The organism is Citrobacter sp. Cpo100 (assembly GCF_030332595.1).
GTDB lineage: Bacteria > Pseudomonadota > Gammaproteobacteria > Enterobacterales > Enterobacteriaceae > Citrobacter > Citrobacter portucalensis.
The window spans coordinates 130,153-187,823 of the sequence record NZ_JAOWHM010000034.1 but is presented as its reverse complement, the minus strand read 5'-3'; the positions used below and the strand labels follow the sequence as shown (position 1 = coordinate 187,823).

Annotated in this window: 34 protein-coding genes, 1 other RNA gene and 1 pseudogene (1 of these 36 running past the window's edge); 16 read left to right on the top strand and 20 right to left on the bottom strand. The window is 51.5% G+C overall.

Annotation, left to right across the window (positions count from 1 at the left end):
- The 7 genes from OGX96_RS12375 to OGX96_RS12345 form a co-directional block, all read left to right on the top strand.
- On the top strand, window positions 1-3,211 hold the end of the coding sequence (locus tag OGX96_RS12375; RefSeq protein WP_286583183.1) for a BapA/Bap/LapF family large adhesin. 8,000 nt of this gene lie to the left of the window's left edge; the window shows 3,211 of its 11,211 coding nt (coding positions 8,001-11,211); its start codon lies off the left edge, out of view; it ends in the stop codon at window positions 3,209-3,211.
- 100 nt (window positions 3,212-3,311) lie between these two features.
- Window positions 3,312-4,721 carry a TolC family outer membrane protein gene (locus OGX96_RS12370; RefSeq protein WP_286583181.1) on the top strand — a complete coding sequence of 470 codons (1,410 nt, stop codon included), beginning with the start codon at window positions 3,312-3,314 and terminating at the stop codon, window positions 4,719-4,721.
- Window positions 4,718-6,904 carry a type I secretion system permease/ATPase gene (locus tag OGX96_RS12365; RefSeq protein WP_286583179.1) on the top strand — a complete coding sequence of 729 codons (2,187 nt, stop codon included), beginning with the start codon at window positions 4,718-4,720 and terminating at the stop codon, window positions 6,902-6,904. The genes OGX96_RS12370 and OGX96_RS12365 overlap by 4 nt, the downstream gene beginning before the upstream one ends.
- 7 nt (window positions 6,905-6,911) lie before the next feature.
- Window positions 6,912-8,075 carry a beta-barrel domain-containing protein gene (locus OGX96_RS12360; RefSeq protein ID WP_087050841.1) on the top strand — a complete coding sequence of 388 codons (1,164 nt, stop codon included), beginning with the start codon at window positions 6,912-6,914 and terminating at the stop codon, window positions 8,073-8,075.
- Between the two features lie 72 nt (window positions 8,076-8,147).
- Window positions 8,148-8,511: a transfer-messenger RNA gene (gene ssrA / locus OGX96_RS12355) on the top strand.
- A gap of 411 nt (window positions 8,512-8,922) precedes the next feature.
- On the top strand, window positions 8,923-12,465 hold the full coding sequence (locus tag OGX96_RS12350; RefSeq protein ID WP_286583176.1) for an inverse autotransporter beta domain-containing protein: 3,543 nt from the start codon (window positions 8,923-8,925) through the stop codon (window positions 12,463-12,465).
- 433 nt (window positions 12,466-12,898) lie between these two features.
- On the top strand, window positions 12,899-17,254 hold the full coding sequence (locus OGX96_RS12345; protein WP_286583175.1) for an autotransporter outer membrane beta-barrel domain-containing protein: 4,356 nt from the start codon (window positions 12,899-12,901) through the stop codon (window positions 17,252-17,254).
- A 216-nt stretch (window positions 17,255-17,470) separates the two neighbouring features.
- Here OGX96_RS12345 and iolB read toward each other — a convergent pair whose 3' ends face one another.
- The 10 genes from iolB to OGX96_RS12295 form a co-directional block, all read right to left on the bottom strand.
- A complete protein-coding gene (gene iolB, locus OGX96_RS12340; RefSeq protein WP_136392259.1) occupies window positions 17,471-18,289 on the bottom strand; it encodes a 5-deoxy-glucuronate isomerase in 819 nt (272 codons plus the stop codon).
- Between the two features lie 9 nt (window positions 18,290-18,298).
- Entirely contained in the window at window positions 18,299-19,189 is an 891-nt protein-coding gene (gene iolE / locus OGX96_RS12335; protein ID WP_286583199.1) for a myo-inosose-2 dehydratase, read from the bottom strand.
- 14 nt (window positions 19,190-19,203) lie between these two features.
- Window positions 19,204-21,108, bottom strand: a complete 1,905-nt coding sequence (locus tag OGX96_RS12330) for a bifunctional 5-dehydro-2-deoxygluconokinase/5-dehydro-2-deoxyphosphogluconate aldolase (RefSeq protein WP_286583172.1) — start codon at window positions 21,106-21,108, stop codon at window positions 19,204-19,206.
- 12 nt (window positions 21,109-21,120) lie between these two features.
- Window positions 21,121-22,254, bottom strand: coding sequence for a Gfo/Idh/MocA family protein (locus tag OGX96_RS12325; RefSeq protein ID WP_032944642.1), 1,134 nt, complete (start codon window positions 22,252-22,254; stop codon window positions 21,121-21,123).
- 8 nt (window positions 22,255-22,262) lie between these two features.
- Window positions 22,263-23,291, bottom strand: coding sequence for an ABC transporter permease (locus OGX96_RS12320; RefSeq protein ID WP_003826102.1), 1,029 nt, complete (start codon window positions 23,289-23,291; stop codon window positions 22,263-22,265).
- A gap of 11 nt (window positions 23,292-23,302) precedes the next feature.
- Window positions 23,303-24,850, bottom strand: coding sequence for a sugar ABC transporter ATP-binding protein (locus OGX96_RS12315; protein WP_286583170.1), 1,548 nt, complete (start codon window positions 24,848-24,850; stop codon window positions 23,303-23,305).
- A 53-nt stretch (window positions 24,851-24,903) separates the two neighbouring features.
- Entirely contained in the window at window positions 24,904-25,833 is a 930-nt protein-coding gene (locus tag OGX96_RS12310; protein ID WP_286583168.1) for a sugar ABC transporter substrate-binding protein, read from the bottom strand.
- A 38-nt stretch (window positions 25,834-25,871) separates the two neighbouring features.
- Window positions 25,872-26,858: an inositol 2-dehydrogenase gene (gene iolG, locus OGX96_RS12305; RefSeq protein ID WP_003826096.1), complete on the bottom strand. Its 987-nt coding sequence runs from the start codon at window positions 26,856-26,858 to the stop codon at window positions 25,872-25,874.
- Window positions 26,859-27,200: 342 nt separating this feature from the next.
- Window positions 27,201-29,126 carry a 3D-(3,5/4)-trihydroxycyclohexane-1,2-dione acylhydrolase (decyclizing) gene (gene iolD / locus OGX96_RS12300; protein ID WP_286583166.1) on the bottom strand — a complete coding sequence of 642 codons (1,926 nt, stop codon included), beginning with the start codon at window positions 29,124-29,126 and terminating at the stop codon, window positions 27,201-27,203.
- Window positions 29,127-29,137: 11 nt separating this feature from the next.
- Window positions 29,138-30,643, bottom strand: coding sequence for a CoA-acylating methylmalonate-semialdehyde dehydrogenase (locus OGX96_RS12295; protein WP_286583164.1), 1,506 nt, complete (start codon window positions 30,641-30,643; stop codon window positions 29,138-29,140).
- Window positions 30,644-30,936: 293 nt separating this feature from the next.
- Here OGX96_RS12295 and OGX96_RS12290 point away from each other — a divergent pair, with 293 nt between their 5' ends.
- The 4 genes from OGX96_RS12290 (at window position 30,937) to OGX96_RS12275 (ending at window position 37,182) form a co-directional block, all read left to right on the top strand.
- Window positions 30,937-31,791 (top strand): MurR/RpiR family transcriptional regulator, encoded by an 855-nt coding sequence (locus OGX96_RS12290; RefSeq protein WP_032944650.1) that lies wholly within the window; start codon window positions 30,937-30,939, stop codon window positions 31,789-31,791.
- Window positions 31,792-32,035: 244 nt separating this feature from the next.
- Window positions 32,036-32,602 (top strand): Slp family lipoprotein, encoded by a 567-nt coding sequence (locus tag OGX96_RS12285; RefSeq protein WP_003826090.1) that lies wholly within the window; start codon window positions 32,036-32,038, stop codon window positions 32,600-32,602.
- Between the two features lie 280 nt (window positions 32,603-32,882).
- The gene (locus OGX96_RS12280) at window positions 32,883-34,037 is read left to right on the top strand and encodes an efflux RND transporter periplasmic adaptor subunit (RefSeq protein WP_198801845.1); all 1,155 of its coding nucleotides are present in this window, start codon (window positions 32,883-32,885) and stop codon (window positions 34,035-34,037) included.
- A gap of 28 nt (window positions 34,038-34,065) precedes the next feature.
- Window positions 34,066-37,182, top strand: a complete 3,117-nt coding sequence (locus tag OGX96_RS12275) for an efflux RND transporter permease subunit (protein WP_286583159.1) — start codon at window positions 34,066-34,068, stop codon at window positions 37,180-37,182.
- A 208-nt stretch (window positions 37,183-37,390) separates the two neighbouring features.
- Here OGX96_RS12275 and OGX96_RS12270 read toward each other — a convergent pair whose 3' ends face one another.
- Both OGX96_RS12270 and OGX96_RS12265 read right to left on the bottom strand, forming a co-directional pair.
- Complete coding sequence (locus OGX96_RS12270) at window positions 37,391-37,738, bottom strand: HdeA/HdeB family chaperone (RefSeq protein WP_057068467.1); 348 nt, start codon at window positions 37,736-37,738, stop codon at window positions 37,391-37,393.
- On the bottom strand, window positions 37,738-38,334 hold the full coding sequence (locus OGX96_RS12265) for a DUF308 domain-containing protein (RefSeq protein WP_003826082.1): 597 nt from the start codon (window positions 38,332-38,334) through the stop codon (window positions 37,738-37,740). The genes OGX96_RS12270 and OGX96_RS12265 overlap by 1 nt, the downstream gene beginning before the upstream one ends.
- A 281-nt stretch (window positions 38,335-38,615) precedes the next feature.
- Here OGX96_RS12265 and OGX96_RS12260 point away from each other — a divergent pair, with 281 nt between their 5' ends.
- Complete coding sequence (locus OGX96_RS12260; protein WP_057068462.1) at window positions 38,616-39,248, top strand: YfdX family protein; 633 nt, start codon at window positions 38,616-38,618, stop codon at window positions 39,246-39,248.
- Between the two features lie 74 nt (window positions 39,249-39,322).
- Here OGX96_RS12260 and OGX96_RS12255 read toward each other — a convergent pair whose 3' ends face one another.
- Both OGX96_RS12255 and evgA read right to left on the bottom strand, forming a co-directional pair.
- Window positions 39,323-42,565, bottom strand: coding sequence for an ATP-binding protein (locus tag OGX96_RS12255; RefSeq protein WP_198801844.1), 3,243 nt, complete (start codon window positions 42,563-42,565; stop codon window positions 39,323-39,325).
- Window positions 42,566-42,569: 4 nt separating this feature from the next.
- Window positions 42,570-43,184, bottom strand: a complete 615-nt coding sequence (gene evgA / locus OGX96_RS12250) for an acid-sensing system DNA-binding response regulator EvgA (RefSeq protein ID WP_008785570.1) — start codon at window positions 43,182-43,184, stop codon at window positions 42,570-42,572.
- A gap of 1,019 nt (window positions 43,185-44,203) precedes the next feature.
- Between evgA and OGX96_RS22690 the strand changes: the two genes are divergently transcribed.
- Window positions 44,204-45,199, top strand: coding sequence for a phage exclusion protein Lit family protein (locus OGX96_RS22690; protein WP_502872639.1), 996 nt, complete (start codon window positions 44,204-44,206; stop codon window positions 45,197-45,199).
- Between the two features lie 86 nt (window positions 45,200-45,285).
- Here the strand turns inward: OGX96_RS22690 and OGX96_RS12245 are convergent, their stop codons facing one another.
- The 4 genes from OGX96_RS12245 to dpaL form a co-directional block, all read right to left on the bottom strand.
- Entirely contained in the window at window positions 45,286-46,572 is a 1,287-nt protein-coding gene (locus OGX96_RS12245; protein ID WP_003826074.1) for an MFS transporter, read from the bottom strand.
- 78 nt (window positions 46,573-46,650) lie between these two features.
- Entirely contained in the window at window positions 46,651-48,243 is a 1,593-nt protein-coding gene (locus OGX96_RS12240) for an N-acyl-D-amino-acid deacylase family protein (RefSeq protein ID WP_008785573.1), read from the bottom strand.
- Between the two features lie 67 nt (window positions 48,244-48,310).
- On the bottom strand, window positions 48,311-49,495 hold the full coding sequence (locus OGX96_RS12235; RefSeq protein WP_198801842.1) for a YgeY family selenium metabolism-linked hydrolase: 1,185 nt from the start codon (window positions 49,493-49,495) through the stop codon (window positions 48,311-48,313).
- Window positions 49,496-49,527: 32 nt separating this feature from the next.
- A complete protein-coding gene (dpaL, locus tag OGX96_RS12230) occupies window positions 49,528-50,742 on the bottom strand; it encodes a diaminopropionate ammonia-lyase (RefSeq protein ID WP_198801882.1) in 1,215 nt (404 codons plus the stop codon).
- Window positions 50,743-51,123: 381 nt separating this feature from the next.
- Between dpaL and OGX96_RS12225 the strand changes: the two genes are divergently transcribed.
- The gene (locus tag OGX96_RS12225; RefSeq protein ID WP_071445420.1) at window positions 51,124-52,872 is read left to right on the top strand and encodes a sigma-54 interaction domain-containing protein; all 1,749 of its coding nucleotides are present in this window, start codon (window positions 51,124-51,126) and stop codon (window positions 52,870-52,872) included.
- Window positions 52,873-52,928: 56 nt separating this feature from the next.
- On the opposite strand, the gene OGX96_RS12220 is transcribed toward OGX96_RS12225, so the two are convergent.
- Window positions 52,929-54,341 carry a tetratricopeptide repeat protein gene (locus OGX96_RS12220; RefSeq protein WP_198801841.1) on the bottom strand — a complete coding sequence of 471 codons (1,413 nt, stop codon included), beginning with the start codon at window positions 54,339-54,341 and terminating at the stop codon, window positions 52,929-52,931.
- A gap of 220 nt (window positions 54,342-54,561) precedes the next feature.
- A pseudogene (locus tag OGX96_RS12215) lies at window positions 54,562-54,810 on the bottom strand (anti-virulence regulator CigR family protein); the annotation flags it as partial.
- 223 nt (window positions 54,811-55,033) lie between these two features.
- On the opposite strand from OGX96_RS12215, the gene melR reads away from it, so the two are divergent.
- Together melR and nhaC are read left to right on the top strand one after the other, a co-directional pair.
- Complete coding sequence (gene melR, locus OGX96_RS12210; RefSeq protein ID WP_003826064.1) at window positions 55,034-55,972, top strand: transcriptional regulator MelR; 939 nt, start codon at window positions 55,034-55,036, stop codon at window positions 55,970-55,972.
- Between the two features lie 193 nt (window positions 55,973-56,165).
- On the top strand, window positions 56,166-57,626 hold the full coding sequence (gene nhaC / locus OGX96_RS12205) for a Na+/H+ antiporter NhaC (protein WP_103285663.1): 1,461 nt from the start codon (window positions 56,166-56,168) through the stop codon (window positions 57,624-57,626).
- Window positions 57,627-57,671: the final 45 nt, after the last annotated feature.

The following is a 57,671-nucleotide window of genomic DNA, read 5'->3' as shown; positions in this document are numbered from 1 at the left end:
GCCTGTTATTGCCAGCGTGCTCGATGACGTCGGCACTATCATGGGACCCGTCGCTCCCGGTAAAACCACCAATGACACCCTGCCAACGCTCAGCGGAACGGCGCAAGCTAACGCCGTCATCAATCTGTACAACAACGGCGTGCTAATGGGCTTCACGACCGCAGACGGTAACGGGATCTGGAGCTTTACCCCATCCGGTGCACTCAGCGAAGGTAACCATGCGTTTACCGCCACGGCAACCAACGCCAACGGCGCAAGTGGGTTGTCCGGTTCGTTCAGCGTGATCGTGGACACCACGCCACCGACCGCGCCAACGCTCCTGATCAGCGCCGATGGCGGTACCGTCAGCGGCGTCGCCGAAGCGGGAAGCACGGTCACCATTTCTCTGCCCGGCGGCACCAGCGTGACGGCAATCGCCAACAGCAGCGGTGTCTACAGCGTCAACCTGCCGGTTCGCCAGATTGAAGGGCAGTCGCTGTCCGCCACGGCGACCGATGCGGCGGGAAATACCTCATCGCCGACTAACGCTCTCGCACCAGTATTGCCGCTGCTGGCTGAAGACAATGTCACCAGCCTGCCGCTACAAACCGATGTCACCGTCAGCACCGAGCATCAAAGCGATTATGGTTTCCTGTTGGTCAATGCGCTGGGAAATGTCGCCAACGTGCTGGGGAACGATACGGCAAGCGTGAATTTCAGCATCGCTTCTGGTGGCAGCGGATCCATTACAATCAATGCCGCAGCGACCGGCGTAGTGCTGTCGCTGTTAAACACACTTGAAGTCGTCATCCAGCGCTTTGACACCGCGCTGAATGCCTGGGTGACGGTGGTGGATACCGGAAAACCAGACTTTGCCAGCCTCCTCACTCTGGGCGCCTCAGGCGTAACGCTCAATTACAGCGGACTGACTGGCGGTGATTACCGCGTGGTCAGCTACAACACCAACCTGCTGGCGACCGGGGCATACACCAGCCTTGATGTCTCAGTGGTAAAAGCCAGCGCAGGAACCATCACCGGCGGTACTACCGAGTCTGGCAATATCATCACCGATACCGATCCCGCCAACGGGCAGGATAATGCCCCTTCCGGCACGCTGGTCACCGCCATCACCGACGGTAACGGCAACGTCGTGAACATCCCGGTGGGTGGCATTGATGTGCAGGGGAAATACGGCATCCTGCATATCAATCAGAACGGTAGTTACACCTATACCCTGACCAATACGTCAATCTCGGTGTATGGCCGTTCCGAAAGTTTCACCTACACGCTGACGCATGGCAGCGATCACTCCTCGGCAAAACTGGTGGTAACGCTCGGTCAGGCGCCCACCACCAGTACGGTAACCGCGGCAGACGATGTGGCTGCGCTGACTTACGGGACGCAGGTCATCGCGGTTGATCATGGCACATCACAGCAAACCGGCTTCACCCTCGCCAACGTCGGACTGGGTAATGTGCTGGATGTCAGTCTGGTTAACGGTTTAACCAATCCGATCAAATTTAATGTGGATGATGGCGCAACCCGCACGCTGACCGTCAAGGCCAACGTTCTCGGCGTCACGGTTGGCGGTTTTGATCTCTATGTTTATCGCTTCAACGAGTCCATTCAGCAGTATGAGCAGTTCCGCGTGAAGCCCAACTGGGTCACAGCGCTGCTAGGAGGTAGCTCAACGGATTACACCATCACCCTGCCTGGCGGTGACTATCTGTTCCTGCTTAACGCCTCCGGCGGTCTGACGCTGCTGACCAGCTATACCCTGAATATCCAGGCCGATCATACCTACGCCGTCGACAGCCTGAGTGCGACAACCAATGGAAACCTGCTGGTCAACGACTCGGCTCCGGCCAATACCGTTATCACCGAAGTTAACGGTGTCACCGTAAACGGAACGGGCACTACCACCATTAACGGGCAGTACGGCACGCTGACTATTGATGCGAAAGGGAACTATACCTACACGCTGAGAAGCGGACTGGGCGCAGACGGTATCAATACGCCGGACAGCTTCGTGTATAAGGTCAAAGCGCCAAACGGCGATACCGGCAGTGCATCGCTGAATATCAAACCAACCCCACAGGCGCTGGATGCAGTAAATGACGTCAGCAGCACGATGGCGGTTAGTACCCAGGCGGATACTTCCCGGTCGTTTACCGACGACAGCGTCGGGAACGCCAGCTGGAGTGCCCAACTCCTTTCACCCACCTCAAAAAGTGGTACTGGCGTCATTGAAATCGCTACGGGAACGGCGGTGCAAAACGCCATACTGCATTTTAACGTCGCGTCAGGTCTGACGCTGGGCGGGCTGACCGTCACCTGGGCGCTGTATGACAGCAACAACATCAAGATTGCCGGTAACTCTTTCAATGGCGGATTGCTGGTTGGTGGCAATATCGATATAGCCTTGAGCGGGATCGTACTGCACCCCGGCAACTATCGCCTCGACTATACCGGAAGCGTCGGGGGGCTGGGCCTGGGGAATATCACCATCACCCCCAGCGTGAAAGGTACGATAATCGACCTGCAAAACTTCGAGACTTCCACAGCGAACAGCGTCACCGGCAATATTTATGACGGAGACCATATTGCCAGCGTGCATACCTTGCTGACGGTGAACGGCACGGGCGGCAGTACCGTCACGCTTGATCCGCTGAGTAGCACGACCAGCGCCATCATTAACGGGTTGTACGGCAAACTGACCATTGGCATTGATGGTCATTACACCTATGCCCTCAACAGCGATGTCTCGCTCTCCACCATCGTCACCAAAGAGACATTTACCTACACCCTTAACGACCAGAATGGCCATACCGATACCGCTACGCTGACCATCAATATGAATCCGCAAGTGGTGAGTACCGTCGATGCCGATCGCCTGACTGGCAGCGCCTACGGCGATACGCTGATTTATCACCTGCTCAACGCCAACGACGCTACCGGCGGCAACATTAGCAATGGTGCTACCGACACCTGGACCAACTTCTCACTGGCCCAGGGTGACAAAATCGATATCGGCGACCTGCTGGTGGGCTGGAACGGGCAGAACGCTACGCTCGGCAACTACCTCACCGTAACCACCAGCGGTAACAACACGGTGATTGCCATCGACCGCGACGGTACGGGCAACACATATCACTCAACCAATCTCATAACGCTGGAGAACGTACACACCACGCTCGATGAGCTGGTGCAACAAAATCACATCGTGCCCTGACGTTAACGCAATGCGTTAAAGCGCCATAACTACAGCCCCGGATGCCATGACGTCCGGGGCAATAACAGTCGTCGCTGCCGTATTTTGTAAGGGATAAACTATGAGAAATGTCGCGCCTGTTGCATTACTTCTGGCATTAACGCTCTGTACCCTGCGGGTGAATGCCGAAGATGAACCGCAAATTATTACGCCGGAAGGACTGGCCACCAGCCAGATGCTTCCCTCGCTGGACGGCGCGGTTGCCGATCTGCCGCTGAGCGCTGCCGCCCCCGGCAACCTGATCCTCAACGACGCGGTAAGTCGTGCCGTGAGCTGGCATCCTTCTATTCGTGAATCGATCGGCAAACTGCTTTCGCAAAACGAACAGATCGACGTGGCGAAATCGAAATATTACCCGCAGGTTTCTGCCGGAATGAATAACGGTTACAGCAATACCTATACCGACCACGGCTTTAGCCCGGCGCTGGTTATTTCGGTGTCACAAATGCTGTACGACTTCGGCAAAGTGGCAAGCCAGGTCCGCGCCGAGACCGCCGGAGCCGCACAACAGCAGGCGAATGTGTTACTCAGTATTGATACCATCGCCCACGCAACCGCCAACGCGATAGTCCAGGTGCAGACGTGGCAGCAAATGGTGGATGCCGCCGAAGAACAGCTCACCGCCTTAAACGACATTGGTCGACTGACCCGACAACGCAATGATGAAGGGGCAACCTCGCTGTCCGACGTGGTGCAAACCGATGCGCGTATCGAGTCTGCGCGTTCTCAGCTGGCGCAGTATCAGGCCAATCTCGACAGCAGTAAGGCCACATTGATGAGTTACCTCGGCTGGAACTCACTTAACGGCATCAGCAACGAATTCCCGGCCAAACTGGACAGCAGCTGCGATGTGGTCAAACCGGAAGATAAACTGGTTCCCGCGGTTCTGGCGGCCTGGGCGCAAGCGAATGTGGCACAGGCAAATCTCGATTACGCCAACGCGCAGATGACGCCCACCATCTCTTTGGAACCGTCGGTTCAGCATTATCTCAACGACAAATACCCCAGCCATGAGGTGCTCGACAAAACCCAGTACTCCACGTGGGTAAAAGTTGAGATGCCGCTGTATCAGGGGGGCGGACTCACCGCCAGGCGCAACGCCGCCAGCCATGCGGTAGAGTCTGCACAATACTCCATCCAGCGCACCCGACTCGAAGTACGACAAAAATTACTGGAGTCCCGCAGCCAGGCAATGAGCCTCGCCACCGCCCTGCAGATTCTGCGCCGCCAGCAGCGACTGAGTGAACAAACGCGCGAGCTTTATCAACAGCAGTATCTGGACCTCGGTTCGCGCCCGCTGCTCGACGTGCTTAACGCCGAGCAAGAGGTGTATCAGGCCCGTTTTGCCGAACTCCAGACTCAAAACCAGTTGCGCCAGCTCCAGCTGAACTGCCTCTATAACACTGGCTCGCTTCGCCAGGCGTTCGCCTTAAATAATCGCAGCATTCAATCGGTGGAGATCAAGCTATGAGCGACCTCGATTCACATGCAGAAGATGCGATTAGTGAACACGATCTTAGCCAGTGGGCGCTGGCGATGACGCATATTGCCAATCACTATCGCGTGGCCTGTTCTCCCGGCGCAATCCAGGCCAACGCCCCGTGGTTTGCAGGAAAAAGCCGGGCAACGGCCCTGTCGCAACTGGCGCGTCAGGCGGGACTGTCATTTCATGCGCTGGATACCGCCACGCAGGCGTTCGGTCAGTGGCGTCTGCCGGTGGTGGCGGAACTGCGCGACGGCCAGCTAATGGTGATAGAACATTTCAACGGCGAAGATGCACTGGATGTGTTTATCATCGCCGAAGAGGGCCAGCGTAACCGGCTCACGGTCGCAGAGCTTCTGCCGGAGATCGTGAGTATTACCGCGATGCGCCCGCTGTCGGCGCTGAAGGACAGTCGGGTAGACCGCTATATTTCGCGCTTCAAGCCCGACTGGATGCGCGAACTGGTGTTAAAAGACATTAGTCCTTATCTGCCGGTCATGATTGCCGCCTTTCTGATTAACGTTCTGTCGCTCGCCGGGATTATCTTTTCCATGCAGGTTTATGACCGGGTGATCCCCGCCCAGTCTTATCCAACGCTGTATGTTCTCTCCACTGGCGTTCTGGTGGCGGTGCTGTTTGGCTTTTTGCTGCGCGAAGCGCGTACCCACATAATGGACCTGCTCGGCAAACGCGCCGATATGCGCATTTCCGATCGCGTGTTCAGCCATGCATTGCGCCTGCGCAACAGCGCCGTCCCCCGCTCGACGGGGAGCTTCATTTCTCAACTGCGCGAGCTGGAACAGGTTCGCGAGATGATCACCTCCTCGACCATGTCGACCATTGTCGATCTGCCGTTTTTCTTTTTGTTTATCGTAGTGCTGGCTTTTATCGCCCCGCCGCTGGCATGGATAGCGCCCGTCGCGGCCCTGCTGATGATCCTGCCCGGTTTGCTGTTACAGAAGAAGCTGGCGGTGCTCGCCAACCAGGCTGCCCATGAATCCACCCTGCGCAACGCGGTGCTGGTCGAGAGCGTTCAGGGGCTGGAAGACATCAAGCTGATGCAGGCGGAAAACCGCTTTTTACAGCAGTGGAACAGCTACATCCGCATTACCGGAGAGTCCGGGCTGCGCACGCGCAGGCTGACTCAGGGCCTTATTGGCTGGGGCATGTCGGTACAAAGTCTGGTCTACGCCGCCATCATTATGTTCGGCGCGCCGATGGTCATTGAAGGCACGATGACCACCGGGGCTGTGGTGGCCGCTTCGATGCTCGGTTCCAGAATGATTGCCCCAATGGCAAATCTGTGCGGCGTGCTGGCCCGCTGGCAACAGGTCAAGGCGGCGAAGATGGGGTTAGACAGCATCATGCAGCTTCCCACCGAAACGCAGTACGACGAAGACCGGGTGCATCAGGAGATTTTTCACGGCCATTATCTGTTTGAGAACGCACACTTTCGCTACCACAGCGACGATCAGCGCGTTCCGCTGCGCATCTCGCGCCTGGAGGTCATGCCCGGCGAGCGCGTGGCAATCCTCGGGCGTAACGGTGCCGGGAAATCAACCCTGCTGCAAGCCATGGCGGGCGGTGTGGAGATTATCCAGGGCGATGTCCGGCTCGACAATCTGAGTCTGGCGCAGATCGATATGGCTGATTTACGCCGCAACATCGGTTTTCTTAGCCAGAACGCGCGGCTGTTTTTCGGCACCCTGCGCGAGAACCTGACCCTCGGCGCACCGCATGCCAGCGACGCGCAGATCTTCGAAGCGCTGGAGGTCAGCGGCGCGGCAGCTTTCGTTAAACAGCTCGCCAAAGGGCTGGCGCATCCCATTATGGAGGGCGGCAACGGTTTGTCCGGTGGGCAACGGCAGTCAATCCTGCTGGCAAGAATGCTGCTGCGATCGCCCAATATCGTGCTGCTCGACGAACCCAGCGCCTCGCTGGATGAACATACCGAGCGGGAGTTTATTCAGCGCCTGAACCAGTGGCTGGGCAACCGCACATTGATTGTCGCCACTCATCGCGTACCGGTTCTGGAGCTGGTCGAACGCGTGGTGGTATTAAAAGAAGGCCAACTGGTTATGGATGCCCCGAAAGCGCAGGCATTAAATGCGAGCCGGGCACCCGCCCCAACTCACGGTCGGGAGTGGAAAAATGAAAACCAATCCGCATGATGCCGCCATGGACGACCTCGATATCCGCCGCGAGCACCGTTTTTCCGGGGCCAGCCGTATTATTCTGCTCAGCACGCTGCTGTTTGCCGTCCTGGGTATCTGGGCATATTTCGGCAAGCTGGATGAAGTCTCAACCGGCAGTGGAAAAGTGATCCCCAGCTCGCGAGAGCAGATCTTGCAGTCGCTGGATGGCGGCATTCTCGCCGAGCTTACGGTACGCGAGGGAGATAAAGTGCAGGCCAATCAAATAGTCGCCCGCCTCGACCCCACCCGTTCTGAGTCCAACGTTGGGGAGAGTGCAGCCCGTTATCGCGCCTCACTGGCTTCCAGCGCAAGGCTTAATGCCGAAGTTAACGATCTGCCGCTGGTCTTTCCCGATTCACTGCGCGCCTGGCCGGATCTCATCGCCTCCGAAACTCGTCTGTATAAAAGCCGTCGCGCGCAGCTTGCGGATTCAATGGCAGAACTTCAGGATGCACTGGTCTCAGTAAATAAAGAACTGGCCATCACCCAACGGCTGGAGAAAAGCGGTGCCGCCAGCCACGTAGAAGTGCTGCGCCTGCAACGACAAAAAAGCGATCTGGGATTAAAAATCACCGACCTGCGCTCACAATATTTCGTGCAGGCGCGGGAAGCGCTGTCAAAAGCTAACGCCGAAGTGGATATGCTGGCGGCTATTTTAAAAGGACGTGAGGATTCCGTCACCCGCCTGACCGTACGCGCGCCGATGCGCGGTATTGTGAAAAACATCCAGGTCACCACCATCGGCGGCGTTATCCCGCCCAACGGCGAGATGATGGAGATTGTGCCGCTGGACGATCATCTGCTGATAGAAACGCGCCTGTCGCCGCGTGATATCGCGTTCATCCATCCCGGCCAGCGGGCGCTGGTAAAGATAACCGCCTATGACTACGCCATTTACGGCGGACTGGAAGGCGTAGTCGAAACCATCTCTCCGGACACCATTCAGGACAAAGTGAAACCGGAAATCTTCTATTACCGCGTGTTTATCCGCACGCATCAGGACTTCTTACAGAACAAACTGGGACGCCATTTCTCCATCGTACCTGGCATGATTGCCACAGTGGATATAAAAACAGGTGAAAAAACCATCGTCGACTATTTAATCAAACCGTTTAATCGCGCAAAAGAAGCGCTGCGCGAGCGCTAAATCCTTGAGGATTAGGGGTTGCGGGGGCTGGTCACGCGTGTCACAAGTCTGTTATACTTGCTATAACACATTGGGGCTGATTCTGGATTCGACGGGATTCGCGAAACCCAAGGTGCATGCCGAGGGGCGGTTGGCCTCGTAAAAAGCCGCAAAAAAATAGTCGCAAACGACGAAAACTACGCTTTAGCAGCTTAATAACCTGCTCTGAGCCCTCTCTCCCTAGCTTCCGCTCTTAAGACGGGGATCAAAGAGAGGTCAAACCCAAAAGAGATCGCGTGGAGGCCCTGCCTGGGGTTGAAGCGTTAAAACTAATCAGGCTAGTCTGGTAGTGGCGTGTCTGTCCGCAGGTGCCAGGCGAATGTAAAGACTGACTAAGCATGTAGTGCCGAGGATGTAGGAATTTCGGACGCGGGTTCAACTCCCGCCAGCTCCACCAAACACCGGTGAAAGCCCTCAGCGCAAGCTGAGGGCTTTTTTGTGTCTATTGCCCCGTCCTGCAAGTGTTGACACGTTCCAGACTTAGATCCGGAGAACGTGATGATAGCTGAATACGAACAGGCAGATTAATTTCCTGATAACTCTTTTTATTTAACAGTGAACGACCATGGTTAAATAATATCCCTACAGGCTTAAAATCATCACGATAAAAAGAAACGTATTTTTTAAATACATTCGTCATTTAAACGTTCGACATCGTTAAACAGCCCACAATGCCGCATAGTGTAAAAATATCCAGTTAACTTCTCCATGAACAACTCTTGAATTTTCCTACTAAATACATATATTACGCATCCCGTTCAGTACATGGAATAACCTTTGATTTTTTTAATTGATATTGGAGTTACAAATGTCAAATAAGAAAATTTCGCGGAGCAATGGGGCAACAGGCCCCGTTAATAAGGTTGTCGCATGGTCAACAATCGCTTTGCAGGCTCTGTATCCTGCCCTTCTTAGCTTCACGCCAACCATCAGCCATGCGTCAGCCGTTAAGGCATCGCAGGCCGCCGCAGAACAGCAAGAACTGCGCGGTCTGTCTTCTCTCGCCGCGCAGGCTGGCAGAAGCATTGAAAACGGCCATGCGGGCAGTTTTGCTGCCAATACCGTCTCAGCACAGGCAACGAAGGAGGTGGTAGAGTGGCTACAGAAGTACGGTAATGCGCGTATTCAACTCAACGTCGATGACGCTTTCTCGTTGAAAGATTCGGCGTTCGATTTCCTTTATCCGTGGGTTGATACAAAGCAGCATGTTTTATTTAGCCAGACATCGCTTCACCGTACCGATGACAGAACCCAAACTAATATCGGTATGGGTTATCGCTATTTCACGGCGGATAATTCAATGCTGGGCGCAAACTTATTTTATGACTACGATTTAAGTCGTCATCACGCACGTATGGGTGCAGGCGTTGAGTATTGGCGAGATTATTTACGCGCAGGCGCAAATGCTTATTTAAGATTATCAAAATGGAAGGATTCTCACGATCTGGATGATTATCAGGAACGTCCGGCGGATGGCTGGGATATCTATACCCAAGGTTGGTTGCCATCGTATCCGCAACTGGGCGCATCGCTTAAATATGAAAAGTATTACGGCAAGAATGTCGGCCTCTTTGGCAGCGATCATCTTCAGGAAAATCCGTACGCCTTTACAGGCGGGATCAGCTATACGCCGGTTCCGCTAGTTACGCTTTCCGCTGAACACAAGCAGGGGCAGAGCAATACTCATGATTCACGCTTCGGCATGGAGATTAACTATCGCCCCGGCATCCCGCTGGCGAAGCAGTTGGACGGCGACAATGTTGCGTTAATGCGCGAAGTTCAGCACGGACGCTACGATTTTGTCGAACGAAATAACAATATTGTTCTGGAATACCGCAAAAAATCGGTTCTGAAAATCCGCCTGCCTGAAAGCGTACAGGGGGAAGGTGGCGCCGTTATTCCGGTGACTATTTCGCTGGATAAATCCCACTGGGGCATTCAGTCGGTAGAGTGGAACGATAGCGCATTTACCGCCGCTGGCGGACGCATTTCCGGTAGCGGCACATCATGGCAACTGACGTTACCCGCTTATACACCAGGCGGCACTAATCACTGGCAAATCGGTGCAACGGCGCGAGATGTTAAAGGAAACGCCTCTAACTATGCGGTGATGGACGTGACGGTGACGAGGAGTTCGGCCTCTGTCGGCACAATGGATTTTACATTGAACGGCGAGCAGCAACCGATCATCGCTGCTGACGGGAAGTCACAGCATCCGGTTACGCTGGTGCTTAAAGATACCAATGGTAATCCGTTAACAGGGCTTGCACATGACGTTGAGTTGTCTTTAGCGTTTACGCCTGACGCACAGAGAAATCGTGAGCGTTCGGCACAGGCTCCAAAGCTTGGTGAAGTGCAGGAAACCCGCTCCGGGGTGTATACCGCCACGCTGACGCCGGGTTTAACGGCAGGGACGGCACGCATAACCGCTAAAGTTCTGGGTAAAACAGAAACCCTGACGGTGAAACTAAAAGCGGTTTCCGCCGAGGCGGCAAAATCGACATTCACGGTAATGCCCATGGAGCAGGTCGTTGGACACCCGATTAGCCTGGCGTTAGAAGCAAAAGATAAAGACGGGAATGCCATCACCGGCGACGACAGCTTACGTTTTTATGCAGTTTCAGCCAGCGGCGAGGTCCGTTTTACTGCAGTAGAAGAGAAAGACGGCGTGTACAGCGCTAAGGCAACGTCTGAACTGGCTCAGGCGACACGCATTGGTGTGAAGTCACAAAAACATGATTTCTCTGGGCTGGAAAAACAAGCCAACTGGATTGCCGACAAAACGCAACCGGTGGTGCAGGCTTTTAACCTGACCAAGGACAATGCACTGGCGGATGGCAAACAGAGTAATATCGCGGTCGTTACCCTGACCGACCGTTATGGGAACCCGCTGTCCGGATACACGGTCACTCTGGCGTTACCGTCACAGGTTAAGATCGCTAATGGGGAGAACGTTGTGAAGACCGATGCCAAAGGTGAAGCAAGATTCTCACTGACCAGTTCAACGCCGGGAACTTATGACATTACGCTAAGCGCGGGGAACATCAGCTCATCGCTAAGCGTAACATTTGCCTCTGCAATGGAGGGGGCAACATTGTCTCTGACGGCCAAAGACAATGGCGCAATCACCAATATTGCAGCAAACGGTCGCGATGGTGCCACGCTTGAGCTCATGCTCAACAATACCGCCGCATCGGTTGAAGGACAGAAAGTGGAGCTTATCGTAACGCCACAAGGGCTCGTGTACCCGGAGAAAATCACCACCAATAAAGACGGTTACGCGACGGTAACGTTAACTACGGTTAAGGCAGGTCATTACACCGTTAATGCCAGGGTTACAGATGGGCAGCACAGCGTTGAGTCCTCAAGCGTTGACCTGGAATTCGTACCTGATATTAACAGCGCAGTGCTGAATTTGACCGCACCGTCTGAGAGCATTGTGGCAAACGCATCAGCGGCACATGAAATTCAGGTACAGGTTGTCGACGGTGAAAACAACCCATTTAGTGGTGACGTGCACCTGACCAGTTCCCCTGCCAGTGGATTAAAACTGGGCCAGTCCGAACTGACATTGGATGAGAAAGGAATGGCATCAACAACCTTTATTGCCGCAGAAGCTGGGCACTATCAATTGCAGGCAACCTTCATCAAAGAGGGTAAACGCGTTATGGCGAGTAAGGCGATTGAGGTAGTATCGGATCTGCAAAATGCCGCGTTGACGATCGAACCGTCAACTACAACCGCCGTAGTCAGTGATGTGGATAACGTGGCGTTTACCCTGCATCTGACCGATACATCAGGGAACAGCGTCAGCAACCGTAAGCTGAAAATTACGGCTACAGGCCCATCGCCACGCGATCCTCTGGTGATTGACAATACGCTTGTCACCACCAATGGTTCCGGTACTGCGACTGTAAATGTCCACGGTAATAAGGCGGGTCGTTACACGCTGACCGCCACATTGGCTGAACACGGTAGCAATGTCTCGGCAAATGCTTCGATAACGCTGAATGCCGATGCCCAGAATCCAGTACTCACTCTGGAGCAGGATCCTGGCTATGCCGTTGCCAACCTTGAGCCGGTAGGGTTTATGGCCCGGTTGCAGGATAAATTCGGTAACCCGTTAAACGGCAGTGTCGAATTTAGCGCAGGCAGCAAAGCCAAACCCGGCAGCGGAACCTTTACGATGACGCCGGATAAAACCAACTTTAAGTTAGGGAATGCTTACTCTGAACTGAGAACGGATACGGCCGGTGTAAGTTGGGTGAGAGCGAAGGCGACGACGGGAGATAAAACGTTGGAAAAAGTACTCACCGTCTGGGTAGTTGAGAACCATCAACCAAATTCCTGATTGGGATATAAACAGGAGATAGCCGCAGCGTGGCGGCTATCTCCCTTTCTATATATTGTCCACGCGTCCTCTACCCACTAAGACTCAGAACTGTAATAGCTTTAGCAAAGCTAAGTTCACTCTCGATGATTCCCCTTCCCCCGTTGATTTGAAAACAAGCAGCAATATAATAAAGGGACTGGAAATATCGACAAAACCTCAGGTAAAATATTTCCAACCAGATGGCTATATTATCAAAATTAATTTATCACGTGACAAACTACGCAGGGAGACTTGAATCGAGTATCCGGTATCGATGTTTACATCACATTAATGACACGTGACATATATCATCAATTCGGAGATCTACATTTTCACTCTCAAAAATGTATCCCGATAAATATTTCACCCCAAAAGTGTTAAATTTTTATTATGATTATTTTGCGGAGAGTTTATGAACAAAATATATCAAATAAAATGGAGTAAAGTCCGTAATTGCTGGTGTGTGTGCTCCGAACTGGGAAGGAAGAACACGAAAAAAAAGTCCAGGGCGTTATTAGCCGGTGCTGTAGCGCTATGCTCATCAATGGCTTTTGCTGATGATATTGATGTCATCACAGATAACACCATTGATTTTGGCCAAAACAGTCACTCCATTAATTACCATATCAATGTAAAAGATAACGCCAACCTGGTGATTAATGCGCCGGACTCTCGCCCCCGCCTGACCTTCACATCAGGTGGTGGGCTGGATATTACCCAAGGAACAGTGCGTATCAATGGTGAGCTAAACGTTCTGCTGAGAGGTACGGGTTACCTTAACGTGTCCAATGCAGGCAGCGAACTCTATGCTGACGACTTATATGACAGCGCATCAGACAACTGGCGAACTGGCGGTTATTTTAACGTGTCTGATGGCGGTAAGATTCATGTTAAAGGGACCAGTCGTCTTACCTATGAAAGGGGAAACATTAGCGGCGAAGGTAGCCAGGTAAATACTCAAACATTCTTCATGGGTGTTTTCAAGAGCTACGGTGGCGATCAATTCCTGTCGGTTAATAACAAGGGAGAAATTAACGCCAGTGAGAAATTAAGCCTGGGGTATTTTAACCAAGATTCAAATACCACTTTAGTGGTATCAGACATGGGGAGAATCTCTGCTCCAGAAATTAGTTTGAGTACGAACTCAGAATTAGCATTAGGCGCTCAAGAAGGAGAGAAAGCTAAAGCTGCTGGGATTATTGACGCCAAGAAAATAGAATTCGTTTGGGCTAGTACGGACAATAAAAAAATCACACTGAACCACACCAGTGATAACGCCAATATAACAGCTGATATATCAAGCGGCAGTGAGGGGCTGGGTAATATCAATGCGCTTAATGGTACAACGTTTTTATCCGGTGATAACTCAAAATTTAGCGGCAAAGTAAAAATTGCCAGGAATGCCACCCTTGGGGTTACGCAGAACCTGGGAACCGCTGATATTAGCAATAGCGGCAAACTCTTGCTGAACGCTCAAGATGACATGGATTTCACCAATAAGATTACGGGGAACGGTATTATCTCCGTCGGCGCCGGAAATGTGGCGTTAATGGGTGATAACAGCGCCTTTAAAGGCAAGATCAATGTTGAATCGGGTGCCGTTGCGACCGTGTCCGATCAGAAAAACCTGGGCTCTGCCGGGTTATCCGTTGCCGGGAAACTGCAGCTCAATAGCACCAGCGACTGGTTGTTTAACCACAAGATTTCTGGGTCCGGCATCCTGAGTGTCGATACGGGAAATCACGCTTTCTCTTTTAAAAATAGCACAGCGACCTCTGGGTTCACTGGTGCACTGGCGTTACAGAATACGACATTCAACCTGCAGGGAACCAACACCGATGCTCTTGCAAAAGCAGGGCTGATTGCAGGAAAAGGAAGTGAAATTTCACTGGGCACTGGCACACAGTCCATTGGAAGCCTGGCCTTTTCTGGCGGTACCATTGAGTTTGGTAACATTACCCCCGGCATACACCAAACCGACAAAATGGTGAATGTTAAAGATCAGTTAGACCTGACTGGGTCTGGTGCTGTGCAGGTGAATCCTGTGGGCGTAGTGGACGCCATATCTCAGGGTATTGATACCGGTCTCTCCTTAATGGAGCAGGAAGACGCCAATGCGGAAATTAAGCTGGTTTCCACCAATTCAGCAACCGTTGTAACAGGAGATGCCGGAAACCTGCAACTGCAGGATCTGAACGGTAACGCGATAACAGATGCTGTTCAGCATGACATCAGCCAGGACGGGCAGGTTGTAGCAAAGGGAACGTATGACTATCGCCTGACCAGTGGGCAAAATCATGACGGCCTTTATGTGGGCTACGGTCTGACACAGATTGAATTACAAGGACAGGGTCAGAATGCATTGATCCTGAACGCCAACGGAAAAACCGGAGCGGCTGCGGAATTGAGTTCCCGCCTGACCGGCTCCGGGGATCTGGCGCTCGACAGCCAGAAAGGCCACACAGTTTCACTGTCAGGTTTGAATAATGATTACACCGGTCTGACCGATTTGCGCAGCGGTAATCTACTGATGCTCAATGATAATGTACTGGGCCATACAGCAGGTCTGCAGATGGCAGAAGAGACCGTTTTGGATATGAATGGGCATAGCCAGACGATTGGGCAGCTAACCAGCGCGGTGGGATCAGTTCTGAATATTAATGGCGGTAGCCTGACGATTTCTAACGGCGGAACATCCGCAGGAGCATTGGTCGGCAGCGGTAATCTGAATATAGATAACGGTGTCTTTAGCGTGAAGGGCAATAATGCGTCCTTAAGCGCAACAACGACCATCGCTTCCGGCGCAGAGGTCACTCTGGATAATGTTCAGGGATTGGGGACCGGGGAGATTATTTCCGATGGCCACCTCAATCTCAATGCCGTTGAGGGACACTTGTCCAACAACCTTAGCGGTAAGGGTGAAGTTTCATTCAGCGAATCTAACGTCGCTCTTGAGGGGGATAACAGTGGATTTAGCGGCCAGCTTAACCTGGATAAAAACACACAATTAGTGGCGTCAGCCGCCGAACATCTGGGGGAGGCGACCATTCATAATCAGGGTGACATGATCCTTAACAGCTTGGATGACTGGACCATGCAAAACCAGGTCGATGGCAGCGGTAATGTCATCAAGCAGGGTCAGGGCACTATCACTCTGACTGCAGATTCCACCTATACCGGCACCACTGATATTCAACAAGGGGGTCTGATGCTGGGTCAGGAGGATGCACCTGTTACCTTAGCGAGCCAGCAGGTGAATATATCTTCTGCCGGTATGCTTTCAGGTGCGGGAACGGTACTAGGCAGTATCCATAATGCCGGACTGTTTGTTGCCGGAAATGGAGCATCAGGCCACTTTACTGTTGGCGGAGATCTCACCAACCAGGGTGCGATATCTTTAGGGAATATTGGACAGTCCGCAGGCAATCAGCTGATTGTTGAAGGAAATTACCGCGGCGACAATGGTGTTATTAATTTTGATACGGTTCTGGGGGACGACCGTTCGGCCACCGATAAGCTTATTGTAAAAGGTGATACCACTGGCAATACTCAAGTAAGTGTCACCAATGCAGGAGGCCAGGGTTCACAAACTCTGGAGGGGATTGAGCTTATTCATGTTGATGGCCGTTCTGATGGTGATTTTACTCAGAGTGGGCGTATCACTGCGGGCGCGTATGATTATTCATTGGTTCGAGGTCAGGGGGCTAACAATAATCACTGGTATCTGACCAGTCAGTTGAATAAGCCTGAAAAACCCGAAAAACCGGTTTCGCCCACAGAGCATATGCTTCGCCCGGAAGGAGGGACCTATACCGCGAACCATGCTGCCGTAAACACCATGTTTAACATGCAGTTACACGATCGCTCGGGCAAAGCTCAGTACACAGATGTGTCAACCGGAGAGATGAAAACCACCGGTATGTGGATGCGTCAGGCAGGTGGCCACCAAAGTTGGTATGACGGTAGCAGCCAATTACGTACTCAAAGTAATCGCTATGTGATGCAGCTCGGCAGCGATATCGCGCAGGGCTCAACCAACGGGCATGATAGCTGGCGTTTCGGGATCATGGCCGGGTATGGTCATGACAATAATCAGACCCGCTCATCAGCAACGGGTTACACCTCGCGAGGTAGCGTCAATGGCTATAGCACTGGCCTTTATGCTACATGGTTTGCCGATAACACCGACCATAAAGGCCTGTACCTCGACGGTTGGGCACAATATGGATGGTTTGACAACCATGTCAAAGGTGAAGGACTGGCTTCTGAGTCCTATAAATCCAAAGGTCTGACAGCTTCTGTTGAAACGGGATATACCTTTAAAGTTGGCGAATTCTCTGGCAGCAAAGGAACCGTTAATGAGTGGTATGTTCAACCGCAGGCGCAGGTTACCTGGATGGGGGTCAAATCTGATGACCATCGGGAAGCTAACGGAACGCGTATCGAGATGAATGGTAACGGTAATATTCAAACCCGTCTTGGAGCCAGAGCCTACCTGAAAAGCTTTAATAAAATGGATGAGGGCAAAGGCCGCGAATTCCAGCCATTTATTGAAGCTAACTGGCTCCATAATACACGCAGTTTTAGCACTAAAATGGACGACGTTAGCGTCAGCCAGGAAGGTGCACGCAATCTGGGAGAGATTAAACTGGGTGTCGAAGGCCAGATTACACCAGATTTAAATCTGTGGGGTAATGTGGGCGTCCAGATGGGAGACAACGGTTATAACAACAGCTCGGCAACGTTAGGATTGAAATATCATTTCTAATTAGCCCTCAACAAAAGATAGCCGGGGTGTTTTCGAGAGCACCCCGGCTACTGCCATAACCTCAAATATATCGACGCTTGCATTATTCTCATGGCCAGGCGAGCTATGAGAATAATGAGCACTTAAATAGCGCCAACCGTCATCCCATTCCTCCCCCTTTTACTCATCAAAAGGAGGGAAAAAAACGACTCACTTTTAACAAAGCCATTCATGACCTTACTTATCAACCGGATAATCCCTGTTAATCCACGCATGTTCATCTTCCCAGGTAAACATCCATTTGCGAACCGGGCCGGCCATCACGTTAAGGTAGTAACTGTCATATCCCGCCAGGGTTGCCACCGGGTGATACCCCTTCGGCACCATCACCACGTCGCGGTTATAGACTGCCATACACTCGTCAAGCGACCGGTCGTCGGTGTACACCCGTTGCATACAGAATCCCTGCGGCGGGTTGAGGCGATGGTAGTAAGTCTCCTCCAGATAGGTTTCCTGCGGGGGATTATCGGTGTCATGTTTATGGCTTGGGTAAGAACTGGTACAACCTTCGTTGGTCCACACCTCTACCACCAGCAGGCTATCTGCGGGTTTATCTTCCGGTAAGATGTTGTGCACGTAGCGCTGGTTGTGACCTTTGCCGCGCGCTTCCCCGTCGATATCCTTAGGTGCGATCAGCCGTGTTGGGTGCGTGCCTTTCCCCGGTGCAGCGCAGACTGCCAGCTCCAGTCTGGTCACCGCCTGAACCTGTATGGTTTCACCAGCAGTGACATAAACCGCCCACGGTTTGATCCGTTCGAACGGGCTCATCCGCTCACCGATATCCGTAAAAGTTGCGCCCGGCGTGGTGATGGTCGCGCGTCCGGCGACCAGTACCAGACAACGTTCTTCGCTGACGGCGGGCAGCGTAAGCTGCTGCCCTTCCTCCAGTTCATACGCTCTAAAGCCAACATATCCCCAACCGGCGCTTTCCGGCGTCACTGACTGCGTACACCCTTGCGCGTCCGGCTGCTGCCAGCGTGATAATAAACGTGACATATCACCTCCTCAGATAAGCCCGGCATCCCGCGCCAGACGGCTAAGGTTGTTATAGCCCAGACGCGCATACGTCAGCGGATGCGCGATGGCTGGATCCTGCTCCGCCTCCACCACCAGCCACCCCTGATACTGGTTCGCCTTCAGCAATGCCATAATTGGCGGATAGTCAACGCAGCCATCTCCCGGCACGGTAAAGACGCCGCTCAGCACCGCATCGAGGAAGCTGGTTTTGCGGTTTTTGACATCCGCCAGCACGTCGGCACGTACGTCTTTGCAGTGAACATGGTTGATACGTGATGCCCAGCGCTGCGCCACAGCCAACGGTTCGGCACCCGCAAAGGTCAAATGCCCGGTGTCGAGCAACAAGCCAACTTCATCACCGGTATTCGTCATCAGATTATCCACATCTTCAGCAGATTCAATCACCGTTCCCATGTGGTGGTGATAGGCAATCTGTACCCCCTGCTGCTGGGTGTAGCGCGCAAACTCGGTGAGCTTTTCACCGTACTCTTGCCAGCGCTCTTGCGGGAAGCGCGGACGCAGATGTACCGGCGTCTGCTGCTCGCCGTGAATGCAGCCACTGACTTCGGCAAAGACCAGCACCTTCGCTCCCAGTTCGCGCAGTAACGTCAGGTGCGATTGCACAGCGGCAATCTCCTCCTCCACGCTGCGTTCCAGCAGACGTCCGGAGTACCAGCCGGAAACCAGTTGCAGGTCGTGGCGCTGCAAAATGGGGCCGAGCAGTCGCGCCTCACGCGGGAATTTGTTGCCCAGTTCGAAACCAGCAAATCCAGCCTCTTTACCCTCGCTCAGACACGTATCAAGCGACGTCTCTGCGCCCAGTGAAGGAAGATCGTCATTCGTCCATGTCAGTGGATTAATACCTAATTGTACCGTCATCATCTTCTCCTGAATTATGCTTGTCCGCGCTCGCGCCACCAGGCGATAAGCTGCAGGTAGTTATCTTTAATGCGCGCCACCAGCTGCGCATCGTCAATATCGTGTTTCAACCACGCGCGGGAAGCGTCGCCGAACAGCGTGCGTCCCACGGCAAAACCTTTCACCACCCCATGACCCGCAGCCGCTTTAAAATCAGCACGCAGTTGCTCTGCCGGAGCGTCCAGACCCAGGATCACCACGCCACGGCAGTGCGGATCGCGCCGTTCGATAATGTCACTCAACGCCGTCCAGCCAGCAGAAGTCAGCGGTGGGAGTTTCCACCAGTCGGGGTAGATCCCTAAGTTGTAGAAGCGGGAAATGGCGCGCAAATACAGTTCATCACTGCGCGGCATACTGGCCGGTAAAATCACCTCCAGCAGCAGCTCATGACCGGACTGGCAACAGGCGCGGTACACCTCAGCGATTTTTTGTTCTTGTTCCAGACGCAACGCGTGGGCATCTTCCGGATGGAAAAAGACCAGACACTTCACCACATGTTCCTGCGGCCAACTGATGAGCTGCGAGCCTATATTGCCGTGTTCCATCTCCAGCGGGCGCGACCCCGGCAGTTCGATAGGGCGACCTATCCACCAGCCCTCTCCGGTTATCGCATTCAGCGCATCCTGACCAAACGTACCATCGCACAGCAGCCCGGCCTTGCCCTCCAGCCCGGCGCTGTTGGCCGCTTCACGGCTGGCCTGCAAAATAAGCTGTTTCAATGCCGGAATACGCTTCAAAGACGCGCCGCACTGCAACGCCATCTCTTCCAGTTGGCTACGGTGATCGAAGGCCATCACGCACAGTTCCGGCCATGTGCGACGACGGGTCGTCACGCGATGCAAATGGTTGAGATGCGGATCGAGATCCGGACGCGGAACCTCTGCAGCGCGGGAAAGATAATCATCAAGCTCAACTTTACTCGGCATCGCCGGCGCACAGCCGTGACGTGATACCACCAGTGCGCCGCAGGCATTTGCATAGCGGCACGCCTGTTCCCACCCTTCATCGTTAAGATAGCCGCGCAGCAGACCAGACATAAACGCATCCCCCGCCCCCAGCACGTTCAGCACCTCTACGCGCACGCCGGTGACCGTCAGACCATCGTCCAGGCGGGCCGGGATCGCGTCGGTATACACCGAGCAACCGAGCGCACCACGCTTGCAAACCAGCGTCGCGTGACTCACGCCGCGAACCTGCGACAGCGCCTGCAGCGTATCGGTACTGCCGCCCGCGATATGAAACTCCTCCTCGGTGCCGACAATTACATCAAAAAGATGCAGCACCTCCTGCAACTGGCGGGTGACCTGATCGGCGGCGATAAAACGTGTTTCGCCGTCGCCTAAGGAAGTAAGTCCCCACAGCACCGGGCGATAATCGATATCCAGCGCCGTACGCACGCCGTGACGCCGGGCGTAAGTGAGCGCCGTCAACACCGCCTCGCGGGTTTGCGGATGAGAAAGATGCGTCCCGGTGATGGCAAGACAACGAGCAGAAGCGATGTACTGTTCATCAACATCGCTGGCGGTAATCGCCATATCCGCGCAGTTATCACGGTAAAAAATCAGTGGGAAGGTGTCCCGGTCTTTAATGCCGAGTAGCACCAGCGCCGTCAGGCGGTCTTTATCAGTGATCAGATGGCTGGTATCGCAGCCTACCTGGTTTAATTCTTCACGCAGGAAACGGCCCATATGTTCGTCGCCAACCCGCGCCAGCATTGAAGAACGCAGCCCCTGGCGTGCCGTGCCGTAAGCCACGTTGCCGGACGAACCACCAAGGTATTTGGCAAAGCTCGACACATCTTCCAGGCGCGCGCCAATTTGCTGACTGTAGAGGTCAACCGCCACGCGGCCCATGCATATCACATCAAACTGCTTTTCCACGTTGATACCTCTTCAGACAATGTCGTTCACGTTCAGCCAGCGGCCTTCCTGGTGCGAGAGTGCGATAGCGTCAAGCACGCGCGACACCTTCCAGCCCTCTTCAAAGTCCGGCCACATCGGTGCATCGGCGGCAATGCCGTCCACCAGGTCGCGTACTTCTACTGTTTTCTGGTCGTTAAAGCCGATACCATGCCCGGCTCCCATGCAAAACGCGCCGTAGTCCGGGTGCGCCGGGCCAACCAGTAAAGTGCGAAACCCCTGGCGGTTGACCGGATCGTCATGCAGATAGAGCTTCAGCTCAGCCATACGCTCCTGAGTAAAACTGATGGTTCCTTTGGTCCCGGTAATCACATACGACAACCCCATCTTGCGGCCACAGGCAACGCGCGAGGTTTCAATCACCCCTTGCGCACCGCCTGCAAAGCGCACCATCGCGTGGGCCTGATCTTCGTTCTCTACCGTCACCATTTGCGAGGAACCGACTTTCGCCGGACGCTGTGGTACCACGATCTTCAGGTCGCCGCAGACCTGCTGAATATCCCCAACCAGGTACTGCGCCATATTGACGATATGCGCCGCCAGATCGCCAAGCGCACCAAGTCCGGCGGTCTCTTTAAAACAATGCCAGTGGATCGGCGCAAGCGGATCGGCCATGTAGTCTTCGTTGTGGGTGCCGTAGAAATGGATCACCTCACCAATTTCTCCGCGCTCAATGATCTCTTTCGCCAGCTGCGCCGTTGGGTTCTTCATATAGTTGAACCCCACCAGCGTTTTCACTCCTGCCCGCTGTGCAGCCTCAACCATTTCACGCGCGTCGTGGGCGTTCAGCGCCAACGGCTTTTCCGAGTACACATGCTTGCCATGGCGAATCGCTTCCAGCGCCATCTCTTTGTGTAGATGATTAGGAGAACAGATATCCACGACATCAATGGCCGGGTCAGCCACCAGCGCACGCCAGTCTCCGGTTGAGCGATTGAAGCCAAACGCCTGCGCCCGCTCGGCGGCCAGCTCTGGAGAGACTTCCGCCACCATTTCGCGCACCAGCTTGCCGCGCAGGTTAAACACCGTCGGGGCCTGGGCATAGGCGATGGCATGCGCCTTGCCGATATACCCGGTGCCAATCAATCCAATACGAACTTCTTTCATCATGATCCTCACAATGCGCCGCGACGGCTCTTGGCGTAGGTATCGAACGCCACCGCCAGAACGATAATTAAGCCGGTAATAATTTGTTGGTAGTAAGCCGAGACGTTCATCAGCACCAGACCGTTAATCAGGATGCCCATGATGATCGAGCCGATAATGGTGCCGCCAATACGCCCGTAGCCGCCCATCAGTGAGGTACCGCCAATGACCACCGAGGCGATAACGCGCAGCTCAAACGAGATCCCGGCAACCGCTTCCGCGCTGCCCAACCGCGCGCTGAGAATGAAGCCCGCCAGCCCTGCCAGACAGCCAATTAACACGTAGACGCTCACCAGCACGCGCTTCACGTTAACCCCTGCCAGACGCGCCGCCTCCGGGTTGCCGCCGATGGCGTACACGAAGCGCCCCCAGCGGGTTTTATGTAGCGCCAGATAACCGCCTACCGCCACCAGCGCGAATATCCAGATTGGAATGGAGATACCGAGCAGTTCGCCGCGTCCCCACCAACGGTATCCCGCGTCGAAACCGGCAATTGGCGCGCCGTCGTTAATCACCAGCGTCAGGCCGCGCCAGATCGTCATCCCGCCGAGGGTGACGATAAACGGCGGCAGACGCAGGCGGGTCACGCCGAGGCCATGCAGAAAACCAATCGCGGTGCCCATCGCCATACAGATACCAAGGCCAATCAGCCAGCTCATGCCTCCCCAGGCGTTCGGGTCGACGGTGGTGAAGTTGTCGCCCTTAATCACATACGCGGCGGTCATGGCGCAGACCGCCAGGATGGAGCCCACCGACAGATCGATCCCGGCGGTCAGGATGACAAACGTCATCCCCACCGCCATGATCCCGTAGATGGAGACTTCGGTCAGAATGTTGAAAATATTGCGTTCAGAAAGAAAATTGCTGTTCTGCAACTGAAAGAAAATCAGCAACAGGATCATGAAAATCAGTACCCCAAAGCGCTCAAAAAAGGCAATGGGATCAAGACGTCCGCCGCGTTTGGCAGGAACCTGCGTTTTAGAAATAATCTGCGTCATGAATCACTCCGTTATGCCGCATTCAGGGCGTTGTGGTTGATGGCCATCATCGTCATTAGCCGCTCTTCATTAGCGTCGTCGCCGTGGATCTCGCCAGTCACCCGGCCTTCACTTAACGTGATGATCCGATCGGAAACCGCCATGACTTCCGGCAGATCGGAGGAGATCACGATCACCGCCACGCCCTTTTTCGCCATATCAAACAGCACCTGATGGACTTCTGATTTGGTGCCAACATCGATGCCGCGCGTTGGTTCATCCACGATCAACACCCGAGGATTAAGCGCCATGCAGCGCGCGAGGATCACTTTTTGCTGGTTCCCGCCGGAGAGCTTGCGCACCTCTTGCGCGCTGTTGACCATTTTGATCTGCAGCGCCTGGCGGTATGACTCGATCAGGGCATCCTCTTTGCGGGTATTCACGAACCAGCGCCAGTGCAGCAGTGACGAGAGGCTGGAGAGCGACAGGTTGTCGCGGATCGACAGCCCAAGCACCGCGCCCTCTTTTTTACGATCTTCCGGTACCAACGCCAGCCCCTGATCCAGCGCAAACAGCGGATCGCGCGGCTGATATGGCACGCCATCAAGTTCAAAGCTACCGGAAGTAAAACCGTCGGCGCCAAACAGGCAGCGGGCCACTTCGGTGCGCCCGGCCCCCACCAGTCCGGCAATGCCTAACACTTCGCCAGCATGCACGTGGAAGCTAATGTCGTGCAGCGCGATACCGTGCGGATCCAGCGGCGGTTTTTCGCGACTAAGCCCCTTCACCGCCAGACGCACAGGTTTATCTTCATGGTGAGTTTCGCTGGCCGGACGGCGATTAAAGGCCACATCGCGCCCCACCATCAGGCGGATCAGCTGTTCTACGGTGGTCTGTGCAACCGCGCCATTTCCGGTGAATCGTCCATCCTGGAAAACGGTGAACTGGTCGCAGAGTTGAAAAACTTCATGCAGGCGATGGGTGACGTAGATAATGCTCACGCCACGCCCTTTAAGTTCCCGCACCACACGGTGTAGGCTTTCTACTTCGCTGTCGCTCAGCGCGGCGGAAGGTTCATCCATAATGATGAGTTTTGCGTTCAGCGTCAGCGCCCGCGCAATTTCCACCATTTGCTGCTGCGCCACGCTCAGTCGGGCCACGGCCGTGGTTGGCGCAACGTTCAGTTGCAGGTAATCCAGAATCACCTGCGCTTCCTGATTTACCGCCTTTTCGTCAACAATCAGATTGCGTTTACGCGGTTCGCGTCCGAGAAACATATTCTCGGCGACGGTCATATTGGACAGCAGATTAAATTCCTGATAAATCGTGATAATGCCCTTGTTCTGCCGCTCAACCGGAGAGTCTTCTACCGGCAATGTTTCGCCGTTGAACCAAATATCCCCGCGTGTTTGCGGCTGCGCGCCCGCCAGCGCTTTCAGCAGGGTCGATTTTCCGGCACCGTTCTCACCTAACAGCGCATGAATTTCGCCTGCTCCGACGGTCAGCTGTGCGCAGCTCAGCGCCCAAACGCCGGAAAAGCTTTTCGCCAGGTCGGTCACTTTCAGTAAGGGTTGCGACATCGGTCTGCTCCTCCTCATAGAGAGCCGCCACTTGCGCGGCGGCTGCGGACATATCAGTTACCGGCCTCACTAATACGCTCGGCCTGCTGCAGGTTCTCTTTGGTGATAAGCGTTGGCGGGTAGTCAGCCCCGGTGATCGCAGTCTTCTCACGGACGTTATTCACCAACTGGCTCATAGCCGTTTTCACCGCAAAGCCAGGACGCTGATCCGCCGTCACTGCCAGCCAGCCATCGCGCACACGCGCCAGTGCTTCCGGCACGGCATCGAAGCCCGTGACCAGAACTTCACCCGGTTTCAGTCCTTGTCCCTGTAACGCTTCAATCGCGCCCAAGGCCATATCGTCGTTAGCGGAGAGGATCACCTGCGGACGCTTCGGCAACGAAGGCAGAACGCTTTCGACAATGCGCATCCCTTCAGAACGCATCCAGTTACCGGTCTGATCGGCAACGATCTTGTACTTTTCACCACCCGCCTTCAGGCTGTCGCGAATGCCTTTAGTACGTTCAATGTTGGAGGAGGAGCCTGGCTGGCCGGTCAGCAGAATAATGTCTGCCCCGTCAGGGAATTTGGTTTTGACAAATTCGCCAATCGCCTGACCGCCCTTGTAGTTGTTCGCGCCGAAGTGCGGCACTTTTTTCTGGCTGTCAACGGAGCGGTCGAGGGTAACAACGGGCAGTTTCGCATCCTGAATTTCATCTACCGCGCTGGACACCGCGTTGACATCGTTCGGTGAAACAATAAAGCCCTGTGCGCCACGAGTTATGGCGTTTTCCAGGTCAGCGACCTGTTTTGGCGAGCTACCCTGCCCGTCCAGGACCTGTAAATTCACGCCCATCTCTTTTGCGGCTTTCACCGCCGTGCGCTGCATGTGAACTTCAAATGGCATCGCCAGGTTTGGCGTACTGAAAACAATTTGCTCATTTTCAGCAATGGCTGCCCCGGATGTCATGGCGATGAGGACAGCTAAGATCAGTTTTTTCATTATTATGTCTCTCTGTGTAGGGTAGGTTGTGGTGACAATCAGAGGAGAACTTCACGTTGGCTATGCAGTGACTCCAGCGCTTTATCCGCCAGATACAGCGCACGCTCGCCATCATCCCCGCTGCAATCAGGGACCGCTTCGCCGCGCAGTACCGCAACAAAGTGTTCCCATTCCGCGGCATAGGCCGATTTATAACGCTGCAGGAAGAAATGTTCAGGTAACGCGCTGGTGCAGCCGGTCTTCGCGTAGTGCTGCACCTGATTTTCGAGAATGTTGCCAGCGCACAGCAGCCCTTCAGAGCCGTGCAGCTCAAGGCGCTGATCGTATCCGTAAGAAGAACGGCGGCTGTTGACGATGGTCGCCATCGCGCCGGAGGCATATTTCAGTACGATGAACGCGGTATCGATATCGCCCGCTTCACCAATCGCCGGATCCACCAGATTGCTGCCCTGGGCATACACCGAAACCGGCTCTTCGCCCATGATAAAGCGCGCCATATCAAAATCGTGGATGGTCATATCACGGAACATACCGCCGGACACACGCACGTATTCCGCAGGCGGCGGCGACGGGTCGCGGGAGATGATCAGCAGCGATTCCGGCTTTCCGATACGCCCGGCCAGTGCGTCAGTTTTCACACGGCGAAACTGTGGATCGAAGCGGCGGTTGAAACCGATAAACAACGGTACGTCGTACTCTTTGACCACTTTCAGGCAGTCGCGTACACGGGCCAGATCCAGGTGGACCGGCTTTTCACAGAAGATGGCTTTGCCGTGGCGGGCGGCCATTTCAATCAAATCCGCATGGGTATCGGTCGCGGAGGCAATCAGCACGGCGTGAACGTTAGGGTCCGTCATCGCCTCATCCAGGCTTTGCAAACGAGCCTGGTACTGTGTGGCAAGACGGGTGGCAAATTCCTGATTCGGGTCGACGACGGACCAGAGGGTAGTGGCACTGTGACTGGCAATGTTAGCTGCATGTACCTGGCCAATTCGGCCAGCGCCCAGTAAAGCAATGTTAAACATAACGGCTCCCGGTGTTGGTGAATTCGATGAACTAACGACCCTTTAAATAAAACATTTATTTCATTTTTATAAATAGTGAAAATTATGTTTTTGGGTGCAAGTTAACACTTTTGAGATGATCGAGATAAAATCTGTTATCAATATCACAACATAAAGACAGGAAAGATGCAGGAATTGGCCCCCTTCCGTTCAGGAAGGAGGCGATGGATGAAGAGAAAGGAAAAATGAAATGAAAATTTCGTTGTCGCAGGTTACCGGATGACAGCGCTAACGACTTATCCGGCCTGGGGTAGAATCCGCTGTAGGCCGGATAAGCGCGGCGCCATCCGGCATTAATCGCTTTTAGTACTGACGTGCGTTTTTCACCTGCTCAAACGTCTGCTCAGCCGCTTTTCGCACCGACGGAGATTCTGCCACCTGCGCATCGCCAGTGCGCCACCAGGAGGCATAGTCGTGGGTCATGGTTTTCGGCAGGACTTTGATATCCAGCAGCACAGGTCCCGAATGCGCACGCGAGGCTTCCAGCGCCGCCAGTAGGCTTTGCTCGTCATGTACACGCCATGCCCGGCAGCCGTAGCTTTCCGCGTTTTTGGCAAAATCGACCTTCACCAATGGCCCATCCAACCGTCCGGTTTGCGGATTACGGTGACGGTTTTCCGTACCGAAGCTTCCCATCCCGTGCCCCATCTGCAGGTTGTTAATACACCCGAAGCTGGCGTTATCAAACAGCAGGATAGTGACTTTTATCCCCTCCTGGACGGCGGTTTGTAGCTCGGAATGCAGCATCATGTACGAGCCATCCCCCACCATGGCATATACCGGCTGCTGCGGCTTCGCCAGCCTGGCTCCAATAGCAGCCGCAATCTCATAGCCCATACAGGAGTAACCGTATTCCAGGTGATAGCTATCCGGGGTTTTGACCTGCCAGATACGCTGTAAATCGCCAGGCAGCGATCCGGCGGCCCCCACGACGATAGCGTTATCTTCAATGTGCTGATTGATAAGCCCCAGCACCTTCGTCTGGGTCAACCGGGTGTTTAGCGTGTCGCCATATTCCGCCAGCTGAGCGTCAAGATGCCCAGCCACTTCGGGTTTGTCATCGGGACGCCAGTCGCGCTCCCATAAACGTTGGCACTCATCGCGCCAGGCCTCTTGCGCCTGCGCGACCTCCTTCCCCCAATCGCTGCGGTAGTCTTTCAGTGTTTCAGTTAATGCCGTAAGCCCGGTACGGGCGTCGGCGATAAGTGCAGTGGCATCAAGCTTCAGTGCGTCAAACTCCGCCACGTTCAGCAGCAGGAACTCAACCTCCGGATGAGAAAACAGCGCTTTCGAACCGGTGGTAAAGTCGGTGAGGCGCGTACCAATGCCGATCACCAGATCGGCTTGCGGTGCGAGCTGATTCGCTGCCATCCCTCCAGTTACCCCAATGCCTCCGAGGTTAAGTGGGTGGTCACTAACCAGCGCTCCCTTTCCGGCCTGAGTTTCGGCAAACGGCAGTTGCAGCGTTTCAACAAACGTACGAAACGCCTCATGCGCGCCGGAATATCGTACTCCGCCGCCGCATACCACCAGCGGACGGCGTTTGCGGGCAATCAGCGCCCGCGCCATCGCCAGACGCTGCGGGTCGGGTGGTCGACGTTCGATCAAATGAACGCGGCGCGCAAAGAAGCTCTGCGGATAGTCCCAGGCTTCCCCCTGCACATCCTGTGGCAGGCAAATAGTTACGGCACCAGTATCTGCGGGGTCAGTAAGCGTTCGCATCGCGTTTAGCATCGCGCTCATTAACTGCTCCGGGCGGTTAATCCGGTCCCAGTAACGCGAGACCGGGCGGAAGCAGTCGTTGGTACTGATGCCAAGGTCATGGTATTGCTCAATTTGCTGCAATACCGGGTCCGGCTGACGACTGGCGTAGACATCGCCAGGCAACAGCAGCAGCGGAATACGGTTCGCCGTCGCGGTTGCCGCGGCGGTGACCATGTTTGCCGCTCCCGGCCCAACCGATGACGTCACGGCAAAAATACGCTGGCGCCGATGCTGTTTGGCGAATCCGGTCGCCATGTGCGCAATTCCCTGCTCATTACATCCCTGCATCACCTGCAAATGACCGGGTGCCTGCTCCAGCGCCTGGCCAATGCCAAGCACGTTACCGTGACCAAAGATGGTGGCGACGCCCTCGACAAAGGGCGTTTCCACGCCATCGACACAGATATATTGTTGATTAAGGAATTTGACCAGCGCCTGAGCCATGGTCATACGTTCGGTTTGCATAAACCCTCCTGTCAGCCCAGCGTTGGCATGGAGAACGCGGCCCCTGTGTCCTGCAGCATCTCCGGCCAGCGTGCGGTGACGGTTTTCATCCGGGTGTAGAAGCGCACGCCATCGTTACCATGAACGTTCAGCGCACCAAAAATAGACCGCTTCCAGCCGCCAAAACTGTGGAACGCCATCGGCACCGGAATTGGCACGTTTACGCCCACCATGCCCGCCTGCACTTCTTCGCAGAAGCGACGCGCACAGCCGCCGTCACGTGTGAAAATTGCCGTGCCATTACCATATTCATGACGGTTAATCAGTTCCACCGCGCTGCTGTAATCTGCTACGCGCACCACAGAAAGCACCGGTCCAAAAATCTCTTCTTTATAGATGGTCATCTCCGGCGTGACGTTATCAAACAGGGTCGGCCCGACAAAATAACCCTGCTCATGGCCTTTAACGCTAAAACGTCGACCATCCACGCGCAGGCTGGCCCCCTGCGATTCCCCACTGTCGATATAACCGAGTACTTTATTACGATGTACAGAGGAGATAAGCGGCCCCATTTCATTTTCCGGTGTCTGGTCAAGACCAGGTCCGACACGCAGCGCCGCAATCTGTTTTTCCAGTCGCGAGCACAGCTCGTCTGCCGTTTTGTCCCCTACCGCCAGCACGACCGAAAGCGCCATGCAGCGTTCACCCGCCGCGCCGTAAGCGGCCCCCATAATGGCGTTGGTTGCCATATCCATGTCGGCATCCGGCATTAAAATGCAGTGATTTTTAGCTCCACCTAACGCCTGGCAACGCTTACCGTGGGCCGATGCCGTCTGATAAATGTATTCCGCAATCGGCGTAGAGCCGACAAAACTCACGGCCTGCACGCGCGGGTCAGTTAACAGCACGTCAACGGACTCTTTGTCCCCCTGCACGACGTTGAACACGCCGTCCGGCAATCCGGCTTCTTGCAGCAGTTTCGCCAGTGCCAGGGCGAGAGAAGGGTCTTTTTCTGAGGGTTTCAGCACGAAAGTATTCCCGGTTGCCAGCGCGATGGGGAACATCCACATCGGTACCATTGCCGGAAAGTTAAACGGCGTGATCCCGACGCAAACCCCGAGCGGTTGCATCAGCGAATGGCTATCGACGCCGGTCCCTACGTTGGCTGAGTGTTCGCCCTTTTGCAGATGTGGGATGCCACAGGCAAACTCCACCACTTCCAGGCCGCGGGTCAGTTCACCAACTGCGTCAGAGAATACCTTGCCATGCTCTTCGCTGATGATGCGAGCCAGCCTCTCCATGTTTTCTTCCAACAGCGCCTTAAAGCGGAACATCACTCGCGCACGTTTTAACGGAGAATGGCGCGCCCAACCGGGGAATGCGTCGTGCGCTGCCGCAATGGCCTGCTCGGTTTCCTGTGTCGTACTCATCACCACCTTGCGGATCTGTTCGCCGGTGGCCGGGTTGAAGATTGCCTGAACGCGCTGGCCTGAACCGGTGACACATTCGCCGTGGATAAAATTCGCTACTGTCTCCATCCTTAACCTCTCGCTGTTGATACGTGACTGTTACCTGAACACTGTTATCTGTGTACTATATATGAAACAAACATTCCATTTTAAGTTGAAATAAAATAAATAATGATTAATGTGATCAAGGATGGGTTTTTATGTTAACAAGCGGAATCGCATGATTAGCGTGCACTGGCATAACGTTTCAGCGGACGACAAGCCTGAAGCTTTTGTTTCGTTTTTACAGCCAGATGAATGAGTGACATTTCAAAGACGCGGTTTTGCGTTTAGAATCATAAAACTATGTACCAGGAGGTAAAATGACAACAGCAACCAGCCTGAACGAGCTGCAGCAGCAAATCCGCGATCGCTACGATAGCCTGAGTAAGAGGCTGCAGCAGGTGTCCCGCTATGTGCTGGATAATACCAATAGCGTGGCCTTTGATACGGTTGCCGTCATTGCTGAACGTGCCGGAGTGCCCCCCTCTACGCTGATCCGCTTCGCCAACGCCTTTGACTTCACCGGCTTCAACGAAATGAAACAGCTGTTTCGTATGAACCTGGTAGAGGAAACCGCCAGCTACAGCGACCGCGCGCGCATGTTCCGTGAGATGGAAAGCGAAGCCGTACCGGAAACCCCGCTCGATATCCTGCAGGAGTTCGCCCGTTCGAATACCCAGGCGCTCCAGCAGCTGGCAGCCCGTGCCGAACCTGAAATGCTGGAACGCGCCGTACAATTGCTGGCAGAAGCCGACACCATTTACATTGCAGGTCTGCGTCGTTCGTTTAGCGTAGCGGCCTATCTCACCTACGCCCTGAGCCATCTTGAGTGTCGTCCTATTTTGCTCGACGGAATGGGCGGAATGCTGCGCGAGCAGATTAACCGCATCAAAGCGCACGATATCGTGGTGTCGATTAGCTTCTCGCCTTATGCGGAAGAAACGGTGATGGTCAGCGAAACTGCGGCCAATGCCGGCGCGCGCCAGATCGTGATTACCGACAGCCAGATAAGCCCGCTGGCCACATTCAGCGATCTCTGCTTTGTGGTGAAAGAGGCGCAGGTTGACGCGTTTCGATCCCAGTCTGCGACGCTGTGCCTGGTGCAGTCGCTAGTGGTGGCGCTGGCTTACCGTCTGGGTGACGGGAGTAATGAAAACGGTCATTCTGTCGGGTGATGAGCACCGCAAAAATTGACGATCCGCTTTATTACATTCCCGCCAGCGTGACGTGAAACCGTGATGCCAGCCGTTACTTTTATGGTCGTTGAAAATATCGCCCTCATTCAGCGACCAGATAAAATACAATCCGTTATTACCATAAGCTACAATTATATTAATATTAGATAATCAACAATGCGCATGCTGACAATAATACGCAAAGGTTTACTATAGACCTGTCTTTTTTAAGCAGGAAAGTAAAATGAAAAATACAAAAGGGTTGATGATTATTGCCCTTGCTTTCACCCTGGCATCATGTGCTTCCATTCCTGAGAATATCAAAGGTAATAATCAACCCGATATCCAAAAAAACTTTATCTCCGTGCATAACCAGCCCGGTTTATATACCGGTCAACAGGCTCGCTTTGGTGGTAAAGTCATCAATGTGATTAACACCAAAAATGATACGTTGCTGGAAATCGCCGTTTTACCACTGAACGACTCTGCTAAGCCACAAATAGACGCGAGCTATCAGGGACGTATTCTTGCCCAGCAGAAAGGTTTCCTCGATCCGGTAAACTACAGAAACCATTTCGTGACCATTTTGGGAACAATTCAAGGAGATGAGTCAGGATTCATCAACAAAGTCCCGTACAACTTTGTTAAAGTTGATTTACAAGGAATCCAGGTTTGGCATTTAACTGAGTCTGTCAACACCACCTATAACATGTGGGATTATGGTTACGGCGCATTCTGGCCTGAGCCGATGTGGGGAGCGCCTTACTACGCCAATACAGTCACTCAGGTAACTCCGGAGCTAGTGAAATAATCCCAGAGGTAAGATGGCGCGACTATATTCCGGAGTCAGGTGTTGGCAAACAACTCTTCTCATCACCCCGCGTTTATCTTATTGCGCCATCCTGCTTCATGAGATCCTTCGCTTAACATGCATTCTTCCTGTTACATATAATTTTTAACCGCTAATTTGTTAGCGAAGAAATGGGCTTTCCCCTTCTCATGCCTGACCATCTTTTGTTATTTACCGACAACTCCCCCACCCTGCATGCAATAAAAGAACATTTGTGTTTACACATTATTCAGGGATTACTATGAACAGAAAATACTTACTGTTGATACCATTATTCTTTAGCAGCGTCATCATCACCGCCTGCGATAATAAACCTGCAGTAAAAACCGCCATGGAGCCCGAGGTCGGCGTTGTTACCTTAGCGCCGTCCTCAGTAAATATTAAAAGTGAACTTCCGGGTCGCGCGCTTGCGTTCGAGATCGCCGAAATCCGCCCTCAGGTTGGTGGGATCATCATAAAACGCAACTTTGTTGAAGGTGATAAAGTCAGCAAAGGAGAATCACTGTATCAAATTGATCCAGCCCCGCTGCAGGCACGACTGGACTCAGCCAAAGGCGCGTTGGCAAAGGCACAGGCTACCGCCAATAATGTTCGTCTGACACTCAATCGGCAGTCAGCATTAATAAAATCTAATTACGTCAGCCGCCAGGACTATGACACGACGCGTTCACAGCTTAATGAAGCGCAAGCCAATGTTGCCGTCGCTAAAGCGGATCTTGAACAAGCCACCATCAATCTTCGATACGCCAATGTTACCTCGCCCATTGATGGCATTAGCGGTAAATCCTCCGTGACCGTGGGTGCCCTGGTTACTGCCAATCAGGAAAACGCGCTGGTCACCGTTCAGAGATTAGATCCGATTTATGTTGATTTAACCCAGTCAGTACAGGACTTCTTACGCCTGAAAGAAGAGAAAGCCAACGGACAAATCGCCCAGCAACAAGGCAAAATTCCGGTTGAACTGATGCTGGAAAACGGCAAGCCCTATCGCCATACCGGTACGCTTGAGTTTTCCGATCCCGCTGTTGATGAGACCACCGGTTCGGTAACCCTGCGCGCCGTATTTCCCAATCCTGAAGGTGAAATTTTACCCGGTATGTATGTCACGGCGTTGCTGGACGAAGGCAGTCAACAAAACGTGTTGATGGTCCCCCAGCAAGGAATTACGCATAACGAACAAGGAAAAGCCACCGCGCTGATCCTTGACCAGGAAAACGTAGTGCAACTGCGTGAAATAAACGCAGTGAAGGCCGTTGGTAATCAATGGTTAGTGACCGCGGGATTACATCCTGGCGATCGGGTCATTGTGTCCGGATTACAAAGAATTCGTCCGGGAATCAAAGCCCGGGTCCTCCCTTCAAAACTGAACACACCTGACACGGTAGCTGAACAGTAATATTTCAGGCATTAAGGACACTTTCTTCATGGCCAACTTTTTTATTGAGCGCCCGGTTTTCGCCTGGGTGCTCGCTATTATCATGATGTTTACGGGCGGTATCGCGATAATGAACCTGCCTGTCGCCCAATATCCACAAATTGCGCCCCCAACCATTACCATCAGCGCTGCCTACCCAGGGGCTGACGCAAAGACCGTTGAAGACTCCGTCACCCAGGTGATTGAACAGAATATGAATGGTCTTGATGGCCTGATGTATATGTCATCCACCAGCGATGCGGCAGGTAATGCCTCGATTATCCTGACCTTCAAAACGGGTACGTCACCCGATATTGCGCAGGTTCAGGTACAGAATAAACTGCAGCTGGCGATGCCTTCCTTGCCACAGGAAGTACAACAGCAAGGGATCAGCGTTGATAAATCCAGCAGCAATATCTTAATGGTTGCCGGTTTTATCTCTGATAATAACAGCCTGAGCCAATATGATATTGCCGACTATGTGGCCTCGAACATTAAAGATCCGCTAAGCCGCACTGCCGGGGTGGGGAGCGTACAGTTATTCGGTTCGCAATACGCCATGCGCATCTGGTTGGATCCACAAAAGCTCGACAAGTATAACCTCACTCCCGAGGACGTCATTACCCAGCTCAAAGTGCAGAATAATCAGATATCTGGCGGGCAGTTGGGGGGTATGCCTCAGTCAGCCGATCAGCAGTTAAATGCGTCGATAATCGTCCAGACGCGTCTGCAAACGACCGATGAATTTGGCAAGATCTTCCTTAAAGTTCAGCAAGATGGTTCTCAGGTTCTGCTGCGCGATGTCGCGCGCATTGAGCTGGGTGCGGAAAATTATGCAACGGTTGCACGTTACAACGGCAAACCCGCCGCCGGGATTGCGATTAAACTTGCCGCTGGTGCCAATGCCCTGGCAACGTCCCAGGCGGTCAAACAAGAGCTGAACAGATTATCGGCCTGGTTTCCGGCCAGTATGAAAACCGTTTATCCCTATGACACCACGCCGTTTATCGAGATTTCGATTCAAGGTGTTTTTCATACTTTGATCGAGGCAATCATTCTGGTATTCCTCGTCATGTATCTGTTTTTGCAGAGTTTCCGTGCGACGCTTATCCCCACTATCGCCGTTCCGGTGGTTATCCTCGGAACCTTTGCAATACTCGACGTCGCCGGTTTTTCGATTAACACGCTCACGATGTTTGGCATGGTGCTGGCGATAGGGCTGTTGGTCGATGATGCCATCGTGGTGGTTGAGAACGTAGAACGTATTATTGCTGAAGAGCACTTGTCTCCAAAAGCGGCAACGCATAAAGCAATGGGCCAGCTCCAGAGGGCGCTGGTTGGTATTGCCGTCGTGTTATCCGCCGTATTTATGCCGATGGCGTTTATGAGCGGGGCAACGGGTGAAATTTTCCGTCAGTTTTCCATCACCTTAATCTCCTCCATGCTGCTGTCGGTATTTGTGGCAATGAGCCTGACGCCTGCACTTTGCGCTATGTTGTTGAAATCCCATGAAGGAGAAAAGGAAAACACACATTTTCTGTTTACCCGTTTCAATCACTTCATGGAGAAATGCACTCAGCACTACACGGACAGCACCCGTAGACTGCTACGTCGCACAGGCCGTTATATGGTCGTCTATTTAGTCATTGGCGCGGGCATGATTATGCTGTTTTTACGCACTCCGACCTCGTTTCTGCCTGAAGAAGATCAGGGGGTATTCATGACCACGGCACAATTGCCTTCGGGTTCAACGATGGTGAACACCAGTAAAGTGCTCGGGGAAATAACCGACTACTACCTGACGAAAGAGCAGAAAAACGTTGCTTCTGTTTTCACCGTCGGCGGATTTGGTTTCAGCGGCCAGGGACAAAACAACGGTCTGGCGTTTATCAGCCTGAAGCCCTGGTCAGAACGCGTTGGCGAAGAAAACTCGGTTACCGCCATTATTCGACGGGCAATGATGGCCTTAAGCACCATCAATAATGCCGTCGTTTATCCGTTCAATTTACCGGCGGTCGCAGAATTGGGCACTGCATCAGGGTTTGATATGGAGCTGCTGGATAACGGTAATCTTGGGCATGAAAAAATGATGCAGGCGCGGAACCAGCTTCTGGCTTTGGCCAACCAGTCATCCGGTGAGGTCGACGGGGTGCGTCCGAACGGTCTGGAAGATACACCGATGTTCCGCATTCACGTCAACGCCAAAAAGGCTGAAGCTATGGGCGTTGCGTTATCGGATATTAATCAGACCATCTCCACCGCGTTTGGTAGTCGCTATGTCAATGATTTCCTGAACCAGGGGCGCGTAAAAAAAGTGTATGTCCAGGCCGATACGCCGTTCCGTATGTTGCCGGACAATATCAACCACTGGTACGTACGTAACGCCTCCGGTTCCATGACCCCGCTCTCCGCCTACTCATCCACCGAGTGGACCTACGGTTCTCCTCGCCTTGAACGCTACAACGGTCAACCAGCAATGGAAATTCTGGGCCAGCCGGTTGAAGGGAAAAGCAGCGGTGATGCGATGAAATTTATGGCATCGCTGATTAATAAACTGCCCGCAGGCGTCGGCTATGCCTGGACTGGTCTATCTTATCAGGAGGCGCTATCCACAAACCAGGCACCAATGCTGTACGGCATTTCGCTGATCGTCGTGTTTCTGGCGCTGGCGGCACTGTATGAAAGCTGGTCGATCCCGTTCTCGGTGATGCTGGTTGTGCCAATCGGGGTGGTCGGCGCTTTACTGGCTACCGATCTGCGTGGCCTGAGCAATGATGTTTATTTCCAGGTCGGCCTGCTCACCACCATGGGGCTGTCGGCTAAAAACGCCATTCTGATCGTCGAGTTTGCCGTCGAGATTATGCAGAAAGAAGGGAAAACACCGCTTGAGGCTGCGGTGGAAGCCGCGCAAATGCGCTTACGTCCAATTCTGATGACCTCACTCGCCTTCATCCTGGGGGTTATTCCACTGGCAATAAGCAACGGCGCGGGCTCTGGTGCGCAAAATGCCGTCGGTACGGGGGTTATCGGTGGGATGCTGGTCGCGACGGTACTGGCAATCTATTTTGTTCCAGTGTTCTTTGTCCTCGTTGAAAATACGTTAGCGCGATTTAAAGCTCGACGCTGATCCCCTGCCCTATCCCTGGGTTTAGATTATTAAATTTCCAGGGATGGGGCTTCGTTTGTCAGGTCTACGGTTATTAGCGAGCACGGCTATCCAGCGAGTTTCTCGTGGATAGCAGGGTAAGCATTACGCGGATTTTTTATAAGGAACGACTGAGGGTAGGAACAGAGGTTGTCAATTCTAACTAAAGCCAGGCTATCAAAACGGTTAATCAATAGTGCAGACCGGAACCTTTCAGATTTACAGCCAGTTCACCCAGTTTTGTATTCGGATGCTGATGGCACATTTTAACCATTTTCGGTACAGCTTCCGTTTCCACCTCATGCAGGGGAACATAATCATCGCCTTTAAAGTCAGAATTTTTATTAACAATCACAAAGGCAATTGCCGTCTTGTATTGCTGACTCATATCAACAAATTCTTTACAGGTCATATCTTGTGGCGCAGCTTCCGTTGCCTGAGTAGCAAAAGCACGGGTCATTGGTGCCATAACAGAGGTCACAAGAATAGCTGCAGAAACCATCATCTTAATATTCACTATGCGCTCCAGAGTTAGCATTAATTTTTATCGGCGAGCTTATCAGTTTTAACCAGCGTCGCATTTCTACGCAGGCTGATAAAAGCTAAAGAACTAAAGATCATCTCGACACCAATAAAAATTGAGGTAAATACATACGATCTGTCGGGATCCATATTCAGCCATACGCCGGCAATAAGCAGGTCAAAAATACCAATAAAAATGTTCCATCCATAACCCGGGCTACGGAACAGTTTGACCCCAGAGGCGATACGAAAAATCCCCCCCAGAATAAACAGGCAGCAAAATACCATTGCCAGTGAATTCATGCCTATCACAGGATTCACGAGGAAACAGTAACCCAGCAGTAACCACGCGATAGCAAAAAAGGCATAGGTAAATTTGGCTTTCAATTGCTTTTTACCTGAGCTAAACAGGCTATAAATAGAATAGAAACCACATACCAGGAACATAAAGCCGGTTGCATAACTTAAATAAACACCTGCAGCAATCGGATAAATCAAGCAGCAGATGCCACAAATCAACATCAACACCGCCATAATCGTCGCGTGCTTTTTATAATGAACGAGTGTTTTTTCATTAAACGCTCTCAGGCTACGCTGATTAAAAACAAACATACATCCTCCGTTATACATAAACGCAATGTAACCTGTTGACACAAGAATTATTACTCACTCAACATATGTTACTTACAATGGAATGATAAGACTTCCACTAAGGAAGCGTATATAAGAACAAGAGAATGTCGCTATGCGTATATTCCTACACATGTCAGACATCTGACACTTGTAGGATTAAACGGTCATTATTCTATCTTGGCTCTGATTCCTCTCTTTAACATTATTTAATATGCTTATTGCGTTTGGTGACATATACCAAATTTATTCAGGAGAAAGTAATGAAAAAGATTATTCTTGCGGGTGTGCTTGCAACCATGATGGGTTCAGCACCAGTGATGGCTGCTACTGCTACCACAACCACTCCGGCGCAAGCTGCTACCGCAAATGTACAAAAAGAAGCTGCCGATGTTATGCAGGTCGCAGTGCAAGGCGCAAATGCGATGCGTGATATTCAGCTTGCTCGTCTGGCCCTGTTTCATGGACAGCCTGACAGCGCTAAAAAATTAACCGATGACGCGGCTTCCCTGCTGGCAGGCGACAGCAAAGATTGGGCGAAATTTGTAAAAGCTGCGCCTAAAGCCAAGATGATTGACGATCAGTACGTGGTTATTAACGCTACGGTCGCGCTGTCAGAAGACTATATTGCGACTCCGGCCAAAGAATCCGCTATCAAAACAGCGAATGGCAAAATGGCCAAAGGCGACTGGAAAGGTGCAGTGGATACTCTGCAACTGGCTGGTATCAGCGTGCTTCAGACCCAATACCTGATGCCTCTGAATCAGACTCGTAAAGCCGTTGCCAGCGCGCAAAAACTGCTGGCTTCCGGTAAATACTATGAAGCAAACCTTGTGTTAAAAGGTGCTGAAGATGGCATTGTGGTCGATAGCGAGATGATCGGCGCAGGCCAGTAGTACTCAGCACTACGGAGTGTTGAACCAGGACTTTCTCTCCTGATCGGGCAGCTACAGCTACCCGATCAGGGGGATTAATGGCTAATCAGACTGTCTATCTCAATCTCAATTTCCCGCATAACAGCAATAATCTTCTGCAATGCCTCCTCGCGTACTGCCAGAGGAAGATCGTCATGTCGTCTGGATTCGAAAGGTTCGCACAGGTTCTGTAGCGCAGTGATACCCAGAATTTGCGCCGAGCCATGCAACCGGTGAAGAGCTCGCAAAAACAGCTGAGGTTCATCTTGCAGAACGGCTTTCTCAGCCGCTTGTATATCATTCAGCGTTGCCTCGCGAAATGTCTCGAGAATCTCGTTCATCAGTGCGCGATCGCCGCCGGTATTTTCCGTCAACACATTGAATTTCAAATGCCGGATTGTACAAGGAGACGCATAACCGGTTTCGATTTTACTCAATTCATGGGTCAGTGTCTGAATCGACACAGGCTTGAACAGGCACAAGTTCATACCATTTTGCAGGCATCGATCGCGTGACTGTGGAAGTGCGCTGGCCGTCAGTCCCCATATTTGTAAATTCGGCTGTTGACGACGTAGCGAAGCCGCGAGATCAAACCCGTCTTTTTTCGGCATATTTACATCGGTTATCAGCAGATCGTACGATTTCTTCGCCAGTTTGGCTTCTGCTTCCTCCCCATCACACGCTTCATCCACGCTGTAGCCAATGGCATTCAACTGTCGCTTGAGCAGCAGGCGATTGGTTGGATTATCGTCAGCTATCAAAATAGACAGACACGGAAGCGGTAACAGAGTACCGGGCGCATCGCCATCCGATACAATCGACTGTCGAGCCGTTTCAACCGGCAGCGTTATGGTAAACGTGGTTCCTTGCAACGGGACGCTCATCAACTCCAGCGTCCCACCCATCAACGTCACCAGTTCTTTGCAGATAAATAACCCCAGTCCAGAACCGGTTTGTTGACGCCCGCAGCGTCCCTGGGCGTAACGCTGAAACAGCCCCGCCTGCTCCTCTTCACTAATACCGCAACCGGTGTCGCTAATGGCAATAGTCAGGGTACCGTGATTCTCTCCCTCAGGCGTCAAACGGGCCGTTACATGAATGCTGCCCTGCTCGGTAAACTTCAACGCATTACCCACCAGGTTGGTGAGAATTTGCCGCAAAGCCTGCTGATCGACAAATACCCGCTCGTTCGCCGGCAACTGGCTAACGCAGGCAAGCGTAATGCCTTTCTGTCTGGCTAAGGCATCGAAAGAGTGACACTGCAATTCAATGAGCTGCGAGAGATCCGTCCATTGAGGAACAACCTGGTATTTACCAGACTCAATCTTATCCACATCCAGTATCTTACCGATCAGCCCAAGCAATGACTGGGCCGTCGCCCCGGTAAGGGCAATCGCCTCTTTTCGCTGTGCCGGGCTGAGTTCTGAACTCGACAGTAATTCCACAAAGCCAACAATCGAACTTACCGGAGTACGTAATTCATGGCTCATACTCGCCAGAAAGCGACTTTTGGCCTTGGTTGCTTCAATCGCTTTATTCTTTTCGTTTTCCAGTTCTTGAGATAATGCTTCTTTGAGATGAAGCTGCTCTTCCAGTAGCCGCTGCGATTGTTTCCTTTTATTTACCTCACGGGAGAGTGAGATCCCCCAGATCAGGCTAATTGCTATCAGCAGCAGCGCGAATATCCCCAGTTGATAGAACTGTTTGCTATATCGACTCCAGAAATCGACCTGCGTATTGGAAATTTTCGACCACCTCTCCGTCATCTGCAAAATTTCACGTGGCGGTATAGCCTGTAGCGCTTTATCCATAACAGACTTCAACATCGGCTCGCGGGGAGAGATTGCAAAACTTACCGACGCACCAGGCATATCTGGAAGCCTAAAAAAGTGCATATTTTTCTGGTAGTAATGATCGACCATAAATCTTGCCGACAATTCGGTAGCGATTGCCGCATCAACGCTGCCCTCCTTGACCATGGCCATCGCAACACTGCCAGTATCCGCATTCACCCAGGTGGCCTGCGGATAGCGTTGCTTCAGCTCGCTTTCCAGCACATGCCCGGCAGGCAAAGCAATACGTATCGGCTTCTCCAGTAGTGATTCGGCGGTTTCCTCACGGGAAGTGATCATCACAAATGCCACATTCATCAGCGGATCGCTAAAGGCCGAATTGCTCGGGTTTTGATGAGTTAGCGTGATAGTGGGATACATATCCCACTGTTCGCCGCTTATTCGCTTTGTCTGCTCACTTTTGGAGCTAGCTAAAATGGGTTCAAAATCGAGCCCCGTTTGCAGATGAATAATATTCAGCAAATCACCAATAATACCGCGTAACTCACCACTGCGATCGACCAGCGTATAGGGCGAGTAATCTGGGTTGATTAAAATGCGGATAACATGCTTTTTCTTCAACCACGCTTTTTCCTGATCGGTGAAAGGAATAGGCGCATTCAGATAGGCAAGGTTGCCGCGGTTCAGCCAGTTCTGCATGACTTGCATATGAATTTCATTACTGATTGACGTAATGAAACCATCAAGAATATTTCTTAATACAGGCTGATCTTCGTTAACGACAAAATAATTATATTGTTCTTGCTTATCAAAGTAGTGCGTAATAACCAGTGATTGTGAGAAGTATCGAGAGATACAATGACTGCTGGTGATATTGTTACCAATATAATATTGGTTATCGCCATTCACTACCGACGCCATAGCCTGATACTCATCGTCATAAAATGAGACTTTAGCCTCAGGAAAAGCCCCCTGGATAACATCGAGAAAAGGGCAATCCCGCACACACGCGACGCTAACCTGATGGTTCGAGGTCAGCGGCAGCAGAGTGTTTTTTAGCGATGTTACAAGCGTCGGCCACGTGGTCAGCAATGCCGAAGTGCGCAACAAATTCCCGCCAACATCCTGGCGTCGGGACAGTTGGGTTATCAGCGTATCAACATCGTTATTGGCGAGCGCGGCCAGCGCCTCTTGCTCATTATCATACTGCTTTATAATGATTTTTAGATTGAGGTTCTTTTGCATTAACGCAAGGTAATCCGCGTTGACGCCCCGATAATATTCACCGCTATTTTGATAAACAATGGGGGAGACTTCCGGTAACCAGGTGCCAACAACCAAGGTTTTTTTATGCGCTAACCAGTTTGTTTCTTCCCTGTTCAAGCCGATATTTTGCACTGAGGTATTATAGTTACTTTTTAGCTCAACTTGCCGAGCTGAGCTTACACCCGTAGACAACCCGATGGTAAAGATGACCATCAAAAAAATAAAAAAGCGTTCCAGCATTACTCTATCCTATTTTATTTCTCTGCGCATAATCATAAATTTCCATTAATGATGAACAATCTAATTTTTCCATCAACCTGCTTTTATAGGTACTTACCGTTTTATTACTGATATTCATTTTGCTGGCAATTGTGCTGTAATCCATGCCATTAAGGATATAACGCAATACTCTCATTTCCTGGTTCGACAATGTATCAAGCTTATCCTGCTCGCTGACGGATGAACCAGTAAAATGCTCAAGGGAAAAGGGAAAATAGCTATAGCCATTTTTTGCTGCTTCAATTGCGGCAAGAATATTATTCATACCTTCTTTTTTACTCACAAATCCGTTAGCACCGTATTCGGCGCTACGTTTGCCGTAAAAAAATTCATTTTTGGCTGAAATGATAATGATTACACCAGCATAGTGCCGCTTTCTCAGCTGCTCCAGCACTTCGATGCCACTGATACCCGGAATATCCACATCGATAATCAACAGCTCCGGTTTAGTTTTTTCAACGGTTTGAACCACTTGATCCCCACTGTCGAGTTCGGTGGTCACAGCGATACCATTGGTATCGAGTAAGTTGCGGATGGCAATGCGAGCCAATGGGTGATCGTCAACGATTATCGCGTTCATTGCGTATAAGAATCCCGATAAATAAAGAGAGGCGATGGCTATAGAGCAGATGAGTCTTCAATATTATGTTTTATAAACGCAAGACTTTAAGAGGAAAATTCTAGCATAGCCACGCGTATATTTTATTATTTTTTCATAATTCGAATGAATAAATCATAAAAATAACATTTTGATTTACAAAAATTAAACTTTGAACCTTTGTAAATATCAAATCATTAACACAACGTAAAGGAAAATTCCTACACATGTAGGACAGGTCTTTCATTTATTAGGGTTCATTCTTAACAAAACTATTAATATCAATAGCGTAGTAAGCATTAGAACCGTAAAAAATACGGAAAATGCCCCTCATTTGACGAACCTCCCGTTAGGGTGGCATGGTGGAAAACCGCCATCAAATGGCCGCTTACGTTGAACATTCCTATGCACATTTCTATGCCAGCAACTTTACATTAAAAACAAATATTGTTTTTCAATACGTTGCCTACGACAGTTTTTTGTTAATTTTATTTCTATATGAAATTATCCTACACTTGTCTTTATGCTTAAATAGAGCAGAAACAGCGCATTTCAAATTTCCAGGTTACATCGATGCGCTGCTAAAAAAATAAGATAGAGCATTTTTTCATACTTTCGGGTGATAACAATTTTACTAACCTGAATTTTGGAGAAACTGTAAATCCAGAAGGATCGTACACTGGCACAACCTGGCGGGAAGAAAAACCGGCCAACGTTAAAAGCACCACTTTCACATTCTAAGGAGAAAAATAGGTTACCAGAACAGCAACTTACGCTTCTCTTCTGGTAGTAAGCAAAGCAATTGATTGATGGCGTATAGCAAAATGAATCAAATACGAGAATCATTAAACAATGTTGTATTCCCTGACACAATGCCTGACGCATGGCCTTATCAATCCTGGTGTTCACCTGAAAATATTGATACCGATATTACATGGTACTCATTTACTGAGCTGGATTTGATGATCGAAGCCTAGCTGGGTAAAGACTCACTCATCCCGGTGAACAAAACCGTATGGGGTTTTGTGAACGAAAATGAACCATTAATCCAGATAGTTATCCACGAAGATATTGCATATATTGCAATTAATCACAGATTCTATTCATGGGTAATTATTGTTGCAGGAACATACAACTTAAACATCAGTCTCGATCTTGCCTCCATATTTAAACACACAGCCTTAGCCGATACAGCGCTATGTATTATAGCCAATCGCGTTGACATACATTCAGTAGAGGTATCTCTTAACACCGCCTGCTCTTTTATGAACTTCGTTTTCTTTCATGAATTGGTTCATTTGATGTGTTGCCAGCATCAATACATCAAGATGAATGGCAACCAACTTCCGTATATCAGGACCATGGAGTTTATTGCCGACTTTCTAGCGTACGAACATTCACTCATGCCTGTAACTTTCGAATATACCGTACAAAAAGACAACTGGGATCTGCAGATGAGTACCGCTCGATGCCTTGGCTTTGTCATCGCGTCCTATTTCATCATTAAGACGAAACAGATCAACAAGTTAAATCTATATCCATCCATAAATGAAAGAACCACCTTGTTGCTGAGTTATATATTATCGCCATCTTTAACGCGGAGTGAACGGGAGGGATTACTGCTAAAATATGAAGCCAGTGGAATAATGGATGCTTATATCCGGCGAGGAAAGCTAGGATTTAATATTGGCAATAATGATTCCCTCACCTCGACTGAATATTCTGCATGTCGTTGTAATTGCAGCAAATGCAGCGCATTCGCCAACGAGATATGTAACAAGGCCAAACCATTGAACAGCGAAGTATTAAACCATATGAGCATTTATACAGAATGCTTCCCTAAAAATAAGGTTTTTTACCCCTTTCCTGTTATAGATAAAAGAGATAACAAAACATCTCATTTTTGTAGTTTACAAAATCCTATACTGTTTTCCTTAGAGAAAACGATTAAAAGATCCTCTGCATTTCTATCAAACCGATTCCTGAGTTTCCACTAAGAGCCTAATGGGATAGGCTCTTAATCACTTATTTCCGTCATCCTTAATGTGGCTCTGGAACAGCAGAGCCACAAGAGAGACATTAATCAGGCTTTACTGGGCAACGCTCCCACTGCGTGCGAGCTTTTGACTGTCAGTGTAACGACAGCTGAGCACAACAGTGCAGCAATCATAAAGATAAAGGCGCTGTTATAGCTTCCGCCACTACTTTGGATAAGCCAGCCGATGATAGGCGCTGATACAACCCCCGCCATCTGGCCGCCAAAGTTAACAATACCGGATGCCCGCCCCATGATGTTGCTCGGGATCGTATCCATCAGAATGCCCCAGAACGTCGCCATGGCAAAGAACATGAACAGGGCTGAGACACACTGATAAACCACCGCCATATCTGCACTGCTCACGCTGAAAGTCAGATACAGGAATCCCGCGGCAATAACAGAGGTTACGACATACAGCGTTTTACGCTGGGGTTTGAATTTGTCTGAGCAATAACCGCCTAATAATGTTCCGCCTGCCCCGAACAGGAAGGGAATGGCCGCCATGACACCGGTCTTTGCCAGAGAAAACTCTCGTACGGTAATCAGGTAGCTTGGTAGCCAGGTTGAAAAACCCCAAAAGGTGATATCAAACAAAAACCAGATACTGGCCATTTGCCAGAGCACTGGCATTTTGAGTACGTCTTTAAACGCGATAGCGCTGGTGTTTTGCAGGCTCCCCTGATCGTCAGCAGCCAGCTCCGCCAGGTCTTGCTGCGTAATGGCAGGGTGATCTTTCGGGTTGTCACGCGTAAATAAGTAGATACCTGCCGCGATAAACAGACCGGGAATACCCAGCACGATAAAAACCATGTGCCAGCCAAATGCCCCGATGATGCTTGCCGCCACAACTACCGCCAGCGCTGGGCCTAAGGTGTTAACCGTTGACTGAATCGCCGTGGCGCGACCACGCTCTTTCGACGGGAAATAGGTTGATATCATCTTCCATGAGGCCGACGGGAAACATCCCTCACCGATACCAAAGAAGAATCGTACTGCTAACATCAGCGGCAGCGTCAGCACAGCGCCGGTTAAGCTGGTGAACACAGACCACCATGCAATACCAATGGCCATGATTTTGCGCGAGCCAAATTTATCCGCCAGTAATCCACCGGGAATTTGAAACGCAGCATAACCAATAAAAAAGGCGCTAATAATTAAACCTTGTTGAGTCGTATCAAGATTTAAATCTTTGCCAATATAAGGGAGCGAAACGCTCATCACCATTCTGTCGAGAAAAGAGAGCAGCCACGCCAGCCAGATCAGGGTCAGGACGGTATATCTTGCTTTCCAGGTCTTGGGTTTACCTGAAGGTAAAGACGTTTGTAGGTTCATTGTGATGTCCTTAGGGTGTAGTGATCTACCGCGGCCATAAATAGTCGCGATAGATCCATGCGTGTTTAGCGTTATTTATTAATATTGTTTTCTAATAACCGTACCGCTACAGGCATAACTTTCCGTGCCATTGATTAAGGCAATGCGCCCATTAACCATGACAATTTCAATCCCTTCCGGGTACTGATTGGGTTCCACAAAAGTGCCTTTATCCGTAATTGTGTTCGGATCGAACATCACAATATCCGCTGCATAACCTACCTTCAGCAGTCCGCGATCCTGCAAACCCAATACTTCAGCAGGTTTCCCCGTCATCTTGCGGATTGCCGCTTCCCAGCTCAGACATCCCTCTTCACGGACATATTTACCGAGTACGCGAGGGAATGCGCCAAACACGCGCGGGTGCGGTTTGCCAGCCCCCATTAAGCCGTCGGTACAGACGTTTTGCTCAGGTCGACAGAGAAACTTAATCACGTGCTCTTCGGTACCGTAGAAGTCGACCATCCCCACGGCGTTTTCCTCTTCAAAGAGCAGATCGAAGGTGGCGTTGTACGGATCTTTTCCGCGCAGCTCGCCCAACTGGACGAGGTTCAAACCGACAGCATCCTGATTTTTTGCCGTTTTTACGCTGGTGACAAAAATCTGGTCCAAACCGGCAAAATCGATAAAGTTATCCCAGCCAGGAATACCCTGCTGAATATCATCAATCATTTTGGCGCGCAGTTCGGGCGAGGCGAGACGCTCAAGTAATTTGTCCGTACCACCGGAGTGAACCCAGGGCGGCAGGATCACGCCAAGCATCGTACTGCCCGCCACATACGGATACTGGTCGAAAGAGATACGAATTCCCTCTTCCTGCGCCTGTTCCAGCATGCCCAGCATCTGGTCGATCAGCCCCCAGTTTTTCTTGCCGCAAACCTTCATATGCGAAATATGTAGCCAGACGCCGGTGGCTTTGGCGATATCAATCAGTTCCTGGGTTGAGTTGATAATATCGTCAGCTTCACTGCGCTGATGCACCACAAAGATCCCGTCATATTTCGCCGTGACCTTACACAGTTCAATCATTTCGGCAGTATCACCAAAAGCGCAAGGCATATAGATAAGTCCAGTGGAAAGTCCAAATGCCCCAGCCTTTAGCTCCCGCTCAAGGACTTCACACATCTTCGCCACGTCTTCACGGGTTGAAGGACGCCCATCCAGACCCATCGCTTCCATGCGCACGTTGCCATGAGGAACTAAATACGCGAGGTTTGTCGCCGGATGACGCGATGCCAGCAGATTGAGATAACCGTCTGTATTTTTATACTTCCAGTCAATTTTGTCGGTGTCACCGTCCAGCCCGGCGATATTTTTACGCCAGGCTGGAATATATTCTTCAGGTAGCGGTGCTAAGGCGACGCCATCCTGGCCCAACAGTTCGGTGGTGATACCCTGACGAATTTTTGCCGACAGCGCGGGGTTAATAATGGCCGACAGGTCAGAGTGCGTATGGGTATCAATAAAGCCAGGGCAAATAATTTTTCCTGTTGCATCAATTACCTGTTCATTGATGCCAACCTCAATTTGACCGATTTCGACAATACGTCCTTCATCAACCATCACATCGGCAATCCTGCCTTCACTGCCCGTCCCATCGATTACATTTCCGTTTTTGAAAATGGTTTTCATCGTTATTCTCCATGGCGGTGCTGCTGAGCGACACCGCCTGTAAGGTAAGAGGTGGTTATCTTTATTTTTATTGGCGATAGAGTGTCTGGATGATGCTGTAATAGCCGCTGGCCGAGCCGGTTAACTGATCGATCTCGATATACTCATCAATGGTGTGTGCCAGGTTTTCTCGTGAAGGACCGAAGCCGATGGTTTTGATTCCCGCTTCGCCCGCATAGTGGCTACCGTTGGTACAAAATGAGTACTGCGTAATGGTTGGATTAAAGCCAGCCTCGCGAACGCCCGCCAACGCTGCCTGCACGAATTCGTCGGACTCGTCGTACACCCAGCCGGGGAAGAAACGCTCTCCCTCAATCGTGGCGCCGGTATAGCAAGACTCCTGACCCACCGCGTAGGACACTCGGGCCTTAAACTGCGGATCCTGAGCAATAAGTTCGGCAAGCGCATTTTCCAGCGGAGCAATCACGCTTTCTTTGGTTTCACCCACCAGCAAACGGCGATCGTAGGTTGCGCGACAGTAATCCGGTACCACCGAGGCTCCCGGGTACGGCGAAGATTTAATGTCGGTCAGTTCCAGAATGCCAGGCCCCAGAACCGGATGCGTCGGCGGCGTGATCGTGCGAATTTTGTCGATCAATTGCGCCATTTTGTACACCGCGTTAATCCCCGCCTGTGGGTTAGCGGAGTGCGCGGGCTTACCAAAGGTTTCGACCACAATCTCAGCACGGCCACGCTGACCAATTTTCAGGTTTAACTCGGAAGCTTCACCGATGATCACGTAGTCTGGCTTATAGCGCTCGCTGACCAGGCGGGCAGCAATACCTTCAAAACACTCTTCATGCACGATGCACGCAACGTAGATTTTCCCGGCAAAATTTCGCTGATTGTCCTGACCGAAAAAGCCCACGGCGGAGATCATCGCCGCCACGGCGCCTTTCATGTCTGTTGTGCCGCGACCATAAATTTTGCCATCTTCAATATCGCCGCCGTATGGGTTGCGGGACCACTTCTCTTCATTCACCGGCACGGTATCGATATGTCCATCGAAAACCAGCGTTTTCCCCGGCTGGTTGCCGACAATGCCGCCAACAATGTTGCCGTACTTATCAACGTGGATGTCATCGAATTGGTAATGCTGCATCATTGTTTTTATGGCATTAACCACTTCCCCTTCCTGACCGGAATAACTTTTTTGTTGGATCAGCGCCTGACAGTTTTTAATGACTTCTTCAATGCGGTTTGCAGATAACATGGGTTTCTCCGTTATATCTCTCAATCAGGGAATTATTTGTTGATGCCCGGGTACTGACCGCCCCAGACAATATCCAGATATTGTTGCGGGTCGGTATCCCCTTCGGTGCTGACTAACAGCACACGAGAGTGCGCATCCAGCCCCAGTTGCTCACGCGTTTGCGCCAGTTCAGGCGAGGTCATCAGCAGCGTCAGCAGACCGGTAGTAACCGCACCTGACTCACCCGAAATAATCTGTGGATCACCTGCCAGCGGGTTGCCCAACATGCGCATGCCCAACGCTGCAACTTCATCAGGACAGGAGGCAAATGCGTTGGCATAATCGCGCAGCAGTTTCCAGCCGATACTGTTCGCCTCACCGCAGGCGAGACCGGCCATCACGGTTTGTAAATCACCGCCCACCGCAATGGCATCTCCCTCTTTCGAACGGGCTGAGCGGTAGAGGCAATCGGCAATTAACGCTTCGGCGACGATCACTTTCGGGCGATTCTCCCCCCAGGCTGCCGTCACCATTCCCTGAACCATTCCGGCAAACGAGCCGACGCCTGCCTGCACAAAAATGTGCGTCGGCGCAACCTGATGCAGCTGATCTATCGCCTCCAGCATTAGCGTGCCGTAGCCCTGCATAATCCACTGCGGGATCTTTTCGTATCCTTCCCACGCGGTATCCTGCACCACTATCCAGCCATACTTTTCGGCCTGCTCTGCGGTCATACGAACCGCATCGTCGTAGTTCATATCGACAATCTCAGCGGTAGCGCCTTCGTTACGGATAGAGGCCAGACGTTGCTGCGAAGAACCCTTCGGCATATACACCACGGCGTTTTGCTTCAGTTGGCGCGCCATCCATGCCACACCGCGACCGTGGTTGCCATCAGTAGTAGTGGCAAACGTGACGGTTTGCAGATCGTGGCGTACCTCTTCGCTGGTCATCACGTCAAACGGCAGCTCGCTGATATCCTTACCAACTAATTCAGCGATATGGCACGCCATCGCATAGGAGCCACCCAGCGCTTTAAAGGCTTTCAGGCCAAAACGCTGAGATTCATCTTTGAGGTAGATATTTTTAACGCCCAGTTTTTGTGAAAGCGCCGGTAGCGTATACAGCGGCGTCGGCGCGTAGCCCGGAATAGACCGATGAAAATTCAACGCTTTTACCAGTTCCTGGCGGCTAAACGGTGCCAACGGCGCGTTCGGATGTTCGGTAAACGGTGTCTGGTTAATAAAAAATGATAAGTTTTCCTGCATCATAAAACCTCATTGTCCTGGTATTTCATTCCCTGTGATCGGTGCAATACAGAGATATTTCCGTTATCGGTATTGGCAATAGAGCAAAATGCTTACCAGCTTTTTATTAACCGAGTAAATTCTTATAAATATTTTAATAAAGGCTTTAATTTCAATAAATTAAATAGAATTAAAAATTGACACCAAAAAATATCACTGCGTCAGTTTATCGCCTCATTTTGATAAATTCTCATTATTGATAAATAGTGTGATCGCTGAAGATAAAATAAGAAAAACATCCAAAAACAGCGTGATAGATTGATTTTTCGCAAATCATTTTTGCATTGCTTCGCCTATTTATCATTTTCCTTGAGAAATGCGACACACTGCCGGAGAAGTACCATGATTTCAGTACTCAGCAATATTCAGGATGATATATGCAATTATGCCGACGCTATTTCTGGCATAACGGGCACGGACGTTGAAATCATTGATGAATCTTTAATGCGCATCGCGGGTACCGGGAAATACCGACATATGCTCAATGAGAACGTGGCCAAAAATGGCTACATCTATCGTCACGTATTGCAGGTGCGGGAAACGGTTCTGATCAAAAATCCCGGCGAGCATCCGTTGTGTCAGTTATGTGAAAAACACCACTACTGTTCTGAAATGCTGGATTTGAACGCACCCATTTTTCTCAATAATCGCGTGATTGGCGTGATCGGGATTATTTGCTCAACCCAGGCACAGCGTGACACGTTACTGAGCCAGATTGATAAATTTGTCACCTTTATTGAGCAAATCGCCGTAATGATCTCCAGTAAGGTCTTTGAATGCCTGGAGCGTTTACGCGCGCAGGAAACGCTTGGCGCATTTCGGCTTCTGATCGATGCTATGGACCGCGGCGTGGTGGCGATTGATGGCAAGGGTCTTATCTGGCATGCCAATCATTCAGCCGATCGCATCCTCAACCGTGAGGTTCAGGGATTACCACTGACCATTGAAACAACCGGGGATAGCCTGTATGGCGATGAAGAAGCGTGGCTGACGCTTGAAGGTCAGAAACATCATGTACTGTGCAAACAAATTTCGCTCTCCTCGCAGGATAACGATCGCTTAACCATGGTTATCTTTCGTGATGCACACGACTACCTGAGTAACCTTACTCCATCCCCTTATGAGTCTGACATGCAGGTGCGACTGATTGGTCACTCTCCCTCAATGGAGCAACTCAGAAGCACCATCGGTAAAATCGCCAACAGTTACGCCAGCGTGCTCATCACCGGGGAAAGTGGTTCGGGGAAGGAGGTCGTGGCTTTTGCCATTCACCAAAGCAGTCCACGTAAAGCCGCGCCTTTCGTGACAATCAACTGCGCGGCTATCCCCGAACAACTGCTGGAAAGCGAACTGTTTGGTTATGTTCGTGGCGCATTCAGCGGGGCCGATCCCAAAGGACGAATGGGAAAATTTGAACTGGCCAACGGCGGCAGCCTGTTTCTGGATGAAATTGGCGATATGCCGTTGCATCTGCAGGCCAAGCTGCTCAGGGTCTTGCAGGAAAAGGCGATCACCCGCGTTGGCTCTAATAACACCATCAATATTGATGTGCGCATTATTGCTGCAACTAACAAAAACATTAATGCGATGGTGGAGAATAATCAGTTTCGCGAAGATCTTTTCTATCGGCTGAACGTGGTCCCTCTGGTACTTCCTTCCCTGCGTGAACGCCGGGCTGATATCGCGGTCCTCGCACAGTATTTTGCCGATGAGTTCTCGGTCAGTTACCAGCGACCACCGCAAAAACTGCCTGATGACGTTATTAACCGCCTTTATGCCTGGCACTGGCCGGGCAACATTCGTGAATTACGCAACGTGATCGAATACATTTTTGTGATGCGCGGAGAAGCCGCCGGGATCAACGCCAGCCATCTTCCCCCTTACCTGCTCAGCGCCGCTGACGGTAGGAAAACGACGATGACCGCGCAACCCCGTCAGCTTGCCAGCAAAGGAAAACAGGCGGAAAGGGAAGCTATCGAAAACGTCATCCAGCGATTCGGCTCAAGCGTTGAGGGGAAAAAACAAGCCGCGACAGAACTGGGGATCAGCATTGCCACGCTCTATAGAAAAATAAAACTGTACGGTTTGTGAGCCTCCCCCTCTTAACGAAGAGGCTCACGTAAAACCATACTGTGCAACCGAGTGCGTTACAGGGCCGATTGATTTCGATGCTGCTCGAAATAGCGTCTGGCCTTGTCGTCAGCTTCTTTCAGGGCTGTCGGATTCAGGTTCTTCTGCGCGATATCCAGTCCATTTTGTGCATCAGAATTCCCATTAGCAAAGGCCACCGCACTCCAGATATACGCCTGAGCATAATCCTGAGTTACCCCTTTGCCTTCAAGGTACATGGTTCCCAGCATCCCCTGAGCTTCCGCATTTCCTTTTCTTGCGGCCTGTTCAAACCACTCAGCGGCTTTTTTATCATCCTGAGCGACGCCATTACCTTCTAAATACATCAAGCCAAGATCTTTCTGCGAGCCTGCATCTCCCTGGGCCGCGGCTTTCTCCAGCCACTCCACCGCTTTTTTATTGTCCTGGGCCGTTCCCTCTCCTTTTGCGTACATCATGCCAAGCATGCCCTGGGCCAGCATATCCCCTTGAAGAGCAGCCTGATTAAACAGCTCAAACGCTTTTTTGTGGTCCTGAGCCACACCAACCCCCTCGCCAAGGTAATACATCGCGCCGAGCATGCTCTGGCCCAGCGCGTCCCCTTTGCTGGCGGACTGTTTAAACAGCGCGAAAGCTTTGTCAGTATCCAGACCGACACCATCACCTTCAAAGTACTTTCTGCCCAGTAATCCCTGCGCTTTGGCATCCCCTCGTTCAGCCGCTTTACTCAATGACTTAACGGTGTTGTAGTCCTCTAATAGCGACGCCTTACTTTCAAGGAAACGCTTTGCGTCAGGATTGCCCTTCTCAACCGCACGATGGAGCCACTCAATGGCATGATAGTTTCCGCGCTCGGCAGCAATGCTTAACCACTCGACGGCCTGCTTATTGCCTTTTCCGACTTCGTTGTCAAACCACTCAATGACCTTACCGTCATACCAGCGCGCGCCCTCACCATCAAAGTAGACTAAGGCGAGCAGATAACGCGCATCGAGATTGCCCTGCTCAGCCGCACGGGTCAGCCATTCAACAGCGTTCTTGTCATTCTGCTGCACGCCCTTACCTTCGAAATACAGCACACCGAGATAGTATTGGGCATCGACATTCCCCTGGGCCGCCGCTTTGCTAAACCATTCGGCCGCTTTCTTGTCATCTTTCAGGCCGCCTTTGCCCTCGTAGTACATCAGTGCAAGCAGATGCTGAGCACTCGCATTACCCTGCTCAGCCGATTTGGTCAGCCACTCGCTGCCTTTACTGAAATTCTGCTCTACCTCTTTCCCTTTTAAGTACACGGTTGCAAGCACAAACTGCGCCTGCGCATCCCCCGCCTCAGCACCCTGCTGTAAAACAGCCACAGGTTCTTTATTCCACTCTTTTGCTTGTCCCTGTGAAGATCCCGCACCCCACAATATTCCGATGAAAGTGAAGGCAAGGAGAGGCCGAATGTTCATAAAACGTAATCCTTGTTAAGAAAAGGCACATAATGGAGATGCTCCAACTGCAAGCCAACTCATTTAACTGCGATTGTGATCCATGTCGGAACTATCAGATATTAACTGGGAAATGTGCAAAATATAATTCTTTGATTATGCAGGTGATCCTTAGTGAATAATGCACAACAAAAAGGCCATGTTAATAACATGGCCTTTCGTCTGGACATGGCGTTGAACCTTAATCAAACACACCATTAATAACAGCGGTGACAATCGCCGTGCTCAGTGCAATCAGCACCAGATTATCGCCAATAACCTGCCATTCATAGCCCGGGTAATACGGAAGTTGATTCAACATTGATGGCGGAACGCTCTTCCTGGCGATCCCCGGAGGAAGCGGTTTTCCTCGTGCCAGATTTTTGGCAATACCTGGAGGCAGTGACTTATAGCCCGTTAGACCGTATCTGACGGCATACTGCCTGGCCACGTTAAGGATGTTGCTTTGCCATGGGCTCCCCAGATTGAGCGTTTTTGAGATTACAGCTCGCCATTCCCGCTATCTCAGATCGGCAAGCGACAGGCACAGGATCTGAGTTTTTGGGAATAACTTCGCGAAAATGGAGAGAAAACGACGTTTTTTTTCGGTTAAGCTATGTTCATGCTTTGGCGTTACCCCATGGCCGGAATCACTATCCAGGAACCCAACCATAATGGCAAAAAGTACCCCGCAGTTGCCGCTCGACCCTCATATGTGTCGCAGCTATGAGAAAAAGTCGCGAAGTCCGCTGGCGCTCTATTCCGAGTATCAGCGTATGGATGTCGAACTGCGGGCGCCGCTGGCCATGACCTACAGCCACTGGCATGGCCAGGTTGAGGTGAACGTGCCATTTGATGGTGATGTGGAGTATCTCTTTAATGACGAAGTGGTGAAGAGCAAACAGGGTTTTATCACCTTGTTCTGGGCCTGTACTCCCCATCAACTCACGGATGCCGGGCACTGTAAACAGATGGCCATCTTCAACTTACCGATGCATCTGTTTTTGTCCTGGCCGCTGGACAGGGAGCTGATTAATCACGTGACCCACGGAATGGTGATTACTTCGTTGGCTTCACAGCAGCTGAGCGCGTTTGAAGTACAGCGTTGGCAGAATGAACTCAATAGCGATAACGAACAAATTCGCCAGTTAGCCATTGATGAAATCGCGCTGATGCTCAAGCGCTTTAGCCTCGCTGGCTGGCGGCCGGTACTGGGTAACAAAACGTCGCGCACCCAGAAAAACAGTATTTCACGGCATTCACAGTTTTACGTCAGCCAGATGCTGGAGTTTATTGCCGCCAACTGCGACAAACAGCTTACGGTTGATGCTATTGCCGAACACGTTAAGCTCAATCCCAATTATGCGATGGGTATTTTTCACCGGGTGATGCAACTGACGATGAAACAGTATATTACCGCGATGCGCATTAACCATGTGCGGGCTTTACTCAGTGATACGGATAAAACAATTCTGGATATCGCTACAATTGCAGGATTTCGCTCCAGCAGTCGATTTTACAGCTCGTTCCATAAATACGTCGGCATGCCGCCACAGCAGTATCGCAAATTGAGTCAACAACGCCGACATCATTCACCTTATGCCGAGGGGTAATTTATTCACCAAACGTTCTCTTACCTTACTACTAAAATATAAGCACCAGAATAGCAGGTCAAAAAAGATAATCTGCAGCAGTTAATAAAATAGGGTTCAGCCATGAGCTCTGGCAACTATGTTGCTCAGACATGAGTGACCTGTAGCAGGTATTTATTTGACGTGTTCAACCATTAACGATTGGGATGGAATTATGGAATTAAATAACTGCACCGCCAACAACAGAAAGCCATTGTCTTTCTTTTGGTCAGTTTTACCCATGGTAGTCATGCTGGGCGGGATTAGCATCGGATATTTTATCTTCAATATTCGTGCTGAACCCATGATCCTGATGGGAACGGCAGCCGCCTCGTTTATCGCCATCGCTCACGGCTACACGTGGGATGACATTCTACAATCTATTTGCAATAAAATATCTGAAGCGCTGCCGGTCATATTAATCGTCGCCAGTATCGGTTTCTTAATCGGCGCATGGATGGTGTCAGGCACTATTCCAATGATGATTTATTATGGTCTGAAGTGGATTAACCCTCAATATTTCTATATTTCGGCATTTATGCTGGGAGCACTGATCTCAGTATGCACCGGTACCTCCTGGGGTTCTATCGGGACCGTTGGTATTGCCATGATTGGCGTAGCGATTGGTCTGAATGTCTCGCTGCCCATTGCCGCTGGTGCTATTGTTTCAGGCTGCTGGTTTGGTGATAAGCTCTCACCGGTTTCTGATTCAACCAACATGGCTGCACTGGCTGCCGGGGTAAACCTGTACTCGCATATCGGCCACCTGCTGTGGACTACCGGCCCGGGTTTTATTATTTGCTGCGTCGTTTACAGCTATATGGGCATGGGCATTGATGCCTCGTCCAGCGCGCCAGAAAATATCACCAACTTAATGAATTCTATTGGTCAGATTTATCACTTTAATATTCTGCTGCTACTCCCGCCGATCATCGTTTTATATGGCTCACTGTCAAAAAGACCGCCCATTCCGATGCTCTTTTTATCTACGATAGTCTCAATGATTTTGGCGTTAGTCTTTCAGCAATTCACGGCATCCTCTGTCGGCGAATCCGTGGTCAGTGGCTTTAAGCTCGCAATGCTTACCGGAGATAATCTGCCGACACTGTCTTCTGATGTTTCCCGCTTACTGGAGCGAGGCGGCGCTATTTCAATGTTTAGCAGCTTCGTTACCGTTTTCAGCGCCTTCAGCTTTGCCGGGGCAATGAGTGCGACAGGCTCTCTGCACACCGTGATAAACGCGCTGACAAAAGGCGTTAAATCCACATTCCGCCTGGTGGCTACCACGATTGTGACGACATTTACCATCTGTGCCTGCACGGCAAATGGGACCTTACCGTTGCTGCTGTGCGGTGATGCCTTTAAAGAGGAGTACAAAAAGCGAGGTCTTGCGGCAAAAAACCTCTCGCGAACCACTGAAGATGCCGGAACCGTTGTCGAACCGATTATCCCCTGGTCTGCCTCAGGCGTTTATTGCGCCACTATGCTGGGCGTTGCCACGCTTGATTACTTGCCCTGGGCAATCCTCTGTTACAGCGGCGTCATCTTTGCCCTACTGTGGGCGGCAACCGGTATTGGCATTGCTAAATATGAGCCCAATGAAGCCACTGAGAATATGGTTGAGCAAAAATCGTAGACTACTAAATAGCTAAATATTAGCTATCACCAGGGTAAATTAAAT

Coding starts and splice junctions, on each gene's coding strand:
- OGX96_RS12370 (WP_286583181.1), top strand. CDS start 3,312: ATGAGAAATGTCGCGCCTGTTGCATTACTTCTGGCATTAACGCTCTGT.
- OGX96_RS12365 (WP_286583179.1), top strand. CDS start 4,718: ATGAGCGACCTCGATTCACATGCAGAAGATGCGATTAGTGAACACGAT.
- OGX96_RS12360 (WP_087050841.1), top strand. CDS start 6,912: ATGGACGACCTCGATATCCGCCGCGAGCACCGTTTTTCCGGGGCCAGC.
- OGX96_RS12350 (WP_286583176.1), top strand. CDS start 8,923: ATGTCAAATAAGAAAATTTCGCGGAGCAATGGGGCAACAGGCCCCGTT.
- OGX96_RS12345 (WP_286583175.1), top strand. CDS start 12,899: ATGAACAAAATATATCAAATAAAATGGAGTAAAGTCCGTAATTGCTGG.
- iolB (WP_136392259.1), bottom strand. CDS start 18,289: ATGTCACGTTTATTATCACGCTGGCAGCAGCCGGACGCGCAAGGGTGT.
- iolE (WP_286583199.1), bottom strand. CDS start 19,189: ATGACGGTACAATTAGGTATTAATCCACTGACATGGACGAATGACGAT.
- OGX96_RS12325 (WP_032944642.1), bottom strand. CDS start 22,254: ATGAAAGAAGTTCGTATTGGATTGATTGGCACCGGGTATATCGGCAAG.
- OGX96_RS12320 (WP_003826102.1), bottom strand. CDS start 23,291: ATGACGCAGATTATTTCTAAAACGCAGGTTCCTGCCAAACGCGGCGGA.
- OGX96_RS12315 (WP_286583170.1), bottom strand. CDS start 24,850: ATGTCGCAACCCTTACTGAAAGTGACCGACCTGGCGAAAAGCTTTTCC.
- OGX96_RS12310 (WP_286583168.1), bottom strand. CDS start 25,833: ATGAAAAAACTGATCTTAGCTGTCCTCATCGCCATGACATCCGGGGCA.
- iolG (WP_003826096.1), bottom strand. CDS start 26,858: ATGTTTAACATTGCTTTACTGGGCGCTGGCCGAATTGGCCAGGTACAT.
- iolD (WP_286583166.1), bottom strand. CDS start 29,126: ATGCAAACCGAACGTATGACCATGGCTCAGGCGCTGGTCAAATTCCTT.
- OGX96_RS12295 (WP_286583164.1), bottom strand. CDS start 30,643: ATGGAGACAGTAGCGAATTTTATCCACGGCGAATGTGTCACCGGTTCA.
- OGX96_RS12290 (WP_032944650.1), top strand. CDS start 30,937: ATGACAACAGCAACCAGCCTGAACGAGCTGCAGCAGCAAATCCGCGAT.
- OGX96_RS12285 (WP_003826090.1), top strand. CDS start 32,036: ATGAAAAATACAAAAGGGTTGATGATTATTGCCCTTGCTTTCACCCTG.
- OGX96_RS12280 (WP_198801845.1), top strand. CDS start 32,883: ATGAACAGAAAATACTTACTGTTGATACCATTATTCTTTAGCAGCGTC.
- OGX96_RS12275 (WP_286583159.1), top strand. CDS start 34,066: ATGGCCAACTTTTTTATTGAGCGCCCGGTTTTCGCCTGGGTGCTCGCT.
- OGX96_RS12270 (WP_057068467.1), bottom strand. CDS start 37,738: ATGCTAACTCTGGAGCGCATAGTGAATATTAAGATGATGGTTTCTGCA.
- OGX96_RS12265 (WP_003826082.1), bottom strand. CDS start 38,334: ATGTTTGTTTTTAATCAGCGTAGCCTGAGAGCGTTTAATGAAAAAACA.
- OGX96_RS12260 (WP_057068462.1), top strand. CDS start 38,616: ATGAAAAAGATTATTCTTGCGGGTGTGCTTGCAACCATGATGGGTTCA.
- OGX96_RS12255 (WP_198801844.1), bottom strand. CDS start 42,565: ATGCTGGAACGCTTTTTTATTTTTTTGATGGTCATCTTTACCATCGGG.
- evgA (WP_008785570.1), bottom strand. CDS start 43,184: ATGAACGCGATAATCGTTGACGATCACCCATTGGCTCGCATTGCCATC.
- OGX96_RS12245 (WP_003826074.1), bottom strand. CDS start 46,572: ATGAACCTACAAACGTCTTTACCTTCAGGTAAACCCAAGACCTGGAAA.
- OGX96_RS12240 (WP_008785573.1), bottom strand. CDS start 48,243: ATGAAAACCATTTTCAAAAACGGAAATGTAATCGATGGGACGGGCAGT.
- OGX96_RS12235 (WP_198801842.1), bottom strand. CDS start 49,495: ATGTTATCTGCAAACCGCATTGAAGAAGTCATTAAAAACTGTCAGGCG.
- dpaL (WP_198801882.1), bottom strand. CDS start 50,742: ATGCAGGAAAACTTATCATTTTTTATTAACCAGACACCGTTTACCGAA.
- OGX96_RS12225 (WP_071445420.1), top strand. CDS start 51,124: ATGATTTCAGTACTCAGCAATATTCAGGATGATATATGCAATTATGCC.
- OGX96_RS12220 (WP_198801841.1), bottom strand. CDS start 54,341: ATGAACATTCGGCCTCTCCTTGCCTTCACTTTCATCGGAATATTGTGG.
- melR (WP_003826064.1), top strand. CDS start 55,034: ATGGCAAAAAGTACCCCGCAGTTGCCGCTCGACCCTCATATGTGTCGC.
- nhaC (WP_103285663.1), top strand. CDS start 56,166: ATGGAATTAAATAACTGCACCGCCAACAACAGAAAGCCATTGTCTTTC.